Annotated in this window: 54 protein-coding genes, 1 tRNA gene and 1 pseudogene; 50 read left to right on the top strand and 6 right to left on the bottom strand. The window is 46.2% G+C overall.

From position 1 onward, the window contains the following. Nucleotides 1–45 precede the first annotated feature (45 nt). The 3 genes from gntK to MHI14_RS00015 all read right to left on the bottom strand — a co-directional run bounded on the left by gntK (nt 46) and on the right by MHI14_RS00015 (nt 3,906). On the bottom strand, nt 46–1,593 hold the full coding sequence (gntK, locus tag MHI14_RS00005; protein WP_341129650.1) for a gluconokinase: 1,548 nt from the start codon (nt 1,591–1,593) through the stop codon (nt 46–48). A gap of 66 nt (nt 1,594–1,659) precedes the next feature. After that, a complete protein-coding gene (locus tag MHI14_RS00010; RefSeq protein WP_091035219.1) occupies nt 1,660–3,021 on the bottom strand; it encodes a GntT/GntP/DsdX family permease in 1,362 nt (453 codons plus the stop codon). Between the two features lie 210 nt (nt 3,022–3,231). Further along, complete coding sequence (locus MHI14_RS00015; protein WP_133386409.1) at nt 3,232–3,906, bottom strand: GntR family transcriptional regulator; 675 nt, start codon at nt 3,904–3,906, stop codon at nt 3,232–3,234. Nucleotides 3,907–4,518: 612 nt separating this feature from the next. Between MHI14_RS00015 and rpmH the strand changes: the two genes are divergently transcribed. The 12 genes from rpmH (at nt 4,519) to MHI14_RS00075 (ending at nt 16,516) form a co-directional block, all read left to right on the top strand. Further along, entirely contained in the window at nt 4,519–4,653 is a 135-nt protein-coding gene (gene rpmH / locus MHI14_RS00020) for a 50S ribosomal protein L34 (RefSeq protein WP_017691413.1), read from the top strand. Between the two features lie 357 nt (nt 4,654–5,010). Beyond that, a complete protein-coding gene (gene rnpA, locus MHI14_RS00025) occupies nt 5,011–5,361 on the top strand; it encodes a ribonuclease P protein component (RefSeq protein WP_036611981.1) in 351 nt (116 codons plus the stop codon). Between the two features lie 74 nt (nt 5,362–5,435). Beyond that, a complete protein-coding gene (locus MHI14_RS00030; protein WP_062836519.1) occupies nt 5,436–6,314 on the top strand; it encodes a YidC/Oxa1 family membrane protein insertase in 879 nt (292 codons plus the stop codon). Further along, nucleotides 6,311–7,012 (top strand): RNA-binding cell elongation regulator Jag/EloR, encoded by a 702-nt coding sequence (gene jag, locus MHI14_RS00035; protein ID WP_017691417.1) that lies wholly within the window; start codon nt 6,311–6,313, stop codon nt 7,010–7,012. Before MHI14_RS00030 ends, jag begins: the two co-directional genes overlap by 4 nt. A 212-nt stretch (nt 7,013–7,224) precedes the next feature. Next, nucleotides 7,225–8,601, top strand: coding sequence for a tRNA uridine-5-carboxymethylaminomethyl(34) synthesis GTPase MnmE (gene mnmE / locus MHI14_RS00040; RefSeq protein WP_124118699.1), 1,377 nt, complete (start codon nt 7,225–7,227; stop codon nt 8,599–8,601). A 222-nt stretch (nt 8,602–8,823) separates the two neighbouring features. Then, nucleotides 8,824–10,713 (top strand): tRNA uridine-5-carboxymethylaminomethyl(34) synthesis enzyme MnmG, encoded by a 1,890-nt coding sequence (gene mnmG / locus MHI14_RS00045; protein WP_076332217.1) that lies wholly within the window; start codon nt 8,824–8,826, stop codon nt 10,711–10,713. Beyond that, on the top strand, nt 10,713–11,435 hold the full coding sequence (rsmG, locus tag MHI14_RS00050) for a 16S rRNA (guanine(527)-N(7))-methyltransferase RsmG (protein WP_036611970.1): 723 nt from the start codon (nt 10,713–10,715) through the stop codon (nt 11,433–11,435). The genes mnmG and rsmG overlap by 1 nt, the downstream gene beginning before the upstream one ends. Before the next feature lie 515 nt (nt 11,436–11,950). Further along, nucleotides 11,951–12,769: a nucleoid occlusion protein gene (gene noc, locus MHI14_RS00055; RefSeq protein WP_062836524.1), complete on the top strand. Its 819-nt coding sequence runs from the start codon at nt 11,951–11,953 to the stop codon at nt 12,767–12,769. Nucleotides 12,770–12,959: 190 nt separating this feature from the next. Then, nucleotides 12,960–13,721, top strand: a complete 762-nt coding sequence (locus MHI14_RS00060) for a ParA family protein (RefSeq protein WP_024629525.1) — start codon at nt 12,960–12,962, stop codon at nt 13,719–13,721. Beyond that, nucleotides 13,714–14,559, top strand: a complete 846-nt coding sequence (locus MHI14_RS00065; protein WP_091035230.1) for a ParB/RepB/Spo0J family partition protein — start codon at nt 13,714–13,716, stop codon at nt 14,557–14,559. Before MHI14_RS00060 ends, MHI14_RS00065 begins: the two co-directional genes overlap by 8 nt. 161 nt (nt 14,560–14,720) lie before the next feature. Next, nucleotides 14,721–15,875 carry an aminotransferase class V-fold PLP-dependent enzyme gene (locus tag MHI14_RS00070; RefSeq protein ID WP_341129651.1) on the top strand — a complete coding sequence of 385 codons (1,155 nt, stop codon included), beginning with the start codon at nt 14,721–14,723 and terminating at the stop codon, nt 15,873–15,875. Between the two features lie 140 nt (nt 15,876–16,015). Continuing rightward, nucleotides 16,016–16,516 (top strand): DUF4446 family protein, encoded by a 501-nt coding sequence (locus MHI14_RS00075; RefSeq protein WP_091035235.1) that lies wholly within the window; start codon nt 16,016–16,018, stop codon nt 16,514–16,516. Here the strand turns inward: MHI14_RS00075 and yyaC are convergent. Continuing rightward, nucleotides 16,491–17,096 carry a spore protease YyaC gene (gene yyaC / locus MHI14_RS00080; protein WP_036611957.1) on the bottom strand — a complete coding sequence of 202 codons (606 nt, stop codon included), beginning with the start codon at nt 17,094–17,096 and terminating at the stop codon, nt 16,491–16,493. The two genes, MHI14_RS00075 and yyaC, sit on opposite strands and share 26 nt — an antisense overlap. A gap of 117 nt (nt 17,097–17,213) precedes the next feature. On the opposite strand from yyaC, the gene MHI14_RS00085 reads away from it, so the two are divergent. The 4 genes from MHI14_RS00085 to MHI14_RS00100 all read left to right on the top strand — a co-directional run bounded on the left by MHI14_RS00085 (nt 17,214) and on the right by MHI14_RS00100 (nt 18,823). After that, nucleotides 17,214–17,477, top strand: a complete 264-nt coding sequence (locus tag MHI14_RS00085) for a DUF3343 domain-containing protein (RefSeq protein WP_341129652.1) — start codon at nt 17,214–17,216, stop codon at nt 17,475–17,477. Nucleotides 17,478–17,491: 14 nt separating this feature from the next. Further along, entirely contained in the window at nt 17,492–18,430 is a 939-nt protein-coding gene (locus MHI14_RS00090) for a mechanosensitive ion channel family protein (protein ID WP_341129653.1), read from the top strand. Continuing rightward, nucleotides 18,420–18,629, top strand: coding sequence for a DUF951 domain-containing protein (locus MHI14_RS00095; protein WP_036611950.1), 210 nt, complete (start codon nt 18,420–18,422; stop codon nt 18,627–18,629). Before MHI14_RS00090 ends, MHI14_RS00095 begins: the two co-directional genes overlap by 11 nt. A gap of 103 nt (nt 18,630–18,732) precedes the next feature. Continuing rightward, nucleotides 18,733–18,823: transfer RNA gene (locus MHI14_RS00100), tRNA-Ser, on the top strand. 438 nt (nt 18,824–19,261) lie between these two features. Here the strand turns inward: MHI14_RS00100 and MHI14_RS00105 are convergent. After that, nucleotides 19,262–19,456, bottom strand: coding sequence for a YjzC family protein (locus tag MHI14_RS00105; RefSeq protein WP_036671877.1), 195 nt, complete (start codon nt 19,454–19,456; stop codon nt 19,262–19,264). A gap of 202 nt (nt 19,457–19,658) precedes the next feature. Between MHI14_RS00105 and rpsF the strand changes: the two genes are divergently transcribed. The 27 genes and pseudogenes from rpsF to MHI14_RS00240 all read left to right on the top strand — a co-directional run bounded on the left by rpsF (nt 19,659) and on the right by MHI14_RS00240 (nt 50,471). After that, nucleotides 19,659–19,952 carry a 30S ribosomal protein S6 gene (gene rpsF / locus MHI14_RS00110; RefSeq protein ID WP_036611944.1) on the top strand — a complete coding sequence of 98 codons (294 nt, stop codon included), beginning with the start codon at nt 19,659–19,661 and terminating at the stop codon, nt 19,950–19,952. A gap of 48 nt (nt 19,953–20,000) precedes the next feature. Continuing rightward, entirely contained in the window at nt 20,001–20,486 is a 486-nt protein-coding gene (ssb, locus tag MHI14_RS00115) for a single-stranded DNA-binding protein (protein ID WP_017691432.1), read from the top strand. Between the two features lie 56 nt (nt 20,487–20,542). Then, nucleotides 20,543–20,815: a 30S ribosomal protein S18 gene (rpsR, locus tag MHI14_RS00120; RefSeq protein WP_017691433.1), complete on the top strand. Its 273-nt coding sequence runs from the start codon at nt 20,543–20,545 to the stop codon at nt 20,813–20,815. A 228-nt stretch (nt 20,816–21,043) separates the two neighbouring features. Beyond that, nucleotides 21,044–21,637: a M15 family metallopeptidase gene (locus MHI14_RS00125; RefSeq protein ID WP_341129654.1), complete on the top strand. Its 594-nt coding sequence runs from the start codon at nt 21,044–21,046 to the stop codon at nt 21,635–21,637. A 728-nt stretch (nt 21,638–22,365) separates the two neighbouring features. Further along, nucleotides 22,366–23,355 (top strand): ABC transporter ATP-binding protein, encoded by a 990-nt coding sequence (locus MHI14_RS00130; RefSeq protein ID WP_091036480.1) that lies wholly within the window; start codon nt 22,366–22,368, stop codon nt 23,353–23,355. 14 nt (nt 23,356–23,369) lie between these two features. Beyond that, nucleotides 23,370–24,302 (top strand): ABC transporter ATP-binding protein, encoded by a 933-nt coding sequence (locus MHI14_RS00135; protein WP_091035246.1) that lies wholly within the window; start codon nt 23,370–23,372, stop codon nt 24,300–24,302. A 7-nt stretch (nt 24,303–24,309) separates the two neighbouring features. Beyond that, nucleotides 24,310–25,272, top strand: a complete 963-nt coding sequence (opp4B, locus tag MHI14_RS00140) for an oligopeptide ABC transporter permease (RefSeq protein WP_341129655.1) — start codon at nt 24,310–24,312, stop codon at nt 25,270–25,272. 29 nt (nt 25,273–25,301) lie between these two features. Then, on the top strand, nt 25,302–26,207 hold the full coding sequence (locus tag MHI14_RS00145; protein ID WP_091035253.1) for an ABC transporter permease: 906 nt from the start codon (nt 25,302–25,304) through the stop codon (nt 26,205–26,207). A gap of 19 nt (nt 26,208–26,226) precedes the next feature. Next, nucleotides 26,227–28,053: an oligopeptide ABC transporter substrate-binding protein gene (locus tag MHI14_RS00150; RefSeq protein ID WP_341129656.1), complete on the top strand. Its 1,827-nt coding sequence runs from the start codon at nt 26,227–26,229 to the stop codon at nt 28,051–28,053. A gap of 252 nt (nt 28,054–28,305) precedes the next feature. After that, nucleotides 28,306–29,196: a D-alanyl-D-alanine carboxypeptidase family protein gene (locus MHI14_RS00155; protein ID WP_091035257.1), complete on the top strand. Its 891-nt coding sequence runs from the start codon at nt 28,306–28,308 to the stop codon at nt 29,194–29,196. A 337-nt stretch (nt 29,197–29,533) separates the two neighbouring features. After that, a complete protein-coding gene (locus MHI14_RS00160; RefSeq protein WP_341129657.1) occupies nt 29,534–31,123 on the top strand; it encodes an MFS transporter in 1,590 nt (529 codons plus the stop codon). A 475-nt stretch (nt 31,124–31,598) separates the two neighbouring features. Continuing rightward, entirely contained in the window at nt 31,599–32,633 is a 1,035-nt protein-coding gene (locus MHI14_RS00165; protein ID WP_341129658.1) for an LCP family protein, read from the top strand. 184 nt (nt 32,634–32,817) lie between these two features. Then, nucleotides 32,818–33,243: a CBS domain-containing protein gene (locus MHI14_RS00170; RefSeq protein WP_062836539.1), complete on the top strand. Its 426-nt coding sequence runs from the start codon at nt 32,818–32,820 to the stop codon at nt 33,241–33,243. 264 nt (nt 33,244–33,507) lie between these two features. Next, nucleotides 33,508–33,810: a MazG-like family protein gene (locus MHI14_RS00175; protein ID WP_036611930.1), complete on the top strand. Its 303-nt coding sequence runs from the start codon at nt 33,508–33,510 to the stop codon at nt 33,808–33,810. Continuing rightward, on the top strand, nt 33,807–34,727 hold the full coding sequence (locus MHI14_RS00180) for a DUF2232 domain-containing protein (RefSeq protein ID WP_243391271.1): 921 nt from the start codon (nt 33,807–33,809) through the stop codon (nt 34,725–34,727). Before MHI14_RS00175 ends, MHI14_RS00180 begins: the two co-directional genes overlap by 4 nt. Nucleotides 34,728–34,738: 11 nt before the next feature. Next, nucleotides 34,739–36,730, top strand: coding sequence for a DHH family phosphoesterase (locus MHI14_RS00185; protein ID WP_076252179.1), 1,992 nt, complete (start codon nt 34,739–34,741; stop codon nt 36,728–36,730). Next, entirely contained in the window at nt 36,727–37,170 is a 444-nt protein-coding gene (gene rplI, locus MHI14_RS00190) for a 50S ribosomal protein L9 (RefSeq protein ID WP_133386402.1), read from the top strand. Before MHI14_RS00185 ends, rplI begins: the two co-directional genes overlap by 4 nt. A gap of 1 nt (nt 37,171) precedes the next feature. Next, nucleotides 37,172–38,533, top strand: coding sequence for a replicative DNA helicase (gene dnaB, locus MHI14_RS00195; RefSeq protein WP_036611922.1), 1,362 nt, complete (start codon nt 37,172–37,174; stop codon nt 38,531–38,533). Between the two features lie 444 nt (nt 38,534–38,977). After that, nucleotides 38,978–40,264, top strand: coding sequence for an adenylosuccinate synthase (locus MHI14_RS00200; RefSeq protein ID WP_036671866.1), 1,287 nt, complete (start codon nt 38,978–38,980; stop codon nt 40,262–40,264). 222 nt (nt 40,265–40,486) lie between these two features. Continuing rightward, nucleotides 40,487–41,254 carry a hypothetical protein gene (locus MHI14_RS00205; protein ID WP_341129659.1) on the top strand — a complete coding sequence of 256 codons (768 nt, stop codon included), beginning with the start codon at nt 40,487–40,489 and terminating at the stop codon, nt 41,252–41,254. Between the two features lie 283 nt (nt 41,255–41,537). Next, nucleotides 41,538–42,347: pseudogene (locus MHI14_RS00210) on the top strand (class I SAM-dependent methyltransferase). A gap of 486 nt (nt 42,348–42,833) precedes the next feature. Continuing rightward, nucleotides 42,834–44,366, top strand: coding sequence for a peptidoglycan DD-metalloendopeptidase family protein (locus MHI14_RS00215; protein ID WP_091035266.1), 1,533 nt, complete (start codon nt 42,834–42,836; stop codon nt 44,364–44,366). A 438-nt stretch (nt 44,367–44,804) separates the two neighbouring features. Beyond that, nucleotides 44,805–45,527 carry a response regulator YycF gene (gene yycF, locus MHI14_RS00220; RefSeq protein WP_074092884.1) on the top strand — a complete coding sequence of 241 codons (723 nt, stop codon included), beginning with the start codon at nt 44,805–44,807 and terminating at the stop codon, nt 45,525–45,527. Beyond that, entirely contained in the window at nt 45,527–47,377 is a 1,851-nt protein-coding gene (walK, locus tag MHI14_RS00225; protein WP_133386401.1) for a cell wall metabolism sensor histidine kinase WalK, read from the top strand. The genes yycF and walK overlap by 1 nt, the downstream gene beginning before the upstream one ends. Continuing rightward, nucleotides 47,361–48,641, top strand: coding sequence for a YycH family regulatory protein (locus MHI14_RS00230; RefSeq protein ID WP_133386400.1), 1,281 nt, complete (start codon nt 47,361–47,363; stop codon nt 48,639–48,641). The genes walK and MHI14_RS00230 overlap by 17 nt, the downstream gene beginning before the upstream one ends. A 273-nt stretch (nt 48,642–48,914) precedes the next feature. Then, nucleotides 48,915–49,658, top strand: a complete 744-nt coding sequence (gene yycI, locus MHI14_RS00235; RefSeq protein ID WP_036612041.1) for a two-component system regulatory protein YycI — start codon at nt 48,915–48,917, stop codon at nt 49,656–49,658. Nucleotides 49,659–49,664: 6 nt separating this feature from the next. Next, entirely contained in the window at nt 49,665–50,471 is an 807-nt protein-coding gene (locus MHI14_RS00240) for an MBL fold metallo-hydrolase (protein ID WP_091035273.1), read from the top strand. On the opposite strand, the gene MHI14_RS00245 is transcribed toward MHI14_RS00240, so the two are convergent. Beyond that, nucleotides 50,440–50,652: a hypothetical protein gene (locus MHI14_RS00245; protein ID WP_036611899.1), complete on the bottom strand. Its 213-nt coding sequence runs from the start codon at nt 50,650–50,652 to the stop codon at nt 50,440–50,442. The genes MHI14_RS00240 and MHI14_RS00245 overlap by 32 nt on opposite strands. Before the next feature lie 758 nt (nt 50,653–51,410). Here MHI14_RS00245 and MHI14_RS00250 point away from each other — a divergent pair. From MHI14_RS00250 to MHI14_RS00280, 7 genes are all read left to right on the top strand, one after another. Beyond that, nucleotides 51,411–52,688 carry a S1C family serine protease gene (locus MHI14_RS00250; protein ID WP_133386399.1) on the top strand — a complete coding sequence of 426 codons (1,278 nt, stop codon included), beginning with the start codon at nt 51,411–51,413 and terminating at the stop codon, nt 52,686–52,688. 399 nt (nt 52,689–53,087) lie between these two features. Further along, nucleotides 53,088–53,612 carry a hypothetical protein gene (locus MHI14_RS00255; RefSeq protein WP_240768221.1) on the top strand — a complete coding sequence of 175 codons (525 nt, stop codon included), beginning with the start codon at nt 53,088–53,090 and terminating at the stop codon, nt 53,610–53,612. A gap of 339 nt (nt 53,613–53,951) precedes the next feature. Continuing rightward, nucleotides 53,952–54,119 carry a CxxH/CxxC protein gene (locus MHI14_RS00260; protein WP_017691462.1) on the top strand — a complete coding sequence of 56 codons (168 nt, stop codon included), beginning with the start codon at nt 53,952–53,954 and terminating at the stop codon, nt 54,117–54,119. 294 nt (nt 54,120–54,413) lie between these two features. Continuing rightward, nucleotides 54,414–54,551 carry a hypothetical protein gene (locus MHI14_RS00265; protein ID WP_165980331.1) on the top strand — a complete coding sequence of 46 codons (138 nt, stop codon included), beginning with the start codon at nt 54,414–54,416 and terminating at the stop codon, nt 54,549–54,551. 250 nt (nt 54,552–54,801) lie between these two features. After that, nucleotides 54,802–55,281 (top strand): 23S rRNA (pseudouridine(1915)-N(3))-methyltransferase RlmH, encoded by a 480-nt coding sequence (gene rlmH, locus MHI14_RS00270; RefSeq protein WP_017691463.1) that lies wholly within the window; start codon nt 54,802–54,804, stop codon nt 55,279–55,281. Between the two features lie 109 nt (nt 55,282–55,390). After that, complete coding sequence (locus MHI14_RS00275; protein ID WP_341129660.1) at nt 55,391–56,440, top strand: AraC family transcriptional regulator; 1,050 nt, start codon at nt 55,391–55,393, stop codon at nt 56,438–56,440. Between the two features lie 181 nt (nt 56,441–56,621). Further along, nucleotides 56,622–57,581, top strand: a complete 960-nt coding sequence (locus MHI14_RS00280; RefSeq protein WP_091035278.1) for an SDR family oxidoreductase — start codon at nt 56,622–56,624, stop codon at nt 57,579–57,581. The last annotated feature ends 90 nt before the right edge of the window (nt 57,582–57,671 follow it).

Consider the following 57,671-nt stretch of genomic DNA (forward strand, 5'->3'; position numbering starts at 1 on the left):
CACACCCTCTTTTTTTGGTGCAGAAACGAGGTATGGATTGATGATTTAGAGACGGGGAAGGGACATTTTACGCTGGAATTCAGCGATATCTGCGTATTCCTCTTCCAGTTTGCGAGAGATCCGAATAAAGATGGGCAGCAGCTCTTGGTAGAGAACAGCATTCTCTTTGACAGGGGTATGCCGATGCGTTGTACCCACCATGGAAGAAACGGCATGAAGCGATTGGATTCGCCCTGTAGCGTACAAACCAAGCATGACGGCACCCAGACAGGAACTTTCGAAGCTCTCGGGTACAACCACTTCCTGATTGAAGATATCGGACATCATCTGGCGCCAGAGAGGAGATCGCGCAAACCCACCTGTGGCTTGAATGGAGGTAGGTTGCCCAATCTGTTCTTCCATGGCGAGCAGTACCGTATATAGGTTGAAAATAACCCCTTCCAGAACAGCTCGGATCATATGCTCTTTCTGGTGATGGAGTGTTAAGCCAAAAAAGGAACCACGGGCATCCGGATTCCACAATGGGGCACGTTCGCCCGAAAGGTACGGATGAAACAGAAGTCCTTCCGATCCCGGGCGGACACGTTCGGCAATTTTGGTCAGCACATCATAGGAATTGATGCCAAGTCGTTTCGCTGTCTCCACTTCAGACGCGGCGAATTCATCCCGTACCCAACGAAACAGCATGCCACCGTTATTCACAGGTCCACCAATGACCCAAAGATTCTCTGTGAGGGCATAACAGAAGGTTCGACCTTTGGGATCGGTAACCGGACGATCTACGACAGTGCGAATGGCCCCGCTGGTTCCGATGGTTGCTGCGACAACACCAGGTTCAATGGCGTTTACGCCGAGATTGGATAAAACCCCATCACTTGCGCCAATAACAAAGGGCGTGGAGGGGGAGAGAGCCATTTTTTCAGCCGATTCGTGATTCATTCCTTCTAATATATGTGTTGTGGGTACGAGCTTCGATAGATGGTCGGGTGTAATGCCTGCAATCTCAAGGGCTTCTGCGTCCCAGTCCAGTTGTTCCAGATTGAGCAAGCCCGTGCAGGAAGCGATGGAATGGTCGACGACATATTGTCCGAATAGACGGAAGAACAGATATTCTTTAATCGAAATAAATTTGGCGGTACGCTCAAAAAGTTTAGGTTCATCGTGGCGCAGCCACATTAATTTGGTCAGCGGTGACATGGGATGGATCGGTGTACCTGTGCGCAGATAGATGCGATGGCCCAATCCATTCTCTTGCAACTGGGCAGAAAATGCCGCACTACGATTATCCGCCCAGGTGATGCAACGGGTTAAGGGTGTGTTGTCCTGTCCCATGGCAATGACACTATGCATAGCTGAGCTGCAGGATACAAACAGGATCTGCTCGGTAGCAACGCCGCTCTGATCCATGACTCCTCGGACAGAGCGGAGGGCTGCTTGCACAATCTCTTCAGGGTCCTGCTCGGCAACATCGGGTGCAGGGGTATACAAAGGGTATTCCTGCGTTGAGGTACTGACGACGGAGCCTTGCTCGGTAAATAATACGGATTTGGTACTGGTGGTACCAATATCGATCCCAATCATGTAGTTGTTCATATATTTAATCCTTCTTTCTCCAGAAAGCGATGAGATTTTAATTTCTTTCTACTATATAGAGTCCATTTATACCACTGTGCTCAGGAGCAAAATAAAGATCAGTCCCACCACGGATAATAGTGTTTCCATAACGGTCCACGTTTTCAATGTCTGGGAAACGCTCATATTAAAGAATTCTTTGATCATCCAGAATCCTGCATCGTTCACATGGGACAAGATGAGTGACCCTGCACCTGTGGCGAGTACAACCAGCTCAATATTGACACCTGGTGTGAGTGCAAGCACTGGAGCGACAATGCCGGCAGCAGTTGTCATAGCTACGGTTGCTGAACCGGTAGCTACACGAATGAGCGCAGCGACAAGCCAGGCAAACAGGATCACGTTGATGTTAGCATGGGTAGCGACATCAGCAATGGCGTTGCCCACACCACTATTGATCAATACCTGTTTGAAGGCACCGCCTCCGCCAATAATGAGAATGATGGTCGCCGTAGGCGCCAGACATTCACTGGTGAAGCGAGAAATATCGTGTTTGGTGAATCCACGTGCAAAGCCGAGTGAAAAGAGGGCAAATACAACTGAAATCAGCAGAGCAATGATCTCATGACCGATAAATTCACTGAAAACGGTGAAGCCGCTTGTTGCATTTGGGTCAATGATGCTGGCTATGGAACCAATCAGCATCAGAATTACCGGCAGCAATATGGTAAACAGGGTGATACCAAACCCAGGCATGTTGCTGTTTGTTTTGGTTGCGAATTGTTCAGCCAGTTCAGCTGGCGGTTCGGTGTGTATTCTTTTGCCAATAAATTTACCAAACAAAGGACCTGCAATAATCGCTGTAGGAATACCAACAATAAGGGAGTACAAAATGGTTTTACCCAGATCCGCACTGTAGGCTTCAATCGCTATCATTGGCGCTGGGTGGGGTGGGACCAAACCGTGTACAGTCGACAGACCTGCCAAAATGGGAATACCAATCTGCAGCAGAGACATATTGGTTTTACGTGCAACGGTGAAAATGATGGGAATCATCAAAATCACGCCGACTTCGAAGAAAACGGGAATACCGACGATAAATCCAACAATCATCATGGCCCAGTGCACACGTTTCACACCGAACCGATCAACCAATGTAGTTGCAATGCGCTCGGCACCGCCAGATTCGGCCATCATCTTACCAAGCATCGTACCGAGAGCAATAACAATTGCAATGGTTCCAAGTGTGCCGCCAAGTCCCCCGGTAATGGAAGAGATCACATCGGCAGGTTTCATGCCTGTAAGCAAACCGAGCATTAATGCGGACAACAGCAGGGTGATGAAGGGATTCCATTTATACTTGGAAATCAAGACGATCAGAAAAACGATCGCAATTAACGTCCAAACCAATAATGTTGCGTTGTGGGATAGTCCAAAAAGAGTGCTCATGATGTTGTGTGCTCCTTTATTTCTGATATAGAACGCTTACAAGTGAAATTATCGTCAACAATTAAATTTGTGCAGGTACTGAAAAAGAGGTGTTGGCGAGAAATGTAGTTTTATCATGCCCAAATTTGAAACAAAATGTATTTTGTATACTTGTCGACAAGTTAAGCCGCAATCATTCACGATGGATATGATTGCAAACGCCTTGCTCCTTTAGGAATCAAAGCTTTCGTGCAGGGTTTTACCAGAATCTTGAAAATACGTGCGGACTCCAGCCTGAATGAGCATTTTGTCACCAGACTCCAGTGCTTCAACAAGCAAACGGTGTTTCTCAATTACAGCGCTTACTTTCTGCTCGCCTTGAACGAATACTCTGCGCGTTGTGAGCAGCATAACGGTCATCACAACATATCGAATACTCTTCCATAGATGTGAAATACGGGAATGCTGAGCAGCCTCAATAATGGTCTCGTGGAAAATGAGATCCTGATAGGCGAATTCGACGGCGTCCTGATGCCGTCCAGCAAGTTGCATTTTGTCGATCACGTTACGCAGCTGGGTGATTAATGATTCTGGGACATCACCAGCGAGTCGTTGCTGCACAAAACTTTCAATCAGGAAACGGACATCATACAATTCTTCGACATCCTTGATTCGTAGTCCAATGACAACGACACCCATACGTTCAAGTCGAATAAGTCCTTCATTGGACAAAGTTCGTAACGCTTCACGGACAGGTGAACGACTGCTGTCAAAATCAGCCGCAATTCGATTTTCCGACAAAATCTCTCCAGGTCGAAGGGTACCGCTGATGATCCGCAGCCTTAATTCGCAGGCAATGGCTTCACCACGAGAAGCCCCTTGAAGCCAGGAAGAAGGAAATAACATATGGCTAACGCTCCTATTAATAAGTAATCAGTTCATTACTGATCATAGCATAACTATTTTGCGGACTGGACATTCAGTTCAATCCATAGTCTGTAGCTACAAGCTAACGGCTAATGTTTTTTTCAAAGGACTACTAAAGGCGGGTAAGTAAATCAGCTTCATCCATATACTTGTATACAAGATGTGATTTTTATCCTACACCTTTCTCAAAAGCTTGTAAACCTTAATTGAAGCGGATACAACCTGATTAGAATTCGACGATATTTATAGCCTATAATCATTATCCACATGTGAATAACTTTAAACAGGATGTAATGAAGGAGATAACAGGCATTGGAGGTTGTGGATAACTATAAATGCTGAAATATGGCGATCTGATCAGGGTCTGGGGATAACTTTCAGAACTCTCTTCGGGGCTTGGTAATGGTATTCTAGTGAACGGACTGTGGTCATTACTTTGAGTGGGATGGAGAGTGTATATAAAAGAGGGAGAAGCCTTGCGCCTTGCAGTTGACTTTTCCAGGTGATCATGGTTAAATATATAAAGGTGTTTTCTGTGAAGATGAAAGTGATTCATCACATAAGTATTTCCTTGTGAGGAGGTGCAATACATTGAGACCTACATTCAAACCGAACGTTAGCAAACGTAAAAAAGTTCATGGTTTCCGGAAAAGAATGAGCACGAGCAACGGCCGTAAAATTTTGGCCGCACGTCGCCTTAAAGGCCGTAAAAACCTGAGTGCTTAATGCATTGAAGACCACCGAGGTGGTCTTTTTTTTCTTAATTAGCTCAAATCAGACTGGATGCTGCTACAGATCAGGTCTGAATGGTCTGCGAAAAAGTGCTGAACACATATGATGTATGTTGAGTGAGTTTTCCATTTTTCGAAAACTTACCTTATATAATGATGAATCGTTGATAGGTTTAAATGGCCAATCAACATTCATCCCGGATGAATGCGGATCAGTTCAAGTAGCTGATTAACAATCATCCCAAATGAAGTTGTCGCCAAGACGGTTTACCGTCATTCAAGAAAGCCTATACTAAATCAGTAATGAGGCCTCCGTCAATAACATTGGTGGAGAACAGCAAGGAGAAGCGCCGTGTATAAAAGACTGCGTCTACGAAACCGGGCGGACTTTAGCCGCGTATACCGGTATGGGAAATCGTTTGCCAATCATCAATTCGTGGTGTATGGCTGTCGCCGTAAAGATACGGAACAATTTCGGGTCGGCGTATCATGCAGCAAGAAAATCGGAAACGCTGTCGTACGCAACCGGATGAGACGAATGATCAAGGAAATTGTTCGTCATCATGAGCATGAGATCGTCACGCAGATGGATCTGATTTTTATCGTCAGAAAAGGTGCACTGGACATGCCCTATAAGGAAATGGAAAAAAGCCTGCTACATGCGATGCGAAAGGGCTCTCTTTTGAAGTCGAGCAAGCGGTAAGCTTCGGTTTATTTGTCCTCCTAATTATGGTATGATTTACGGTGGAATGGAATGGTTAAGAGAGGGGTTATGAAGTGTCGCGATTGAAGACATCAAAGGGGAAGTGGATTCTCCTCATTGCAGTCATTGCAATGGTCACTGTACTCGCCGGATGTACTCCACAAGGAGCCGGGGTTACTACGGAAGATCTAAAGAATAGTGATTCTTTTTGGCAAGCCAATGTTGTGTACTGGTTCTCACTGGCGCTGGATACATTCGCCAACTGGTTCAAAGGTGAATATGGACTGGCCGTCCTCGTGATGGTGCTTATTGTACGGACATTGATTTTACCATTAACAATGAAACAAGTCCGTAGCTCCAAAGCTATGCAGGCCATTCAGCCGCAGCTGAAGGAGATTCAAGCCAAGTTTAAAGATACACCTGAGAAAGTTCAGCAAGAAACAATGAAGTTGTTTCAGGAGAACAAAGTTAATCCGATGGCGGGTTGTCTGCCACTTCTGATTCAGATGCCGATTTACATCGCACTTTATAACTCAATTTACGGAAACTCCAGTCTGAGAACACATGATTTCTTGTGGCTTCAGCTCGGGGAACCGGATCACCTGTTTATTTTGCCAGTGCTGGCTGCCATCACAACATTCATTCAAACATGGATGATGATGCGTATGAATCCTGCACAGCAAGTTGGTCCGATGCAGTTTATGCTGTGGGTATACCCAATTTTGATCTTCGTGATGTCTTACCAGTTCCCGTCAGCACTTCCGCTGTACTGGTTCTACAGTAACATCTACACGATCGTGCAAAACTATTTCCTTTACCGGAATAATGATAAAATCGTGGCTGAGGTCAACGTGAAGCAGAATAGCTCTTCCAAAAATGGAGCTAAACGCAAAAACGGTGGCAAAGCGACCGTCTCTGGAAAAGGGTCGAAAGGGGCCAAAAAATCGAAATGACCAAAGTCATTACGTCAGGAAAAACCGTTGAAGATGCTGTAAACCAAGGATTGACCGAGCTTGGCGTAAGTCGGGACAAGGTCGAGATACAAGTGTTAGAGCAGCCGTCAAAAGGATTCCTGGGTTTGTTCGGGGTGAGGGCGGCCAAAGTTGAAGTGAAATTATTGCCTGTGCCGGAAGTTGTTCCACAGCCGATCAAGCCAGCTGCATACAAACCTGAAGTAGATGCATTACTTGAGGATGTTGCAGCTAAAAATCCCTATGAAGAAGCGGCTGCTTTCTTGAAAGAGGTCGCAGCAGGTATGGGACTGGATGTTGAAGTGCATATCAAAAAACAGCGGGATGGACATATCTTCAATATTGCCGGTGAAGATCTGGGCATGATTATTGGCAGACGTGGACAGACGCTGGATGCGCTTCAGTATCTAACGAACATTGTAGCGAACCGATACTCGGAAAGCTTCGTTCGAATTGTGCTCGACGCGGAGAATTTCCGTCAACGTCGGCGGAAGACGCTGGAGGACTTGGCTGAAAGGTTGGCTGGACAAGCAATCCGTACCGGCAAGGAAGTTGTACTGGAACCAATGCCTCCGCTCGAACGAAAAGTCATTCATGCAAAACTGCAAAACCACCCGCAGATTAAGACGTTAAGTAAGGGTGAAGAGCCTAATCGGCGTGTGGTTATTACGACGAAATAACACGAAATTGAAGACGCAATGGCTTCCTGCCCGGTGCAGAAGCCATTGCTTTTTTCGTACAGAAGCAATTTGATAAGGTGCGTAGAACAAATAAAGAGTGAACTTAATACGATAAGTGGCATGTCATATGTTATATCATTAATAGATTTGAAAATGGATATGGCGTCCCCCTGAGGGGCGGCAATTTTAAAATAGAGCAAGGAGAGATAACCATGATCAGTGATACGATCACAGCGATATCAACGGCTGTCGGGGAGGCGGGTATCGCCGTGATCCGGGTCAGCGGCCCGGATGCAGTGTCGGAGACGGAAAAGATTTTTCGCAGTAAAACCCCTTTAACTCAGGCAGCATCTCACACGGTTCATTATGGTCATATCATAGATCCCGTTAATGGGGAAAAGATTGAGGAAGTACTGGTTACGGTAATGCGAGCACCACGCTCGTTCACAACAGAAGATGTCGTGGAGATCAGTGCGCATGGCGGTGTAGTGTCTGTAAAACGGGTCATGGACCTGCTGTTACAGCTTGATATTCGTCTGGCTGAACCCGGTGAATTCACGAAGCGTGCTTTCCTTAATGGGCGGATTGACCTGTCTCAGGCTGAAGGTGTCATGGATCTTATTCGTTCCAAATCGGACAGAGCTTTCTCGGTTGCATTGAAACAGGTTGAAGGCAAACTATCCTCCAAATTGCGTGATCTACGATATACACTGGTGGAAACACTGGCTCATATTGAAGTAAATATCGATTACCCGGAGCATGATGTGGAGTCGTTAACGTCTGATTTTATTAAAGAAAAGTCCAGTCAGGTTATGACTGAAATTGATAAATTGCTGACTACAGCAGAGCAAGGTAAGATCCTGCGAGAAGGTATCACGACGGCTATTGTTGGACGACCTAACGTAGGCAAATCCTCATTGATGAATACACTTGCGCAAGACAACCGGGCCATCGTCACGGACATTCCAGGAACAACTCGTGATGTGATTGAGGAGTTCATTACGATCAATAATATCCCGCTGAAATTGCTGGATACGGCAGGAATCCGGGAAACAATGGACGTTGTAGAGAAGATCGGGGTAGAACGCTCTCGCTCTGCGGTAAGTGAAGCCGATCTGATCTTAATGGTTGTGAATGCTGCGGAGCCACTTCATCCCGATGAGATTGAATTATTGGAACAAATCCGCGGTAGACAATCAATAATCATTATGAATAAAATGGACTTAACGCCACAGGTAGAACGTGACGTGCTGCTTCGTTACATTCCGGAAGAACGACTTGTACCGATGTCGGTGAAAGATGATCTGGGTGTGGATCGACTGGAAGATGCCATCTCTACGCTATTCTTCAGTGGTAAACTGGAGTCCGCAGATCTGACCTATGTCAGCAATGTGCGTCATATTGCTTTGCTCAAAAAAGCGAAGCAGTCCCTCGTGGATGCCTATGAAGCAGCAGAGCAGTTCATTCCGATCGACATGATTCAGATTGATGTTCGTTTGGCGTGGGAGCATTTGGGCGAAATTGTTGGAGATACAGCGCATGATGCATTAATTGATCAGATTTTCTCCCAGTTCTGTCTAGGAAAGTAAAAAAAATATACTGCGGATTGACTTGAATCGTAGTGTATGATGGAAAGGTACAATTTCTGCCTGTTGTCAAAGGATGGAATGATGTTGTAGCCATTACGTGTTGGTTTCATATAGATAGGAATGCAAGTTCCGATGAACGGTTAGAAGTAGTTTCATTATTGTAGAACATGATCCGTCTGTGTGAGTTACACCAAATGCAGCGGAATAAGGAGGTAAACGGGAATGGCTTTTGATGGCGGCAGTTATGATGTAATCGTCGTTGGTGCAGGACATGCTGGTGTGGAATCCGCGCTGGCCGCAGCTCGTATGGGGTCCAAAACACTAATGATTACGATCAATCTGGATATGGTGGCCTTTATGCCTTGTAACCCATCTATTGGGGGACCGGCCAAAGGACATGTTGTTCGTGAGATTGATGCTCTTGGTGGAGAAATGGGACGGAATATCGATAAAACCTTTATTCAGATGCGGATGCTCAACACAGGTAAAGGCCCTGCTGTTCACGCGCTTCGTGCTCAGGCAGATAAATTCTCCTACCAGCACAAAATGAAGGAAACGATGGAGAATGAACGTAATCTGACGATGCGTCAGGGTATGGTTGATCGCCTGATCGTTGAAGACGGAAAATGTGTAGGCGTTGTGACTCAGACCGGAACAGAGTATCGGGCCAAAGCGGTTGTTCTGACAACAGGCACATACTTGCGCGGTAAAGTGATCATGGGTGAGTTGATGTATGAGAGTGGACCAAACAATCAACAACCATCTCTTAAATTGTCAGAGCATCTGCGTGAACTTGGCTTTGATCTGGTTCGTTTCAAAACAGGTACACCACCACGTGTGCACAAGGATACGATTGATTTTAGCAAAACTGAAATTCAGCCTGGCGATGATGAGCCGAAGTTCTTTTCCTATGAAACAGAATCTTCTGATAATGAGCAGCTGCCTTGCTGGTTGACGTATACATCCGTGGAAACACATCAGATTATTAATGATAATCTGCATCGTGCACCGATGTTTTCCGGTGTAATTGAAGGGACTGGACCGCGTTATTGTCCATCCATTGAGGATAAAATTGTCCGGTTTAGCGACAAACCGAAACATCAGATCTTCCTGGAGCCGGAAGGCAAAAATACATCCGAGTATTATGTGCAGGGACTATCTACAAGTCTGCCAGAAGATGTTCAACTTGCGGTTCTGCGCTCCATTCCGGGTATGGAAAAAGTGGAAATGATGCGTAACGGTTATGCGATTGAATACGATGCGATGGTACCTACACAATTGTGGCCATCACTTGAAACCAAACGTCTGCCAGGTCTGTTCACAGCAGGTCAGATTAATGGTACTTCCGGTTACGAAGAAGCGGCTGGACAAGGCGTTATGGCCGGCATTAATGCAGCACGGAAAGTACAAGATAAAGAGCCGATTGTGCTTGATCGTTCCCAAGGTTATATTGGTGTGCTGATTGATGATCTGGTAACGAAGGGTACTAATGAGCCATATCGTCTGTTGACTTCACGCGCTGAATATCGTCTGTTGCTTCGCCATGATAATGCAGATATGCGTTTGACGGAAATCGGACATGACATTGGCCTGATCCCTGAAGATCGTTATGCGAAATTCCTGGATAAAAAGGCAAAAGTCGAGCAGGAAGTCGCGCGTCTGAAAGTGGCTAAAGCTCGCCCGGTTGAAGTGAACGCCAAGCTGGAAGAGTACGGATCTACACCTATTCAGGATGGAAGTACGTTGCTTACCTTGCTGCGTCGCCCGGAGCTGGGGTATGAACTGATTGAACAGCTCTCACCATCTGAGGTAGAACTGACAGCAGATATGAAAGAACAAGTTGAAATACAAATTAAATATGCGGGTTATATTGAGAAACAATTGATCCACGTGGAACGTTTGCAAAAGATGGAGAAAAAGAAAATTCCGGACACTATCGTATATGATGAGATTCATGGTCTTGCTATGGAAGCCAAGCAGAAGCTCGCTACGATTCGTCCAATCTCGATTGGTCAGGCTTCTCGTATTGCTGGAGTTACTCCTGCCGACATCTCCATTCTGCTGGTCTACTTGGAGCATTATAACCGTGTAACCGCAGCAAGGGGACAATAATGGACGATATTCAACAGCAACTGCAGCGGCGCTTAAAGAAACATGGATTAGAGCTGGGAGAACTCCAATTGGAGCAATTCGAACTGTATTATCAGGAGTTGGTATCCTGGAATGAAAAGATGAATCTGACGGGCATAACGGATCGGGAGCAAGTGTATACCAAACATTTCTATGATTCGGTATCACTGGCTTTTTATACTGACATGACCAAAGTGAATAAGCTTGCTGACATTGGATCAGGAGCGGGTTTTCCGGGATTGCCACTGAAGATCTGTTTCCCGCATATTAAGCTTACGATCATTGATTCATTAAATAAACGGATTGGCTTTCTACAGCATGTGGTAGATATCCTTGGCCTGACTGATGTGGAATTGGTCCATGGACGTGCTGAAGAGATTGGACGCAAAGAAGGGTATCGTGACAGCTACGATCTCGTTACGGCGCGTGCAGTAGCCAAGCTGGCTGTGCTGAATGAATTCTGTCTTCCTTTTGTTCGTAAAAGTGGAATATTCGCTGCCATGAAGGGCGGAGACCCGCGTGAAGAAATGAAGGAAGCGGAGTTCAGCTTCAATCAGCTGAAAGGACGGGTTAAGGCCGTTCATCCTTTCCAGCTGCCGGTTGAAGAATCAGAGCGTCATATCATCCTGATTCAGAAATTTGATAAGACACCATATAAGTATCCACGCAAACCAGGCACTCCGATGAAAACTCCACTGATATAGTTGCATGATGGTTTTGAAGTCAGTCAAAACAAAATAGTATTTTAGACATGGATAAAGAGGATGTTTCACGTGAAACATTCTCTTTTTTTTGTTTTCTGAAATGGAGGACTGGATCAACATTACAGATACTCCGTATTACATATTTCTTAAAGAACCTGTAATGATGAATTTCACGCACAGTAGCTCATGGACAATTTCATTTATTGAATGTGTGCAAGTCGTCATATTTCCAATATTCACAAAGAAAAAGCAGGAAAATTAGCAGAGTTTAAAGAATAGGTAAGCATAGGATTATGATAGAAAAGATGATAGAATAGAAGTATCCGATCCTGGGTCACAGCGATCATAGATTATATGTATAGATAGATGGATATGCGTTCGATGTTGCATGACAGAAAGCGTTATGAAAGGCAAAACTTATTCCAAGAACGATGCATGTGAAAGGTCGCTTATTGAATAAGAAGCACCTGCAAAGACTGTGGGAGCTATTACGAAACTAGGTGGTAATCTGCGGAATGAAAGAACAATTTTCGAAGTTGTTTGGTTTGGCGGAGCGCAATAACGGAGATGAGATCAAACAGATTCCGGTCAATGAAATTGTGAGCAGCCCATATCAACCCCGTACTATTTTTGATGATGATAAAATTGATGAGTTGTTGCAGACGATCAAAACACATGGCGTAATTCAGCCTATTGTCGTTCGCGTGCGAAATGGATCATATGAGATTATTGCCGGGGAACGTCGCTGGCGTGCAGTTCGAAAACTGGGTTTGGATACGATTCCGGCTATTGTGCGTGAATTCAACGATTCTCAGGCCGCATCCATTGCACTGATTGAGAACTTGCAGCGTGAAGGATTGACTTCAATTGAAGAAGCTGTCGCTTATCAGAAGCTGATCGACTTGCATCAATTGACACAGGAAAGTCTGGCACAACGACTCGGCAAAAGCCAGTCAACCATCGCGAACAAAATTCGATTGTTACAGCTTCCAGAAGGTATTAAGGCTGCATTGATGGAACGAAAAATTTCTGAACGGCATGCAAGAGCATTACTTTCTCTCGATACGGAAGAACTGCAGATGAAGTTGCTCGGTGAGATTATTGAAAAAGAATTGAACGTCAAACAGACAGAGGCGCGTGTTGCCTTTTACAAGGAATCTTCCAAGATCAAAAAATCCAAACGTGTTTCCTTTACCAAGGATGTAAGACTTGCACTTAATACGATTCGCCAATCCATTGATATGGTAACTGGCTCAGGTCTGGACATCAAAACAAAAGAAGCAGACCATGAGGATCATTATGAGATCGTTATCCATATTCCAAAACGCAAATAATTGAAGCTTATGGCGGCAATGGGCCGCTTTTTATGTCTATAAAGCAAGTTAGGTCTGACATTTTTAAAGAACAGTCGGTATATTGATGGAACGGTAGTTGTTGTTTGTGTGGACGATAGCCGCCTGCTTTTTGTTAACAATATCTCACAACCTACAAGAAAAGACTCCTATTTTATTTGAGGTGAAGTAATTGTCTAAGATTATGGCCGTAGCAAATCAAAAGGGCGGTGTGGGGAAAACGACGACATCTGTTAACTTGGGTGCAGGACTGGCTTCACTCGGGAAAAGAGTATTGCTTGTCGATATTGACCCTCAGGGGAATACAACCAGCGGAGTCGGAATCAATAAAGCAGATGTGGCTAATTGTATATATGATGTCATTATTAATGAGGTTCCTCCTCAAGAAGCGATTGTGGAGACTCAGATTGAAGGCCTTCATATCATACCTGCAACGATTCAGCTTGCCGGAGCCGAGATCGAATTGGTGTCCACGATATCACGGGAAGTTCGCTTGAAAAAATCACTCGCCATGGTGAAAAAGAACTATGATTACATACTGATCGATTGTCCACCATCTCTTGGTATGTTAACGATTAATTCGTTGACTGCTTCCGATTCGGTGATCATTCCGATTCAGTGTGAGTATTATGCACTTGAAGGATTAAGCCAGTTGCTTAATACGGTTCGTCTGGTACAGAAACATCTGAATACATCCCTGCAGATTGAAGGGGTATTGCTGACGATGTTTGATGCGCGGACCAATCTGGGAATTCAGGTTATTGAAGAAGTGAAAAAGTATTTTCAACAAAAAGTATATCAAACAATTATTCCGCGTAATGTACGGCTTAGTGAAGCACCATCTCATGGTCAATCCATTATCACGTATGACCCTCGTTCAAGAGGGGCGGAAGTGTATTTAGAGCTCGCAAAGGAAGTGATTTCTTATGAGTAAGCGGCTTGGAAAAGGTCTTGATGCCCTCATTCCTTCGCTTTCAATTAATGACGATGATAAAGTCGTAGAAATCCCGATTAGTCAACTGCGGGCTAACCCCTATCAACCACGTAAAGTATTTGATGAGGGCGCAATACATGAACTGGCTGAGTCCATTCGTCAGCATGGTGTCATACAACCCATTATTGTTCGTCCGGTGTTACGAGGTTATGAGATTATTGCCGGAGAACGACGGTTTAGAGCTTCGCAATATTGTGGTAATGCCACCGTACCGGCTGTAGTCCGTAACTTCAGTGATCAGCAGGTAATGGAGATTGCGTTGATTGAGAACCTGCAGCGGGAGAATCTGAACGCCATGGAAGTTGCGGTTGCTTATCAGGGGTTAATGGATCAATTCGCGTTGACTCAGGAAGAGTTGTCTGTAAAAGTAGGTAAATCACGTTCTCACATTGCTAACTTCTTGCGTCTGTTATCATTGCCAGATGAAGTTAAAGACCATGTTTCACGTGGAACATTATCTATGGGACATGCACGTGCCATCGTGGGTGTTAAAGACGAGGTTATGGTGAAGCAACTGGCCAAACAAACCATTGATCAGCAATGGAGTGTACGTGAGTTGGAGGAAGCTGTTCAACAACTGGATCGTTCCAAAACAGGTGAGGCTAAAGCCAAATCGAAGTTGAAAAAGAAAGATCCATTCATTGATACGTTGGAAGAATCTTTACGTGAACGTTTCAAAACAACAGTGAAAATTAAGCACAATAAAGATAAAGGTAAAATTGAGCTCAACTACTACAGTCAACAGGATCTGGAACGGCTATTGGAATTGTTACAATAACAGTCGGGTCTATGATTCATTAACAACATGCGGGGCTTACTCATGTCATGACATATCGCCTCTGTACCATGGAGAAACGATATGTCATTCTTTGTTTATAGCGTTATATGTGCAATATGTGCAGGCGAATTATTAATTTATGGGACAGAGGTGGTTGTGAGGTGGAGGGAGTTATCTATCTAGATCATGCAGCAACATCTTGGCCCAAACCACCTGCTGTCGGTGATGCGATGTTGAGTGCATTGGAGATTGCCGGAGCTAATCCTGGCAGAGGAAGTCACCGTATGGCTGTTCAGGCAAGTCGTATATTGTTCGAGGCGAGAAAGTCCATATCCAATATCTTTGGAATCAAAAATGCGAATGATATTGCATTCGGATCAAATACGACAGAAGCGCTAAATCTAGCTATTCAAGGCTCGCTCAGAGAGGGCGACCATGTGATTGCCACCATGGCTGAACATAACTCAGTCAGACGACCACTGGAGTACATGAGAAGACTCCGAAATGTAGAGATTGATTATGTACCTGTTGATGCTTCCGGAGCCATTGATCTGATGCAAATGGAACGTATGTTTCGTTCCAATACCAGATTGGTGGTATGTACACATAGTTCGAATCTGCTTGGCAGTATTCTTCCTATTGGAGAAATTTCGCTCCTATGTCGTAAACATCAGGCGATCTTATTGGTAGATGCAGCCCAGAGTGCTGGGGTTATGCCTGTGAATGTACAACAATTGGGCATAGATATGTTGGCTTTTCCAGGGCATAAGGGGCTGCTTGGTCCTCAGGGTACAGGGGGCTTGTACATTGCGCCAGAGCTCGATATAGAGCCTTTACTTCATGGAGGAACAGGAAGTCAGTCAGAAGCTCTGGAGCAGCCAAAGGTGCGTCCTGATCGGTATGAAGCGGGGACGCCGAATACAGTCGGGATCGCAGGGCTGAATGCGGGTGTGAAGCATGTACTTGAGATGACACCCGCGTTCATCTACCAACATGAGTGGGAACTGACCCAACATATAATGGATGGGCTGTCATCCGTTAAGGGGATTCGAATGCTTGGTCCAGAGATTGGACAGCCTCGTACCGGATTAGTATCTTTTACTGTAGATGGGTATGATTCGGCGCAACTCGCCTTCCGATTAGATCGGAATTATGGGATTGCGGTACGCTCCGGTTTTCATTGTACACCGCTTGCACACGAATCTGCTGGTACAACCGCTACCGGAGCAGTAAGGGCCAGTGTGGGATACAATTCAACTAGAGTACATGTGGAAGCACTCGTTAAGGCAGTGTTGGAATTGACTGGGGCAGACTAGATTAGAGTTGAAATGATGAACTCATTTGATACAGGATTGCTTGATTAAGCTTATGGATATCGGGTTGATTTATAATGAATGATAATATTACAGGACAGACGTTAATCTGATCAAAAATATAGAGGGGTAGTTGCAATTACATGGCTGAATTAAACGAGCTGATTCTGGAACAGCTGTTATGGATTATTGGCGGAATGGCATTACTTACGATGATCTTGCTGATTGTGAGTATTGTTCAAGGGGCAAAGTTACGAAAGTTTAAACGTAAATATGAAGCCATGATGGCTGGCAGTGGAGTAGAGGACCTGGAATCGTTGCTGATTAATCTGAAAATTCAGATGGACAGCATTGAGGATGAACACAAACTGCAAACGAATCAGCTGCAAGTTGTCATGCAAAAGCTGACCCGCATTCAAGGTAAAGTTGGCGTGAAAAGATACAATGCTTATGGAGAGCGTGGCAGTGATCTGAGCTTCTCAATGGCCATGATTAATGATAGCCAGGATGGCATGATCCTTACGGGGATATATAACCGTGACGGTTCTTACGTATATGCCAAACCTCTTAAAGGGGGAGAGTCCACGTATACTCTGTCCCCAGAGGAAAAGGAAGCCATTACTCTGGCACAGCAAGCAGAGTAGAACGTGTATGCCATTCCCGAATGGCCGAGTACAGACTACTGGATATAATCTCGGACATGCGCATAACAAGACTGAGCCGTGTGTTCTGTAGAACAAAGTATTCCATAAAGCCGCCGACGTTAACGATACCTGTCAGATGGATATCGCCGACCGGCGGTAATTCTTTATTTACCCCCGCACCCGGCTTGAGTGGACCATTCACAACTTGAATGCATCCCACACTGGATGATTGACCGAGACAGGCGTCAATGCCAATCACATAAGGGTTATGGTGTGTTTTCTGTATGTTGTGGAGTGTATCTTGCAGGTTCATCGCATGGACTGGTTCATCCAAGGTACCATATAGATGGAATAAAGGGCTGTCCCACTTGGAAAGGGCTGATCCGACCAGAGGACCAAGGCAGTCGCCTGTTGAGCGATCTGTGCCGATGCAGACAATCACTACATTTTGCAGAGAATGGGCTTTATAGAGATGGAACATTAACCGATGTGTGATGGCCGAGTGAATACCTGGATCGGTATGGGGGATTTTCAAACTGGTCATGTCTTGTGATGAAAAGGAACGCGAAGTAGGATTCATAGGATCTATCCTTTCCCTTGGAATAGTAGTAACAGTATATGGAAAGGTAGAGCGTTTTATACTTCACGAGGACAAGCTTTTTCTCCAGGGTTGGACGTATGGCGAAAGGAGCCGAACATGGACGAATGGATTAACGATTGGATGCTGATTGCATTTGATTCAACCCAGCAGGCACTGCGTGCTGAAATGCTGCTGGAGTTTGCTGAGATAGAGATTGATTTGTTCCCTACACCAAAAGAAATTACAGCAGGTTGTGCGTTATGTATCCAGTTTCCTAAAGAGGATCTGGAGCGAGTGCAGAAGATCATTCGTAATGAGTTTGTAGAAATCCGAGGCCTCTATTTCAAAACAGAAGACGGCTATGATAACATACCGATGTAGAGGAGGCATGATGAATGTTGTCATTTCAGTTTGCTCAAGGGGAAGAGACCAGTGCTGCCGGTGCTGTAAATGAAGCCCTTCGTTGGACGGATAAAGTCTGGAACAAAATTGCAGATCCCGATATGTGGCTTAACATTATGTTCAGCTCAATCCGGATCATCATTATTTTTATCATCACCCGTATTGTCATTAAGGTAGTATATCGAATTATAGATCGTTCCATGGAACGCAAGCAGGAAGGCAAGATTCGCGTGAATCCGCGCAGATTCGTAACCGTAGGGGAACTGTTGAAAAATGCGACCTCCATAACATGTAATTTCATTATGATTCTGCTACTGTTATCTGAGATCAATATCCAAGTTGGACCGCTACTCGCGAGTGCAGGTGTGCTTGGGCTTGCCATTGGTTTTGGTGCACAGGGTCTGGTCAAGGATGTTATTACCGGTTTCTTCATTATATTGGAGGACCAGTTCGCTGTGGGGGATGTTATTCAGACGGGAACCTACAAGGGAACGGTTGAAGTGATCGGACTTAGAACTACCAAACTGGTCAGCTGGCAGGGTGAGGTGCACATTATCCCAAACGGGGCGATTGCAAGTGTAACGAACTACTCCATGTCGAATTCGCTGGCTGTAGTGGATATCCCAATGAAGGCGGACTTAAGTCTCGATGAGTCGGTACATCTGGTGAAGAAGTCTTTGGTTGGGATTGAAGAGCGTGACCTAAATATTGTGAAGGTGCCGGATGTGCTCGGTATTCAGTCGATGTCTACATCTGAGTATGTGGTGCGAATTGTGGCTGAATGTATGCCTAACTCTCGTGCTTCGGTGGAACGTCAGATTCAGGGCGATGTGAAAAAAACGCTGGAGTATCATGAGATGAGTCATCAAGCAGCATTGGAACAGGCAGCAGCTTTGGAGAAAGATGAGGGGGATGGCACAGGTGGAGCGTAAAAGTTTCCAGCTTGGGGATATCGTGCAGATGAAGAAGCAGCATCCCTGTGGCAGCAATGAGATGGAGATCATTCGAATGGGTATGGATATTCGGATCAAGTGTGTCGGATGTAAGCATAGTGTATTGATTCCTAGAGCAAAATTCGAGAAAAACATGAAGAAAGTATTGCGTTCAGCCGAAGATTCCACTGAATCATGATCATGCAGTGATTCGGGATGCAGTACGCGTAATAACGTTTACATTTAGGCTCCGTAGGAGTGTTGCGTTCTGCAAATGATCATGCTATAATCAATATTGCTGCGGAAAGGTACCCAAGAGGCCCAAGGGGGCTGACTCGAAATCAGTTAGGCGTGTCACAGCGTGCGTGGGTTCGAATCCCACCCTTTCCGCCACTTCAATTGTAATTTACTCAATACACATTGAGTTTAATAAAAAGATCGATAAGAAGACTTTCCATTAGGAAAGTCTTTTTTTGTATAACGTTTTATTGAAAATGTATTGAACACGTATCCATATCAGATGCATCATTAATGACTAAAACGAAAAATAAAGAGCCCCGAAGGGCTCTTTATCCGGCGGTGCATTTGTTTGTTAGGAAACAATCGGTCGTAACAATCAGACACTTGGTGTACTGCACATAGCAATACGCGTGCTTCAGACGAAGGGCCTTACTACACATAACCACTTGCTTCTTAAATTACGTGATGAATCTCCAACAGCGAATGATCGGCTTCGTTGTCCAACGGAACCACACCTCTCTCGTGCACCGCCTAATTGTATTATGTGCTTTAATCCGTTTTATATACATGGATCGTAAAAAAGAATTGCGATTAATGGACACGGGCTTTGGTCAGCTTCTTCCACTTGCGATTATGATTGCTTGTTTCGGGAAAAGCTTCACCTTTTTGCAGCGTTACCCGCTTCGGGTTTTGAATTTCCGTGACAAAGCTTTTTTCCCCAACTTCCGTGTACTCTCCATCGTTTGGTGCTTTATCTCCTGGTTCAAACTCGGTTTTTTCACCCATGACAAAACCTCCTCTGCAGATTATGTTACTTTGTTGCTTCTGTAGTGTGCTCCATAGCCGGGCTGATCATGTGCCAATATGTACAGGGAACGTTTGCTTGCACTTTGACTCGGTATTTGTTATATTAATATAGTTCGAGTTTGTGCTCGTTCCTTGCTCTCAACCTAGATTGAGGGCCAGAGTCCATAAGGAGGTGAAAATTATGCGCAAATATGAAGTGATGTACATTATTCGTCCTGACATTGAGCAAGAAGTTGTTCAAGCTACAGTCGATAAATTCCAAGGCATCATCTCCAACGGCGGTGGTGAAGTTACAGCTCACGACGTTATGGGTAAACGCCGTCTTGCGTATGAGATCAAGAAATTCCGTGATGGTTTTTATGTTCTGGTACATTTCACTGCTGAACCAGCAGTTGTAACTGAACTTGAGCGTCTCATGAAGATTTCTGACGAAGTAATTCGTTATCTCATTACCAACGACGTTAAGTCTGCTTAAGACAACTCGTGATTAACGCACCAATACGCTCTGAAGGAGGGGATTACATTGTTGAACCGTGTCATTCTGATCGGACGGTTAACCCGGGATCCTGAGTTGCGTTACACTCCAGCAGGAGTAGCAGTTACGCAATTTACTTTGGCAGTGGACAGACCGTTTACAAGCCAAGGGGGAGAAAAGGAAGCCGATTTCATTCCGGTCGTAACCTGGAGACAGCTTGCCGAGACCTGTGCAAACTACTTGCGCAAAGGACGCCTGGCTGCAGTCGAAGGACGCATTCAAGTACGGAACTACGAGAATAACGAAGGAAAACGTGTATACGTGACCGAAGTTATTGCCGATAATGTCCGTTTCTTGGAGTCAGCTAACCGTGATAATAGCGGTGGCGGCGGTGGGCAACCAATGCGTGAAGAGCCTTCTTATGGAGGCGGCGGACGCGCGAACAATAACAATAATTCGCGTAGCAACAATCAGGATCCTTTTTCCGATGACGGAAAACCGATTGATATATCGGATGATGATTTGCCATTTTAACATGAGCTGATACTCTTAGGAGATATGGGTTACATGATAGGAAAGGACTGAAAAGCATGGGCTTCAAGCAAAGAGAAGGCGGAGACAACGATAAAAGACCGGCACGTCGTGGCGGCCGTAATAAACGTCGTAAAGTGTGCTTCTTCACAGCTAACAAAATTACTCACATCGATTATAAAGATACGGACTTGCTTCGTAAATTTATCAGCGAACGTGGAAAAATTTTGCCACGCCGTGTAACAGGTACTAGCGCTAAATATCAACGCATGCTGACGATTGCAATCAAACGCTCCCGTCAAATCGCATTATTGCCATACACAACTGAGTAGTTTTTACTCAGCTTGCATACGAAGCAGTCGGCTTATAGCCGGCTGCTTTTTTGTATATATCAATAGAAGTAATAGAAATAACAGATCCACTCTAACAAATGGAAGAATTCAATACGATGGTGATAGAAGCATTCAAGGCTCAAATGAATTATAATAGAGTCTAACCTATTGAAAAGGTTCATGCAGCAGGAATAGCTGTTTATTTCAGAATAAACACCAGGAGTGGATATGAATACATCAAAACGTAAAGGCAAACAGAGAAAAAAGAGCAGTCTGAAAACCTGGATTATAGCTACTCTTTTACTTTCCATTATATATGTATGGTTACAGCAAAAAGGTGATATAGATAATATGTGGCCCGGGACAACAATCCAAGAAGCTCTGCCAATCACCGGCCTACATCCTGTGGTAGCAGAGAATGAGAAATTATTGGTACGTAAGGCAGCGAGACGTGGAATAGAGATTGTTATCACCCACGGCTACCGAAGTTCCGAGGAGCAAGATGCACTATTTAACCAAGGACGCTCAAGTGCAGGCAATATCGTTACTAATGCGCGTGGTGGTGAGTCATATCATAACTACGGATTAGCAATTGATTTTGCATTGAGGACGCCTGACGGTGATGTGGTGTGGGATATGGAACGTGATGATAACGGGAATGGTAAGGCAGACTGGATGGAAGTTGTGGATCTCGCCAAAGAGTTAGGTTTCACTTGGGGTGGAGACTGGGCAAACTTCCCGGACTATCCTCACTTGCAGATGGATTTTGGCTTGAGTATCAATGAGTTAAAACGTGGTAAAAGACCTCCTGATTCTCAGTAAAGGGTACTTTATATACATTTAAATGAATAAATATTAGATAAGCTCTGCATTTTGCAGGGCTTTTTTCTTTCTTTTGTAAAATAAATGATAAAAGATGACAATTTGGTCTTTACATTAGCAAATAAATAAAACTATACTAGATTAACTAGATTTTTTACTCTGATCGCACATATTATTTCAATTGTTAAGCATAACGGCTCTGGTTCAATAAAATTCAGCTATGGATCGAGATATAATCACCACTCATATATGTAACATTTACCTCACGCAAAATTAAGAATGTCTACTTAAATTAAAGCATACACATACATTAGATGTAACTACTATGTTATGTATATGTTATTTTGACTAATTGCCTATGTACACCTCACAGCTAAAAACAAGATAACACCTCTCAAAATCCCTGCTATATGCCTTTATAGTATTACTAATATCCAAATCTGTAGTATAAAAAACATTTATACCAAAAATCTCAAAATAAGCATTGACGTTAGCTAAAATTACACGTATGATTACATTAATTATTTTGATGTATAATTCCGCTAGGAATTATCAACATTAATTGACCAATGGTCTAAATATAAGTCTCTTAAACTTGTTTCTCCTAACAATTTGGTATTTTGTATAAGCTATTGTTCGTTATCTTCAAGAACTTGGAAATATACAGTGGATGCATTCCTCTACACACGAATACAATCTACGGAAATTATGGGGTTAGGGTGATTGATTTGAATACAGAGCTATTGGAAGTCAGAAATCTAACAACATCATTCAGAATTGAAGATGACTATTATGCAGCAGTGGATCACGTTAACCTTAAGGTGAAGAAAAATGAAGTGTTGGCGATTGTAGGTGAATCCGGGTCAGGTAAAAGTGCTTTTGCATTCTCTCTTATGGGTTTGCATAACAAAGCAAAAATCGAAGGCCAGATTCTCTATAAAGGACAAGATATTGCCAACATCTCCCCAAACAAGTTAAACAAGCTACGCGGTAAAGAAATGGGCATGATTTTTCAGGACCCATTGTCCGCACTAAATCCTCTAATGATTATTGGTGAACAGATTGAAGAGATTCTCACACTTCATCAGTCCAAACTGTCTTCCAGAGAGAAGAGAGAAAAGGTCATTCACTTATTGAATCAGGTAGGGATTCCACGTCCCGAACAAATATACAAGCAGTATCCCCACGAACTATCTGGTGGTATGAGACAGAGAATTGTTATTGCCATTGCGATTGCCAACAAACCGGAACTACTCATAGCCGATGAACCAACGACGGCGCTTGACGTTACGATTCAACTACAGATTCTGGAGCTGATCCGTGATCTGAAGAATGAAATTAACGCAGGCATTATTCTGATTACACATGATTTGGGTGTCGTAGCTGAGATGGCTGATCGCGTTGCAGTTATGTATGCAGGCGAAATTGTTGAAATCGCAGATATCTTCACATTGATGAACGATGCGAAGCATCCATATACCCGCTCACTGTTGAACTCTATTCCCACCCTGTCTGAAGAAAGATCCAAATTACATGTCATACAAGGTATCGTACCATCACTCAAAAATCTTCCTCGCAAAGGGTGCAGATTCAAAGCCCGAATTCCATGGATTAGTGAATCGGCTCATGAAGAGAACCCACAGATGCATGAAATTGCACCAGGTCACTTTGTACGGTGTACCTGTTACCAGCACTTTCATTTCCCTGACCAAAGCTGAGGAGGAATAACATAATGGCATTACTCGAAGTAGAAGGGCTCAAGATACACTTTCCGATTCGCGGTGGATTGCTTAAACGGGAAATTGGCAGTGTAAAGGCTGTTGATGATGTTAGCTTCTCCATTGAACAAGGACAGACCTATGGTCTCGTTGGCGAATCAGGGTCAGGCAAAACAACAACAGGCAGAGCCATTATTGGGCTAAACCATGTCACTGACGGAAAGATTCTGTTTAACGGCAAAAATCTGGCTACGGAGCGACGTAAGAACAGGCAGCTTCAGCGGGATGTACAAATGATTTTTCAAGACCCATACTCATCACTGAATCCAAAGAAGCGTGTTATCGATATCATCGCTGAGCCGTTCCGTAACTATGAGCGTCTGACAGCTACCGAGGAGAAAAGACAAGTAAGAGAATTACTTGAAAAGGTTGGCCTGAGTCCGGAATCCATCTACAAATATCCGCATGAATTCTCAGGCGGGCAGCGTCAACGGATTGGCATTGCACGGGCTATTGCACTGAAGCCGAAGCTAATTATCGCTGATGAACCTGTATCTGCACTGGATGTATCCGTACAGGCCCAGGTACTCAACTTCATGCAGGAAATTCAAAAAGAACTGAATCTGACGTATCTGTTCATCAGTCACGATCTGGGCATCATCCGCCATATGTGTGATGAGATTGGAATTATGTATAAAGGTCGATATGTGGAACAGGGCACTACGAATGATATTTTTGAAAATCCACAACACATCTATACCAAACGTCTTATTGCAGCCATACCGGATATGGACCCAACCAAGCGTGAGGAAATGATAGCTTTCCGTCAGCAGATTAAGTCCGAGTATGAACATTCATACCGTAATTTCTTTGATGAGGAAGGACTTGCTTACTCGCTCCAATCCATTTCCAATACTCACCGAGTAGCTCTACCTCAGAAAGGTTGAAGGTCATATGTGGAAAACAATAGTACGCAGAATTATCATAATGATTCCTCAGGTTTTTTTGCTCAGTCTCTTGGTCTTTCTGATGGCCAAGGCTATGCCGGGGGATGCACTTACCGGACTGCTTGATCCAAGTATCGATCCGAAAGCACTGGATGAACAACGTGAGCGACTCGGACTAAACAATCCATGGTATGTGCAATATTGGGACTGGATTAGGAATGCAGCTGTCGGAGATTTTGGACAATCTTTCCGCTTCAAAATGCCGGTTACGGATCTGATTGGCCAGCGGATTGCCAATACATTCTGGCTCGCTTTGGCCACACTCGTCTTAACGTATCTCATTGCTATCCCACTCGGAATTATCAGTGGTCGTTACAACGACACTTGGTCTGACCGACTGATTACAGGATACACGTACTTGGGATTTGCAGCACCGCTGTTCATATTCGCACTGGTGATGGTTTGGGTCTTAGGATTCCATTTTGGATGGTTCCCAACAGGAGGAAGCGTGGCACCGGGTCTTACTCCTGGAACATTCGATTATGTCGTAAGCAAGATACACCATCTGCTACTGCCAGCACTATCAATGGCGTTGATTTCCACCGTTTCGACGGTACAGTACCTGCGTAGCGAGATTATCGACATCAAGCATAAAGAATTCGTTCTTACCGCGAGAGCCAAAGGCGCTTCGGAGTCCCGCATATACAACAGACATATCCTTAGGAACTCCTTGTTGCCAATTGCTGCATTTTTCGGATATGAGATTACCGGATTGATCGGCGGTACTATATTTATTGAGAGTATATTCAGCTATCCGGGTATGGGACAGTTGTTCCTGAATTCCATCTCTTTAAGGGATTTCAGTGTGGTTACCGCACTTGTACTCTTATACGGGATAGCTACCATTCTGGGATCATTGCTGTCTGATATCATTCTAGGATTAGTCGATCCGCGTATTCGCATTAAGTAAGAACTTGAAGATTTCGGGGTGAAAACAAGATGAGCAAGACCAATGATGTTGTTGTAACTTCACAGAAGGTTGATAAAAGCCCCTCTAGCTTGAATATATTGTGGAGAGAGCTGGTTAGAGATAAGGTTGCCTTGGTTTCCCTCATATTCTTGGGGCTTGTTATCCTCCTTGTATATGGGACTTCCATAATCTTAGATCAGGATGAAATCGTTAAGGTAGACTTGTTTGCCTTATATGAACCACCTTCTGCACAATACTGGCTAGGCACGGATTACGGAGGCCGGGATGTATTTGGCCAACTAGTCATTGGGACACGTAACTCGTTAAGCATTGGTATCCTAGTAACTGTTATGACGGGAATTATCGGTATCCTTGTTGGGGTTCTGTCTGGTTATTTCGGTGGAATGATTGATAACCTGTTTATGCGGATCGTAGACTTTTTCATGATTCTTCCGTTCCTGATGATGGTTATCGCATTTGTCACAGCCGTACCTAAGTACAACATTGTTTCATTTTCATTGATCATGACAGCCTTCTTATGGATGGGAATAGCCAGATTGATTCGCTCAAAGGCATTGCAAGAGAGTGAACTCGAGTATGTCAAAGCGTCCAAAACACTCGGTTCTTCCCACTTTAAAATTGTTGTCTCGCAGGTTCTTCCGAACTTGAGTTCAATCATTATCGTAACGATGACATTGAATCTCGCTTCCAATATCGGCCTTGAATCCGGGTTGTCTTTTCTGGGATTTGGTTTTCCGGAAAGTACACCCAGTCTTGGAACACTCGTAAGTTATGCACGTAATCCGCAAACCCTGGAGTCCAGATGGTGGATATGGCTACCCGCATCGGTACTGATTCTGGTATTGATGTTGAGTATAAATAATGTCGGTCAAGCCCTAAAGCGTGCGACTGATGCAAGACAAAGAAGAGGTTAAAAAAAGGGAGGAAAGGTTCATGAAAAAGGGATTATTTTCACGGGGACTATTTTTCACGATGATGTTGGTCTTTGTATTGGTGCTCGCAGCGTGCTCTGAGAAAGAAGCAGCTACTCCAGCTCCAGCTTCCAACACAGAAGAGGGAAAAACGGAGGAAAAACCTGCTAATGAAGAGGGCGTTTACTCCATTGAAGACTTCAACAATGTCAAAACGAATGAGGGTACTGCGATCGAGGGTGGATCGATTACATTCGGACTTGTATCGGATACTGCTTTTGAAGGTACACTGAACTTTAACTTCTATTCCGGTAACCCGGATGCTCAGGTTCTTCAATGGTTCGATGAAGGCTTGCTGACTTGGGATAAAGACTATGTATACACCAATGATGGTGCTGCAACATATGAGACTTCCGAAGATGGCAAAACGTTCACACTGACCATTCGTGACAATGTAAACTGGCATGATGGCAAGCCGGTAACGGCTGAAGATCTGCAGTTTGCTTATGAAGTTATTGGTAACAAAGCGTATGATGGTCCACGTTACGACTCCAACTTCACTAGTGTAGTAGGTATGGACGAGTATCATGCTGGAAAAGCAAAAACAATCTCTGGTATTAAAGTGCTGAGCGACAAACAAATCAGCATTACGTATAAAGAATCTACTCCGTCCCTGCTGACAGGTGGCGTATGGACGTATCCACTGGCTAAACATATCTTCGGAGATATGGATGTAGCAAAAATGTCTTCTTCCAAAGAAGTACGTGAAAAACCAATTGGTTTTGGTCCATTTAAAGTGGATGTTATCACTCCAGGTGAGTCTGTAACTTTTGTTAAAAACGATGACTACTGGCGTGGGGCTCCAAAACTGGATGGTGTAACTCTGAAAGTTATCAACCCGACAACGGTTGTTCAAGAACTGAAATCTGGCGGGGTAGATCTCGTGGATGCATTCCCGACAGATCAATATAAAGACAATGCTAACCTGTCTAACGTAGAATTCCTGGGTGCAATCGATCGTGCTTATACGTACATCGGTTTCAAACTGGGTACGTGGGATGAAGAGAACGGAAAAGTTAAAAGCAATGCTGAAGCAAAAATGGGAGATAAAAACTTGCGTAAAGCAATGTGGATGGCTGTAGATAACGATCAAGTGGGTAAACGTTTCTATAATGGTCTGCGTTGGAACGCAACAACCCTGATTCCACCGTCTCATCCAGAATTCCATGATGCCAGCAATCCGGGTGTAACGTATGATCCAGAAGCAGCGAAAGCATTGCTCGACGAAGCTGGTTACAAACTGGATGGTGAATTCCGTACCAATCCGGATGGATCACCACTCGAAATCAACTTTGTATCCATGACTGGTGGCGACACAGCTGAACCATTGGCACGTTATTACGTTCAATCATGGGCAGCTATTGGTTTGAAAGTAAACCTGGAAATGGTTGAATTCAACAACTTCTATGACCGTGTAGGTAACACAGGTAAAGATGATCCGAACATTGATGTGTATCAAGCCGCATGGGGCGTTGGTATTGACGTAGATCCATCTGGTCTGTATGGCCGCGATGCACTCTACAACTTCTCCAGATTCTCCAGCGAAGAGAATGACAAATTGCTGGCACAAGGTATCTCTGCTGAAGCATTTGATGTAGACAAGCGTAAAGAAATCTACAATCAATGGCAGCAATACATGGTAGATGAAGTTCCTGTATTCCCTACACTGTATCGTGCAGTTGTAGCACCAGTTAACAAACGTGTAATGAACTATGCGATTGGTGATGGAACAGGCGTTTACCTGAGCGACCTGCAAGTTAATGCAGACAAAGCGGTTGTAGCTGAGTAACACATTCTTAAATTAGCAGCTGTAAGGATTGGGGTCCTTTAAGAAGTCGGTTGCTAGATTATAATGAAGATTTCTCCTGGGAGATTGAACTAAAGTGTCTTTCAAAACATGGATTCTGTACACTCTGGCATGGGTGTACGGAGTTCATGTTTTTTTTGTAACCAAAAAATAAAAAAAATTTAACTTTTTTTCAAAAAAGTGCAGACAAAATGCCTCTTCACTTCGTCTATATAGGTAAGAGGTGATCATTTTATGAAAAAATGGTGGAAACGGGCAGGTATGCTGCTGGCTCTGCTGCTCATTATATATTTGGGTGTGAAACCGGACATGCTGGTAGGCAAACCGGGAATTAAAGCTGAATCTGCAGTATTAATGGATATGAACTCTGAACAGATCTTAATGGATTTTAACGGCTCCGAAGAAATTGCTCCGGCAGGCGTCAGTAAGTTGATGACAGAACTGTTAGTGATGGAGGCCGTGATCAATGGTGATATAAGCTGGAATGATCTTGTGAATGTGAGTCTATATGCTAGCTCCGTTGGGGGCAGTCAATTGACCCTGAAACAGGGAGAGCAATTCACCGTTCAGGAGTTGTTCGAGATCGTAGCTGTCTATTCAGCCAATGATGCAACAGTTGCTCTGGCTGAACATATCAGTGGTACAGAGCAGAAGTTCGTGCAACAGATGAATCAGAAAGCAACTCAGATTGGGCTGTCTGAGGATACACAATTCACGAATTCAACGGGCCTCAGTGAAAAGCTGCTTGGTCCTAACCGTCCGATGGATATACAAGGGCAGACCTTAATGACGGCTATAGATGCATGCAAGCTTGCGCGATATCTGCTGAATAACCATCCCGAGATTTTAAGAATTTCCAGTCAAATGCAAGTATCAATGCACCAAAAAGGGATGTACATGAGCAACACGAACTGGATGTTGTCCTCCATTGGTGGGCCATATGCTTACGATGGGAATGACGGATTGAAGACCGGGTATGATGAAGATTCCGGATATCATTTTGTGGGGACAGCTGAACGTGATGGCAAAAGACTGATATCAGTTGTATTTGGAACAGATACTCGTGAAGGGCGTTTTGTGGAGACTCGGAAGTTGTTCAACTATGGGTTTTCGGGCTCAAAATGAGAGGGCGTACATAGGCATCATCAAAGAGACCTTCAGGACGCCAATGATCCACCTGTCAAACAAACCGAGTCAGACCAGATTATTGAAGCATTACGCAAGCGTTAGTACATTAGATAAGATATGAGGGCTGTCCGCAGGTGCGATTGAACCTGTGGCAACTCTATTTTATCGAATCAGAGGTAAATTGATCCATATAACCATATTATTAAATTGACATATGGTTTTCTTTTGTTTTAAAATGACCAGTGAGTCATTATTATTCAACTCGGTTTAATATATATGTACCAAACCAACTGTACGATACTGAATTTACGATCTGATCGGGAGGTAAAATGTGATGCAAAAACAAATGAAATGGCCGCTAATCCTGTTTGCCATAGGAGTATTTATGGCTGCGCTGGATAACGGGATCATCACCTCTTCACTGACCACTTTAAATGCATCATTTGGTGTGTCGCCAACATGGGGAGCTTGGACGATTACGCTTTACACGCTTGGGCTTGCGGTGAGTGTACCTATTGCGGGCAAACTGTCGGACCGTTATGGTCGCAAGAAACTATTTCTGATTGAAGTGGCGTTGTTTGGGATCGGGTCCCTGCTCGTCGCGCTGAGCACATCGTTTACCTTTTTCCTGATTGCTCGTGTCATTCAAGCTTTGGGCGGCGGGGGGATCTTTATCATTGCCAGCTCATACGTATTAAGCAAGTTCCCGGCGGAGCGTCAGGGTACAGCTTTGGGTCTGCTCGGAGGTATGAATGGTGTTGCCGCTATTTTGGGACCCAATGTCGGTGCTTTTATACTGGATCTTACTGGCAACTGGCATTGGTTATTCCTGATCAATGTACCTATCGCTATTCTGCTATTCATAGCAGGTATTCGATTCATTCAGGAAGAGCAGGAACTGAATCGTGCAGCAGTGGACTGGAGCGGTATTGCTGTCCTAACGTTGGGTGTACTCAGCTTAATGTATAGCTTCAGCAATCTGGACGGTGTGAACATGCTTCAAAGCCTGGGATCACCGATGTTCTACGGCTTTTTCTTGGCAGGTGTGATCATTCTGGTGCTCTTTTACTTCATGGAAAAAAGGCTGGAAGGATCTGAACGTGAACCTGTTGTATCGACACAGCTTCTGGGCATTGCGTCCTTTCGCTGGACGCTGTTAATTGCCTTTTTCTCCGGAGCCATTCTGGCCTCGGTGATCTTTATTCCAGGTTTTGTTGAACAATATCTTGGCGTATCCAATACGGCTTCCGGGTACTGGTTCACTCCGCTCGCGCTGGCATCCGGCATCGGGGCAGGTGGAGGTGGATACCTCGTTGACCGCAAAGGGCCAATCTGGACGTTATCGGTTGCGGGGCTGCTATCTGCCATTGGATTCCTGCTGTTCCCGCTATGGGTGGAGCATATCTGGCAATTTGTCATCGCGAGTACACTCGTAGGTATCGGTTTCGGCATGATGCTGGGTGCGCCAGTTAACGTACTTGTCACAGAACAGGCGGGGGAGAACAACAAAGGCATCGCGGTAGCGACCAGCTCGTTATTCCGCCAGATGGCGATGGCTATTGCACCTACCATTTTTGCCGGATTCCTGGCACGTTCTTTCATTAACCTGGGGTCCAACATTCAGGCAGGGTTCGCTGACAAAGGAATTCAGGTGCCGCCCGAGATGCTACAACAATATGCCTCGGGAGGGGCATCAGGGAGTGATGTCTCCAGTCTGACAGAGGGCCTGTCCCAGATTCCTGATGAAGGTATCCGTGATGTGTTGCTCCAGGCAGTGCATCAAACGACAGGGCAGGGTTACAATGGCCTTTTCTGGTCTGCGGTGGTATTCAGTGTGCTTACGTTGGTAGCTGCGCTTATAACGGGACGTCTGCGTCAAAAAGAGAAGAGCCAACATGTGGAAAGTGTGTCCACGAACGGATAGGATCGCATGTGAAAATGAAGAGAACAGTGTACCTTTTGAAACTAAAAAGGAGTCGCTGTTCTTTTCAATTTAACCGGATTGTAACTTTTCTTGCTCCTGCAATGATTACAATAGAACGAGCGTAAGCGGTGTCTTGATTCCAGAGAGAGAAAACTTCAGTGAACACCGAGTCACAAGGCATCCCAGACGTTTAATTGGTATTATATAAGTTGAACGAATCGTTACACTTCATCACTGCGAGTTCAGAATAACCTTCCGATCGCTGTTATCCCCAGATTTTTTTTAAATTACCTTATTCAAAAGGTAAAAATCCGTTGATAAAGGCGAAGCGTGTGCTTTCGATGCAGCTTTCTTTCAGAAAGCTTTTAGCTACACTTCTTCAGGTTTTTTCTGACCTCTCCGTTATTAGTGTAAATATTAGATGAAACTTATATAGTAGGCAGTATCATTTTGACAGTGAAGAAGGAATCAATGGATGAAAAGCAGAACTAAAGATAAGAAGAAGAAAAGAAGAAAAGGCCTATATATAACGCTCGTTTCACTTGTTGTTTTGTTAATCGGAGGTTATTTGTTCCGTCAGCAACTGGCTGTAGCGGCATTTGATCTGTTTCTCGCCGGTTCGGTAGAAGATCAGTTATCCCGTTCTTATGTACCGCAAGAAGGCAACAATACGCCTGATCCAACGGTATATCGTAAGGAACCTTTCTCCGTGTTACTGCTCGGTTCGGACAAACGAGCCTATGAGAAGACGCGCGGACGTTCGGATACGGTTATCTATGCTGTAGTACGTCCCAAGGAATCCCGCGTGCTTCTGGTATCCATTCCACGTGATACGTATGTGCAGATTGTGGGACGGGATGCTAACAAGGACGGCGTAGATGATTATGATAAGCTGGCGCATGCCTATGCTTTTGGTGGGGAGAATATGTCCATCAATACCGTGGAGAAATTTCTTGATGCTGATGTGGGTTACTATGCAACGATCAACTTCGACGGAATCAAAAAAGTGGTTGATGCGCTTGGTGGTGTAAAACTGCCAATTGATGAGGACATTGTAAACAAGAACCCGGATCATGTGCAATTCACGATTGAAGGCGGTAAGCCGATCTATGACGGGCAGGAAGCACTGTATTATGTAAGATATCGTGAGGATAGCGATTTTAATCGTACCAAGCGGCAGCAGATTTTCTTGAACGCGATGGCGAATGAGATGCTGAATTTGAATCAAATCGCCAAAATCCCGGAATTGATTCAGATCATGGGAGACAGCTTCCAGACGGATATGCGAGCTTCTTTCATTATTGATCTGGCTAAACAAGTGCTTACTCAGGAGAAACCGCAGATTTCAAGCTTCACCATTCTGGGTGAGGGGATGAAAAAAGACGGTATCTATTATGGTCAGGCTGACGAGAAAGATGTCCATTATGCCAAAGAGCTGATTAACAACTGGATGGATCAATCGACCCCAGCCGGTGAAGTAATGATCCCTGACCGGCAAAAGATTGAATAACCAATTCCATACCAATGATGTGTTGTAGACCACAATCAGCAGTACGTTTATTCGCGGGCTGCTGTTTTTTTTCTTTGTAGTGAGAACTATTATCCTTTTGGAACATCCTGCGTTCTGATCCGTATAATATAAGTTGAGCGAGATAAGTTGAACGAAGAAATTCACAAGGAGGATACACAAGGGTATGAACATCGCATTTTTTTTGCTACCCAAACAAGAGGTTACGTGCGTGACGTCGGATTCTACGCTGCGGCAAACGTTGGAACGGATGGAATATCATCGTTTTACAGCGGTACCCATTTTGAATAAAGAGGGCAAATATATTGGTACGGTTACCGAAGGCGACTTACTGTGGTATATGAAGAATGCCGAGGGAAAGATTTCATTTGAAAACGCTTCAAAGTTCTTGCTCAAGGACGTTCCCCTTCGCTTGGATATTAAACCCGTATCCATTGATGCCAACATGGAGGACCTGATTAATCTGGCTAAAGTTCAGAACTTTGTTCCTGTGGTCGATGATATGGAACGGTTCATTGGTATTGTCAGACGGAGTCAGATTATTGAGTACTGCGAGGGCATTGTAGCCAAAGAATCGATCAAGGCTAAGTAAGGCTGTTACGAATTTAAACATTATTGTGTCATTAGGGATAATCACAGCCGTCCGGTATCATGTTAAACTTAAGAAGTCCTGAACCAAGGGCACATTCGAAGTTTTTTACAAATATATAGGTCGATAGGATGTACGGAGGACTCCGCATAAGTACCTGACATCAGTTTCGGAGAACTTCTCCGCTTTTTGGGGTAATTTTGCGGGCCCTCTTTTTATGCTATAATCGAGAATAAAGCTTTTTCGGGGGAGAGTGACTTTCGCCAAATGCCTAAAGAACTGGATGTAGCCAAACGCGCTAAAGTGATTGAATGGCTGAAAACCGAAGTGCTTGATCAGGTATCCCGATTATTCAAGGCGTTATGGGAAGGCAGTACAACTCGAATCGGGGACAGTCTTGCCAGTTTGATTATGAGTAGTTACATATTGGGCCGCAGGCTCGGTATTCCTTTCAAGGATCTGGATGCACTGCTAGTTGAGAAGTTGAAAAAGCATAAACAGGAAGGTCACCAGCTTGAAGACTGGTACCAGGATATTTCCTCGCTAGAAGATCATATGCGTAAGAGGTGAATTTGTTGAAATTTAGCTTTAAATCAGCTGTTTGGAGCGCAGTTTATCTGCTCTTGCTACTTTCGCTGTTAACTCCTTTATCGGTACTTGCCATATTTTTTATGATGATTCCGGGAGTTATTTTGTATGCTTCATTATCTTTAAAATCATTTATATGGCATCTCGTGCCCGTAGCCGTTATTTTGGTCGTATTCCACCCCATCTATCTGTTACTATTACTCATCTTTACCCTGCCTGCGATCGTTATGGGTCACGCGTATAAAACACGCAAATCGGCCCTGTTCGCCCTGATGGCGGGAAGTGGCATGATGTTGGCAGAATACTTGTTGTTGCTCTTGGTCGGCAGTGTCATTTTCCAATTCGACCTGTCCAGTTATATTGAAGATGTGGTCAAATTGACCATTGAACCGTTAACCAATACATCGAATCAGATGATCAACGGGTTTGCATGGACACCTGAGATGACCGAGGATGTTGCCAAACAAACACAGCTTATGATTCCGTTTGCTCTCGTTGTTACATCGATGGTAATGGCCTTTATTACACACGCCATTGCTCGTCCGATTCTGAACGTGATGGGTGTGGTGGTATCGAAACTTCCACCAGCGAGAGAATGGCGTATGCCGCGTGCGTTGATCTGGTATTATTTCCTCGCACTGTTGATTGAAGTGATCTCCAGACAAAGTGATGGAACATACTGGACTATGATTGCTATGAATCTGTCCCCGTTAATTAATCTGGGCTTCATGATTCAAGCGATCGGTTTCTTCTTCTTTCTCTCACATACAAAGAAATGGAATCCGGTTATACCATATTTCCTGGCGGCTGCGGTCTTCTTCATTGGTCCGCTTCGGATTATCGGAATTATCGATCTGGCGTTCCCGCTTCGTGAGGCAATATCGAAATCAAAACGATAGGGTGATGAGTCATGCCTAAATTTCTGAAGAAACGCTGGCACGGCTACTATACCGTATGGGCGTTCATACTGCTGCTGTTGCTCGTTATGTTCGTTACCATTTATAACTGGACGCTTGGTTTGATTAGTCTGATACTGGCTTCGGCGCTGGGAATCGTCATGATTAAGGCGGAGCTCGCGTTCCGCCGTGAGCTTAACGACTACATTAATGGCCTGTCTATTCGGATCAAACGGATGGAGGGGGAAGCGGTCAGCATGCTTCCATTCGGAATTGTGCTGTACAGCGAAGATCGTACGGTAGAGTGGCATAACCGCTTTGTCGCGGAGATGTTCCAGGAGAAGACAATGGTGGGTAATCCGCTACTTAATTTGTTTCCCAAACTTCCTCAGCCTAAAGAGAAGAAGGATGGGACGAAGGAACATTCATCCAAGGAGTTGCATGACGAATTCCAGTTGGATGATCGGCATTATGGAGTTATTCATAACCCGCAGGAGCGGTATGTATATGTATACGAGATTACAGAGCTAGCCATTCTTCGTGATAAATATGAAAATGAACGCCTTGCATTGGGAATTCTCGTTCTTGATAATCTGGACGAGGCTGCCCAAGGCATGGACGATCAACAGCGTACAGCGCTGATTGCCCGTGTGACTAGCGAGATTACGTCATGGGCCAAGCGGTACGAAGTGTACCTGCGCCGTCTGTCTTCTGATCGTTATCTGTTGATGTTGAATCATAAGTCTTTGCAGGAACTGGAGCAGAGCCGATTTGTCATTTTGGATGAAGTTCGGGAGATGACTGCTGACCTCAAAGTGCCAATGACACTCAGTGTCGGACTGGCGTTTGGATCGGATAGCATCAGCGAGATGGGAGAACTGGCACAGTCCAGTCTGGACATGGCGCTTGGACGTGGTGGTGATCAGGCTGCCGTGAAGTCCGGACAACGCCTGTCTTTCTATGGCGGCAAGTCTAACGCAGTGGAGAAACGGACACGGGTAAGAGCCCGCGTTATTGCGCACGCGCTGCGTGATCTCATGCAGGAGAGCGATCGGGTGCTCATCATGGGGCACAAAATTCCGGATATGGACGCGATCGGCGCATCCATCGGAGTGTGGAAAGCGGCCAGTCTGTACAATGTGGAAGCACGGATTGTTTTGGATGGAATTAATCCATCGATTGAACGCATGATGGAGCAAGTGAACAAGGATGAGAAGTTGTCCAAAGCATTTGTATCACCGGAACAGGCAACCCAGATGATGACCGAGCACACGTTGCTGGTTGTAGTGGATACCCATAAGGCCTCCATGACCATGGAACCGAAACTGGTACAGTCTGCTACCCGTGTCGTAGTTGTGGATCACCATCGCCGGGGCGAAGAGTTCATCAATGACGCAGTGTTGATCTATCTGGAACCTTATGCGTCTTCTGCTGCCGAATTGGTAACCGAACTCTTGCAATACATTCATGACAAGGTACAATTCACTCCGCTAGAAGCTACGGCTCTACTTGCCGGGATTACGGTGGATACGAAGCATTTTGCACTGCACACGGGGTCCAGAACGTTCGAAGCGGCAGGCTTCTTGCGCCGTAGCGGTGCGGACACCATTATGATCCAGCGGTTGATGAAAGAGGATCTGTCAGAATATATTGCTAAGGCAGAAATCATAAAGCATGCTAAAATGGTATACGGGAACATTGCGCTGGCGGTCACAGACCCTGGCAGCAAGATTTCACAGATGATGATCGCCCAGGTGGCGGACACATTGCTGAACATGACTGACGTGGTCGCTTCATTTGTGATTAGTGAGCGTCCGGATGGACTGATTGGCATCAGCGCGAGATCGCTGGGGCGCATGAATGTTCAGGTTGTCATGGAACGACTGGGCGGTGGCGGACATTTGACGAATGCTGCCGTGCAGCTTGAAGGAACGCTTGGAGAGGCAGAAAAACGGCTGACGAACGTACTGGCTGAAATCGAAAAGGAAGAGGGGCTGTTCGAATGAAAGTCATTTTTATAAAAGATATGAAGGGTCAAGGCAAGAAAGGGCAAGTGAAAGAAGTATCTGAGGGTTACGCACAGAACTTCCTATTGCCACGGGGAATCGCACGTCTGGCAACGGACGGCAACATGAAGACACTGGATAACCAGAAGGCAGCTGAAGAAAGAATCAAGCAGGAAGAGAAAACGGAAGCGGAAGCACTTGCGAAAAAGCTGGAAGCAGAAGTGACTGAACTGAAAGCCAAGTCCGGCGAAGGTGGTCGTCTGTTCGGCGCCATTACCAGCAAACAAATCGCAGAAGCTTTGTCTAAAAAGGGTCTGAAAGTAGACAAACGCAAAATTGAGCTGGACGAGCCTATTCGTACACTCGGCGTAACACAAGTAACTGTCAAGGTTCACCCTGAAGTGAAGGCAACCTTGAAGGTACAGGTAACGGAAGAGTAAGATGGGCGGAGAAATGTTATTCGACCGGATTCCCCCGCAGAACCTGGAAGCCGAACAGGCCGTGCTGGGTGCAATCCTGTTGCAGGGCGAAGCCCTGATTACAGCGATGGAACGGGTGCAAACCGAGGATTTCTATGATAAGCCCCATCAATTAATCTTTGAAGCGATGATCCAACTTGGTGAGGGAAATCAACCGATTGACCTCGTGACACTGACTTCGCTTCTGAAGGATAAAGGTGAGTTGGAGGACATCGGGGGCGTTAGTTATCTGGCTAAGCTAGCCCATGGTGTACCTACAGCCGCGAACGTAGACTATTACGCTCAGATTATCGAAGAGAAATCGATGCTGCGTCGCCTGATTCGTACGGCAACACAGATCGTGAGTGAAGGATATACAGGCGGCGAAGATGTTGCAGCGATGCTTGGAGAAGCTGAACGTCGCATTTTGGAGATCTCCAACCGTCGCTCCAGTAGTGGTTTTATAGCCATTCAGGACGTACTGATGGAAGTATTCGATCGTGTGGAAACACTTCATCAGAATAAGGGGACAACGACAGGTATTCCGTCCGGGTTCATCGATCTGGACAAAATGACTGCCGGATTCCAGCGCAGTGACTTGATCATTGTAGCGGCCCGTCCTTCCGTAGGTAAGACGGCCTTTGCCCTGAATATCGCTCAGAACGTTGCCATTCGGGCACAGGAGACGGTAGCCATCTTCAGTCTGGAGATGTCAGCTGCCCAGCTGGTGCAACGTATGATCTGTGCGGAAGCCAACCTGGATGCCAGCGTGATGCGTATGGGTGACTTTAAGGGTGATGAAGACTGGCAGAAGCTGACGATGGGTATTGCAGCTTTGTCAGAAGCCAACATCTTTATAGATGATACGCCAGGGATTACCGTAGCGGATATTCGTGCCAAATGCCGTCGTCTGAAGAAAGAGAAAGGCCTTGGCATGATCCTGATCGACTATCTTCAACTGATTAGTGGACGTGGTAAAGCAGGGGAGAACCGTCAACAAGAGGTATCCGAGATTTCACGTACACTGAAACAGATTGGCCGGGAACTGGAAGTTCCGGTTATTGCCTTGTCCCAGCTGAGCCGGGGTGTAGAGCAACGTCAGGACAAACGTCCGATGATGAGTGACTTGCGGGAATCGGGTTCGATCGAGCAAGATGCCGACATCGTAGCGTTCCTGTACCGGGATGACTACTACAACCAAGAGACCGAGAAGAAAAATATTATCGAGATCATTATCGCTAAACAGCGTAACGGTCCGGTAGGTACGGTGGAACTGGTCTTCCTGAAAAACTTTAATAAATTCGTCAATTACGAGAGGGCGCACAATGACGCCTTCGCGATGTAACGGGCAGGTGCTGACGGCTTTGGTCATGAAGCAAAATCGTCTGTCCCGAAGATCAACCATTAGAGCCACTAAACTCAAACATGTCTTATAAATACCAGATATAGATTCACATTGAAATGGGTATCCTTGAACCGGTGATAGCAGTCAAGCAAGCTTGGACTGTAGTCTCCGGTTTTTTATGTTGAAATAGTGGGTAAATCCCGAACATTACAGTTGTACTATATCTAATTGTTCGCCATTTGATTTGACTTTGAAAAAGGGTACTGGTACACTAATACTGCTGCGTTAAAGCAGCGCAAACCTTCCCTTGAATGTAACGGAAGGACATTTTTACTGTCCGTTAGCACGCTTCTCAGTCGGTTTATTGCGTAACATGCCTGCCGGGATAGAGGACGGACAGACCAATACAAAGGTGCGCAAGGCACCCACGGAGGAATGTTAACTATGTCAACGGTAGTTGTAGTGGGAACGCAATGGGGAGACGAAGGAAAAGGTAAAATCACGGATTATTTGGCGGAGAGCGCTGATGTGGTGGCTCGTTATCAAGGTGGTAACAATGCGGGTCATACAATTCTGATTGATAACAAAAAATATAAACTGACGATGATTCCATCAGGGATTTTCTACACGGATAAAGCGTGTGTTATTGGTAACGGAATGGTTATCAACCCGAAGGCACTCATCGAAGAAATTAACTATATTCATGACAATGATTTCACAACCAAGAACCTGTCCATTAGTGAGCGCGCACATATCATCCTGCCATATCACATGGTATTGGATGCACTGGAAGAAGAGAGCAAAGGTCCGAACAAAATCGGTACGACTGGCAAAGGAATTGGCCCATGTTACATGGACAAATCAGCTCGTATTGGTATTCGGATGGTTGACCTGCTGGATGCTGAAGATTTCGAACTGAAACTGCGTCATTTGGTCAAAGAAAAGAACCGTGTCATCGAGCAAGTCTATGGCGGGCAGCCTGTTGATGTTGAAGAGATTCTGCAAGATTACCTCGGATATGCTGAAATTCTGCGTCCTTACGTACGTGATACATCGGTTGTTCTGAACGAATATATTGATGAGGACAAAAAAGTATTGTTTGAAGGCGCACAAGGCGTTATGTTGGACCTTGATCAAGGAACTTATCCATTTGTTACATCATCCAATCCGTCCGCAGGTGGCGTATGTATCGGTTCTGGCGTAGGCCCGGCTCGTATTCAGCAAGTCATTGGGGTAGCGAAAGCTTACACAACCCGTGTAGGAGATGGCCCATTCCCTACGGAATTGCATGATGCAATCGGTGACCAAATCCGTGAGACTGGACATGAGTACGGTACGGTAACTGGACGTCCACGTCGTGTAGGTTGGTTCGATAGTGTTGTTGTTCGCCACGCGCGCCGTGTCAGTGGAATCACAGGTCTGTCCCTGAACTCTCTGGACGTAATGACAGGTCTGGAAACCGTAAAAATCTGCACAGGATACAAATTCCGCGGCGAGGTCATCACACACTATCCGGCAAGCCTCAAAATGCTGGCAGAATGTGAAGCGGTATACGAAGAGATGCCAGGCTGGAGCGAAGATATCACTGGAGCGAAGAAACTCGAAGACCTGCCAGTGAACACACAGAATTATGTAAAACGTGTTTCTGAACTGACAGGCATTCCAATTGCCATCTTCTCCGTTGGTCGTAACCGTGAGCAAACGAATCAAGTTCTTCCAATCTACGAGTAATCGAAGAAATAGAGAGATTGTTTCTTGAATTATAAAATAGAATTGTCTGCAGACTTAGGCTTGTTAAGCCTCCAGTTGTTGCTTTTATAGCGATGACTGGAGGTTTTTTGTATGTTTATCGGATATAATCCCGAGATTTCCGTCAATACTGGTTAACAGTAGAGTCACAGACCCCGACATGCGCATGTCAGACGGGTGGGATAATCGGAGGGAGAGAACGGAATGAAGTTGCTTGTGTGGTTTGTCAAAATCGTGCTAACCGTGTTGCTGGTCAGTTCACTGACACTGCTCACGACCGGATTAATTGTACAGTCATATGCGAAGTCGCTACTCGCGAGTTTCAATATTCAGTGGGAAGGTCAACCCATGGGGTTAACTGCCATGTTCCAAGGTGCCTTGGGCGGTAAAGCCAGCGAGGGGAACAAATCGGGAAATGAGACGACAGATCAGCCGACAGGAGCGGACGAAGAGCAGGTTCCGGAAGATGCTGTTTCAGTTATGGGGAATGGAACGGAGGGCGGTCAATCTGGCGTAGATGCAGGCAAGAATGCGTCTCAAGGGAGCGGCTCAAACGAGGGCACAGAGGAAGGTTCAGGTACAGATACAACCGTAGGATCAAACTCAGGCACAAGTGCAGGCAATGGGGTGGATACGGGCACGGGTAATGACTCAGGAACAGATCAGGGTAGTGGTTCAGCTTCAGGTAATGGAACCGGAGCGGCCAGCGGCGGTGCTTCTTCAGGCAATGATGCCATTGTTGTATCACCGGATGACATTACAGGAGCGAAGGACAAGCTGCCAGCAGAGGAGAAAGAAAAAATCTTCAGCCTGCTCATGAACAAGCTGCCGCAGAAAGAAATGCAGCAGATCTCAGGCGCCATGGAAGGTGGCCTAACGGAACAGGAACTGCGTGAGATTGAACAGGTGATCTCGAAGTACCTGACCAGTGAAGAGTACGACAACCTGATGGAAGTACTGCAAACAGAATAAGATAGGCAGAGAAAGCGGGCGTGCTCCTAGACGAGTATCGCCTGATTCATAATGTAATGGACTTGTCGAGGGTGATTAAATATAATCTATTTAAATAAATACTGGAAATGCCTGTAGGAGGGAACAGTGTATGAAATATAAAGGTAAAGAGCACAACATATAAAAACGTTCAGGTAATATTGCGGAAACCTCCAGTCCAAATCGTGGACCTCCGTTCATAGGTGCTTTCAAGAGATCCGATGGACTGTGTTTATGAATACACTAATTGGAGGTTGTATTGAACATGAACTTATATCATTCTAATTCAGAACCATCAGTAAAAAAGTTTACCGAGGCGGCTAAAGAGCGATACGAGCAAGGACTGCAAGAGGCGGAGCAGCCGTTTAGTGGCTGGGATTTTAGCTATGTAACAGGGAGTGAACGACTTCAGAGCGGAATGTTGCCTTGGTCCTATGGAACGATGGCGCGCCGATAGTTGAATCAAACAGAACGATTGCTCGACATGGGGACGGGTGGAGGAGAAATGCTGTCCAGACTCTTTCCGCTTCCTCCATACACATGTGCGACCGAAGGTTATCTTCCGAATATACCGATTGCAGAGGAACGATTACAGCCGTTAGGTGTGAAGGTGCTTCCGGTGACTGATGATTCGCAACTTCCTTTTGTAGACGGGGAATTCGATCTGATTCTTAATCGGCATGAGTCGTATGATGAGCAGGAAGTTAGGCGGATTCTATCGGTAGGTGGACTGTTTCTGACTCAACAGGTAGGTTGGTCAGATTGCAGGGAGATCAATGATCGGCTCGGCATTCCTATGCCCGTGGATTACGCTGGATGGGAGCTGGATCGTGCTGTTCTTCAGCTGGAACAGTGTGGATTCCGTATTCTGGAGCAACGGGAAGCAACTCCCGCGCAGCGTTTCTATGATATAGGGGCACTGGTATATTATCTAAAGACCATCCCGTGGCAAATACCTGATTTCAAGGTAGAACAGTTCCGTGAGCCATTAATGTATATTCATACGGAGATGGAGCAAAATGGATTCTGGGAAGTACAGCAGAAGCGATTTGTAATTCTTGCAGTCAAAGAATAGATACATAAAAGTTAATTTCTATTGTGGCATGGGATGAAATCCAGTTTAAGATAAACCACAATCAGGTTGTTTACGTAATCCCTTATCAGAGTTGATCTGGTGAGGGATTTTATATGTATTTTTATGAAAAATAAAGCATATTTCACTGGGTCTTAGAACCTAGTCTTAATTTGCGAACAAAAGTACATAGTACAGCGGATGTTGAGGCATAATGGGTGATGGATCAGCCATACTATCTTATGGATAATTCAGGGAAACCAAGCGGGGCGTGGCTTTGCGGTGTGACGTGTAGAGTTGAAATGAGTGTAAAACCTGTGTTAAAGTATACGGGTGTGATAAAAGGTTAAAATTTTGACACTTTTACGAGCGCAGCTAAAGTCCTGATTTTGCGGACACCCAATACAAGTATCAACGAGCATGGGACAGACACGATGGGTGATGTCTTGACAGAAATGCGAACTGAGAAGTGCTGAAAAGGAGAGAATCATGAAAGGTTTCAGAGGCATACGCCAACCGGGCAAAGACCGGGTACACGAACAATCCGGGGAACACCGGACGGCCGAAGACAAAAACAACATGAGCATGTCCACCTTCAGTGTGAATAAGAAGCGCGTTCTGGCCTCGCGCAAATGGATCATTACAGCAGCATGTGGTGTATTCATCGCAGCATCGCTCGGGTTCGCAGGCAAACAGTATGTTACTGCAAACACCGTACCGTACTACAAAGTCATGGTTAAAGGTAGCGAGATTGGTACCATTGCAGATGAGGCACAATTACAACAACTATTTACAGACAAAACTGAGGAATATCAACATAAATATCCGGATGCAGAGATGGTGCTGAACACGGATGGCATCACAACCGAAACGGTAAGAGCGTACAAACCTGAAGTAAACAGTGACGAGACGCTGGACAAACTGGGTGACATGCTGACAGCCTACGCCAAAGGTGTGGAGCTCAAGGTAGACGGTGAAGTCATTGGTATTGTGAAGGATCAGGCAACAGCGGATGCAATCCTGGAACAAGTGCAAAGCAAATACATATCGGCATCGGCTGTGCGAAGTTCGCTTAAGACGAAGTCGGTATCGGCTAACTCCTCGAAGAAAGACGAGGGACCAAGCACAACCCTGAAGTCGGTAGGTATCAAGGAAGATGTTGCGACGGATGTGGTGAAGGCTGATCCAAACAAAATATGGGATGTGTCCGAGGCGGTTAAAGCTTTAACCGTTGGTAAAGACGCGCCTGTAACTTATGTGGTTCGTGAAGGAGATACGATCTCTTCAATCGCCGCCAAGTATGAAATTACACAAAGCGAGATTCGCCAGCATAATCCGGGCATCAAGGAAACGTCGCTTCAAATCGGAGACGAACTGACCCTGACCGTTCCGAAACCGGCGGTAACTGTTAAATCTGTTGAGCAGGTTGTAGAGCAGATTGAGATCAAACCACAAGTGGAAGTGCGCAAAAGTGCCGAGTTGAAAGCTGGTACAACTAAAGTCGTGCGCCCAGGACAAAGTGGCTTAAAAAGCATGCAGTACCGTATAACCAAAGAAAATGGTGAAGTGGTTCAGGAAGAGTGGCTTGGTCAGGAAGTGATTAAAGCAGCTGTAACTGAAGTGGTCCTTAGCGGAACAAAAGTTGTTGGTGAGGGCACAGGTGAATTTGCTTGGCCGGTATCAAATGCAACGATGAGCAGCAGCTTTGGACAACGTTGGGGTCGCCAGCACAAAGGTGTCGATCTGGTAGGTAACCGCGATGTGAAAGCGTCTGATGAGGGTGTAATTACTTTTGCAGGACAGAAAAGTGGTTATGGTAATGTCATCATTATTAACCACCGTAACGGATACGAAACATTGTATGGACATTTGAACAGCATTGGCGTTAAGGTTGGACAAGTGGTTGAAAAAGGCGAGAGTATCGGCGTTATGGGCAACACGGGTCGTTCGACTGGAACACATCTGCATTTTGAGATTATTAAGAATGGAACGGTAGAAAATCCGTTAACGTATCTGAACTAATATAGAGCTTAAGTAGAGCAAGGTTGGCTATAATGCTGGCCTTGTTTTTTGCTGCTGTAAAAAATTTTCAGATGAAAGACCTTCCAACCCTCGGATCGGGATGTGACGGTGCTTCAGGTATGTTAAACTAGAGAATATAAACAACAAGCTATATAAGTTGAACTAATTATTTTTACGATAACGGAGAGGACAGAAAAAACCTGAAAAAGCGAAGCGTTCGCCTTTATCCCCGGATTTTCCCTTGAGAAAAGGGAATCGAAAAAATCTGGGGATAACAGCGATTGGAAGGTTGTTCTGTCATCGTAGTATGAGAGTAAATATTCTTTAGTTCAACTTATATTAGAGAAACCAATCAAGCAGGCTTGGTACAAGCTAAACATAGAAGAGAGATATAAACGCTAACGCGGATTAAGCAGGATATAGGGGTGAACTTAGCCGATGCAGGGGAAGATTTTGGTGGTGGACGATGAACAGCCCATCGCGGACATTCTGAAGTTTAATTTGGAAAAAGAGGGGTACGAGGTCATCTGCGCATTTGATGGCATTCGTGCGGTTGAACTGGCGTTATCCGAGAAACCGGATCTGATGCTGCTGGATCTGATGCTTCCGGGCAAGGACGGTATGGATGTCTGTCGTGAGGTGCGCGCTCATCTGGAGATGCCGATCATCATGCTTACCGCCAAAGATGGCGAGATCGACAAGGTGCTTGGACTGGAATTGGGTGCGGATGATTACGTGACAAAGCCGTTCAGTACGCGTGAGTTGCTTGCACGGGTGAAGGCACAGATGCGCAGACGGCAAAAGCTTGCGATAACGGCCGAAGCGCCGGAAGATGAGGAAAAGCAGGTCATGCGGCTATTTGATCTGGCGTTTGATATGGACATGTACACGGCTTACAAAGGCGGGGAACCGCTCGATCTGACCCACCGTGAGTATGAACTTCTCTATTATATGGCGAAGCATTCCGGCAAGGTTATGACACGGGAACATCTGCTGCAAGCGGTGTGGGGATATGAATATTTTGGTGATGTACGTACCGTGGATGTAACGATTCGTCGTCTGCGTGAGAAGATTGAGGAGAATCCGAGCAAACCGGAAACGATTCTGACTCGCCGCGGGCTCGGTTATCTCGTGCGCAGTGCCAAAAGCGTGGGGATATAATGGGACGATTCGCGCGATTCTCGTTCTTCCGAACGATTCAGGCGAAATTGATCATTATCTATGTACTGCTGATTCTGATTGCGATGCAATTGATCGGGGTTTATTTTGTGAGCGCGATGAAGAACTCACTAACGAGCAACTTTACGGAAGACTTGCAGGCGCGTGCGGAAATGCTGTCGGTTCTCGTGGGGGAGACGATGGCGGGTGGAGAAGCAGAGGCCGGCGAGGACAAAACGGAAAATCTGCGTGTGCTGGTGAACAACCTGTTCAACATTAACGGTGCCGAGATTCAGGTGTTGGATGCCAGCGGCAAGGTACTTACGACCTCGCTAAGTTCACATTCGGATTATGTGGGGCGCAAAAACACCCAAACCGTTGTCAGCCGTGCGCTGCAAGGCATTCGGGATAATGAGGAATACATCGTGGACGAGGATAATGTTCGCAAAAAGGTCGTCGCCAAGCCGGTGCTATCCGGCGGCAAGATCATTGGCGCGGTTTACATCGCGGCGTCCATGAACGAGCTGTATTCCACGATGGAGGGAATCAACAAAATCTTTATCTCCGGCATTCTGATTGCCTTGGTGTTAACGGCGGTGCTTGGCGTGATCCTGTCCCATACGATTACGCAGCCGATTAAGGAAGTGACTCGGAGAGCGACAGCGGTCGCAGAAGGTAACTTTGATCAGCAGACACCTGTATTTGGCACGGATGAGATTGGTCAGCTCAGTCGGGCTTTTAACTATATGACCAGCAGGCTTCGGGATGCACTTTCACTGAATGAAGAGGAGAAGGAGAAGTTGACCTCCATTCTGACGAATATGAGTGATGGTGTGGTGGCTACGGATGAGTATGGTAAAGTCATTCTCGTAAACCGTCGTGCCAGCAGCATTCTGGGTATGCATCCTGCGGATATTGAAGGAAGACACTTTGCCATATTACTCGGCATTGATCCGGAAGATGCGGAAGCTCTCGCGAGTGGTTTCACAGGTTCAACTTTGCTGCAGATTGCACCCGCAGGACAAGAAGAGCCTGTGGTCATTCGGATGACGTTCACACCTGTTCATCGGCGTGAACGGGGAATCACGGGAACGATTGCCGTACTTCAGGATGTTACCGAGCAGGAAGAGCTTGAGGCATCCCGGCGTGAATTCGTGGCCAATGTATCCCATGAACTGCGCACACCACTGACCACGATCAAGAGTTACGCGGAAGCACTGGATGACGGTGCATTGGAAGATCCACAGCTTGCCGGTCGTTTCGTAGGTGTTATTCAGAACGAGACGGAGCGAATGATACGACTGGTTACGGATCTGCTGCATTTATCGCGGCTTGATTCCAAAGAGGCTTTGCTACGTAAACAGCCAACAGACATCCTGGAAATGCTGGAGGAAGTGACGGATCGATTCTCGTTCCAGATGCATCAGAAGGATATTCAGCCTGTGCTGTCTGTAGAGAATGATATTCCGGCTGTTCCGCTGGATCGCGATCAGATTGATCAGGTGCTGGATAATGTCGTGTCTAATGCGCTGAAATATACATTGGAAGGCGGCACCATTACGATTGCAGCTAGACGCAGTGATGAACATGCACTTGCCATCTCGGTATCGGATACCGGAATGGGTATCCCACAGCGCGATCTGGATCGCATTTTTGAGCGATTTTATCGGGTGGACAAGGCTCGTTCCCGCAGTATGGGAGGCACAGGATTAGGACTGTCCATTGCCCGGGAAATTGTGAAGGCGCATGATGGCAGCATCTCTTTGGATTCTGAGGTAGACGTGGGAACGACAGTAACGTTCACACTGCCGATGCGTGAGAAAGGGGGTGAGCACCGTGAAGGAACGGATTAAATCCTTGGTGCTTGCTGCCCTTGTTGTAGCCAGTCTGGTTCAGAGTTATTTCCTGATCTACCGTTTGCCCGGAGGCGGGGATTCCATCGTGACGTCAGAGACGAATTATGTGAAGACGGAAAATATGGGTCAGGAACGCAATATTGAAGAATTGATCTTCCCCGATCAGATGATTATTCATCTGGGTGAGGATAAACATACGGTGTTTTACCCTGGCAATACGTTCTATCAGTTGATCTATTCACGGTTACAGGGGCGTGCTTTCGATGATTTTCAGCGCCGCAGTGTGCAATCGGTGAACTGGGATCAGATTCGCAAGGAGAACCCTGGGTTTGAGTTATCGTTCAAAGAAGGCATTCCCGTAGCATTGTTACAGCGGGTGATGAGGCTTGGGACGGATTCCTTGTTCCAAGGGGAGACCATTAACCGAATCTCGATCTATACGTCCAAAAATGAAACAAAGGCCCATGCGCTGTTCTTTAGCGCCAAGGGAGACGTGGTATACGAGGCAACGCAGGCAGACCTGACAGTACAAGACGTGCAACAGCATGTTGACTTCGGTACGAACTGGACGCCATATACGTTGATGGATGGCGGGTATTATATCCCGGCGGAATCTCTGGAGACGATTGAGGCGGATGTGCCAACAGGTCAGTTCACTGTTGAGCAGATGCAGCGTAGTCTGTTCTTTGATCCAAGCATGACCCGGAACATCCGGGAAAAAGATGGATCGGAGATCTACACGGATAGTAAACGTAGTCTGCAGGTGAAACAGGAACAACGCTGGATCAGCTACACCGACCCGGCCGCACCGCCTGCGGGGCAGATTGATCCCGCGAAGGATGCACTGTCTGCGGTTGATTTTGTGAATCAGCATGGCGGCTGGAAAGGCCGGTCACGCATGATGCTGGGGACCGCCGACAGCAAGACACGGCTTGAATTCCAGCAGTATTACGGCAGCTACCCGATTATGGATTCCATGCAGTTCCGCTTTGGCACAATCAGCATGGAGATGCAGCAGGAGACGGTATCCAGCTATGAACGATCGCTGGAATACCTGAACGAAGGTGCAGAGACGAAGAAATCGGTCAAACTACCTGGTGGAGACAAGCTGAAGGCTCTTATTAAAAAGGTGGCAGGTGAGAATCGCCAGGTCGTGGACGTGTACCCGGCTTATCGTCCTTCTTCGATTGAGGACGGACTAAAGCTGATTCCGGTATGGGTAATCCGCTTTGGAAACGGGGAGGAAACCACCGTTTCTTGATGGGTTGTAGGGTAACGGAGTCATTCGATATCCGAGCGAGGTGTAAGATCACACGATAACGGAGAGGGCAGAAAAAAGCTGTAGAAGCGAAGCCAAAAGCTTTCTGAAAGAAAGCTGCATCGAAAGCATACGCTTCGCCTTTATCGCCGGATTTCTCCCTTAGGAAAAGGGAATCAAGAAATCTGGGGATAACAGCGATCGGAAGGTTGTTCTGACCGCGGAGTGGGCCAGTGTGATATTAGTTGCTTTATCAAATGGACGGAGGTGAATGTTTTGGATTGGGGACGGGCGAAAAATGTGTTGATCTATGCCTTTCTGCTGCTCAATCTGGTGCTGGGATACCAGATCTGGATGGATGCGCGAGAGACGGCCGGAGCCAATCTGGACTTCACCTCACTGGCAGATAATACACAGCAGGCGATGGAAGAAAAGGGCATTCAGGTGCTGGCTCCAATTCCGAATGAAACGCCGAAGCTGCCGAAGTTGTCCTATGAGTTCATTGAAGAGGACAAGGCGGGCGTGGATATGGAGCTGGAACAGCCTGTAGATAGCAAGTTGATCTTCTCGCAGAGTGAACTGGAAGATGCATTAGAGCGTGAGATTCCACAGATCGGGACGTATCGGCTGGATCAGCTGATGGCCGAGGATGGGGCTTTTGTGCTTCACCCACTGGTGGATGGCAAATGGCCGCTCTTCAATGTGAGTCTGGAGCTATTCTACAGCGACCAGAAAATAACGGGTTACCGTCAAACTCCAGTGCGGATTACAACCGCAGAGGAGAGCGATCAGCAGGTGCTTCCGGCGTCGAAGGCGCTGGGAACACTGATCGAGAACTTTTTGCCAAATGATGCAATTGTCAAAGATATTCAGCTGGGCTATTACGGCCAGTTGTTCAATTCAGATATACAGGTAGCGATGCCGGCATGGCGGTTCGTGCTGGAAAGTGGCGAAGTGTTGTACGTGCAGGGCATCAGTGGGGATGTATTCAGTCCCAAGACAGACAAACCAGGGGAGTAATGCGTTATGGGGATATATTTTACCGTGTTATCCAGCGGTTCGACAGGTAATGCCACAGTCATACAGCATGGGGGTACCTCACTCATGATTGACGCGGGTCTTAGTGCGAAGCGATTGGATGCACTGTTTCAGGAAAGGGAGATTTCTGGGGCAGAATTGGACGGGATTCTGGTTACACATGAACATTCCGACCACATTAAAGGACTAGGCGCGATGTCTCGGAAATATAATTTACCAATCTACGCGAATCTGAATACGTGGGCGGCACTGGAGAAGTCGGTTGGGGCAATTCCAGAGGAAAACCGGAGGGTATTTGAGACGGGTGAAAAGCATGATTTTGGGTCACTGCGCGTGGAATCCTTCGGGATCTCGCATGATGCGGCTGAGCCGGTAGGTTATACGTTCGATGATGGTACGGAGAAGCTGTCTGTTGCAACGGATCTCGGGTACATGAGCGACAAGGTTCGCGATGCGATCGCAGATTCTGACGTACTGGTGCTGGAGGCGAATCATGATGTCGAATTGCTGCGTATGGGGCGTTATCCGTGGAACACCAAGCGCCGGATTTTGAGTGACATTGGGCATTTGTCGAACGAAGCAGCAGGGGCAGCGCTTAGTGAACTGATGAACGGACGCATCAAGCGCACGTATCTGGCACATCTTAGCCGAGATCATAATATGATGGACTTGGCGAAAATGTCGGTGCGCGACGCGATGGAGAGCCGTGGATGTTTTTATCGGGATCATGAGTTCAAACTCTGTGATACCTATTATGACCGTCCTACGCCATGGGATAGGGTGGGTGAGCCATAAAGCTGTCGAGTTCGGCGGCTTTGCGCTCGACTTCCTCGCGGGTCAGAATTCCTTTATCAATAAGCAGTTCGATGATGGTACTGAGTGCAAGTGTGTTGCGATAGTGTTCTTCTTTGAGATCGGCCAGCTTGGCCGCCATATGAACTTCATCCATGGCTGTGAGTGTACGTGTGCGATCCATATATATCCTCCTCTATGAAGCTTCGAATTGTCTTTTACTATTATTGTAGTCAGGCTTGATGGAAAACATTCCTCTTTTTGCCGCTAACATTTGTGTGATGAGACGTGTATGCTGAACCTGTGACTATGCAGGGGTGAAAAAGTTCTTCAAATTTGCCAAAATGGCGCTTAGCGGACCGGATTTTGTGGTGATAGATACTATGGACCTTTATTGTTAAGCGCGTTATAGCGGAAATGTGCGTTAATTTTCGTAAATATGCAACTTTTTGGGATTTGGCGTGTTTAGTATATAAGGAGCATTGTGATTTTGGCTGTTTTGCGTGTGAAATGGCATGTCATAGAATGCGAGAGCATGATTGATAGAGTCACTGACAGAATGGCGTGTCCGTTCTGTTGTACATAGACGCTGTATCTTGATTTGATGCCGGGATGCGGCGATATGAAAGACCATTTTATAAAAATGCAAAAAAGCATGGGAAACCGAGAGGTTATTTACGGTACGCACGTAACGAAAGACACAGAACGAGGCTGGAGAAGCGAAGCGTTCGCCGAAAAGCTTTCTGAAGGAAAGCTACTTCGAGAGCATACGCGATGAACAAATTTCACCCTGAAAGTGGGATGGGAATTTGTGAGTAACAGCGATCGAAAGCTCGGCTGTGGCTGGAGTGGGGTAACGTAAGAACACCATCGTTGAACCATGCGACAACTTAGGCGGCAGTCAGGGTCTTGATGCGTGACAACGAAGGGGAGAGGATCACGATGGGATTGTTTGGAGACGATTTTTATTCAACCAAAGTATCAAGACGCGCCGAACCTGAACAGAAAGGCAAACTTCAGATCATCCGCCCTGGAGGCAGAGCACGTGGACGTGACCGCTGGAGCAATCCGCGCAGATCGCGTACGGGAATCAGTTCCACAGTGAAGGTAGCTGTGATTAGCTCGGTGATCAGCTCCATCGTGACCGTCCTGCTGTTTAGCTTCATCACACAGCCCGCTTCGTTACCGCTGGCTAATGCTACGGGGAATGGTGGTGGAGGCGGTGCACAGACAGCGCAGGCAGCTGATCCATACGATCGGATTATCCAGGCGGCAGCCCATGTTCGTCCTTCCGTGGTGAGCATTGTGAACCATAAAACGGGTAGCAGTCTGTCGATGGAAGATTCGGCGCTGGGCTCAGGGGTCATTTTCAAAAAGGAAGATGGCAAGGCCTACATCATGACCAACCACCACGTCGTGGAGGGTGCGAGTGATCTGGAGATTGTGACCGTAGATGGGGAGACACACAAAGCGAAGCTGGTCGGTAAAGACCGTGTAAGTGACATTGCTGTACTATCCGCAGAAGATAAAGGGCTGGGTGCAGTCGCGGAAATTGGCGATTCCAGCAAACTTCAGCGCGGTCAAACGGTGTTGGCAATCGGAAACCCACTCGGTCTGGGCGGTACGCTGACATCCGGTATTGTCAGTTACACGGATCGTATTCTACCGGTATCGATTAATCAGGATGGAGTATACGACTGGGAGCAAAACGTAATTCAGACGGATGCGGCGATTAATGAAGGCAATAGCGGTGGTGCATTGGTCGATCTGAACGGCAAAGTGGTCGGCATCAACACGATGAAGATCTCGGATACGGGTGTTGAAGGTCTCGGCTTCGCGATTCCGATGAACGAAGTGATGAAAACGGTAGATTCCCTGCTACTGAACGGCAAAGTATCTCGTCCATACCTGGGCGTGTACACGGTCGATCTGAGCAACCCATATGCACCACTGGATGACGAGCAGCGTAAGGATCTGAAGCTGCCATCTCATGTGGACAGCGGTGTGGTTGTGCTGGAAGCATCTGGTCCAGCATCCGAAGCCGGCATGAAGCTGAATGATGTCATTACGGAATTTGACGGGCAAAAAATTACCTCTACGCTGGATCTACGGAAATATCTGTACGATGAGAAGAAGATTGGGGATACGATTGAAGTGACCTTCTACCGGGATGGCAAAGTGGAGAAAGTATCGGTGAAGCTGACGGATAAACCGGAGTAAGGGAAGTTTCGAACGGAGCTTATGCTGTTGTTTGGATTGTAATAGGGCAATGCTAGAAGAGTGATCAGATCAACTGACCACTCTTTTTTAGTTGTTGGATGATGAGCATTACGCAATGCTTGATTGTAAGGGATGGGTTAGGTTGTAATTAAAGAAGAAAAGGAGTACTTAACTGGTACTTACCACTGGCCGACTATGGGTAAATGTGCTCGTTCGACAGTAAATGAGTAGATCAACCATTTTTATATTCTCATGATCAGTTAGACCCGGAGCCAAAGGAGCAGATACATAAGACTAGGGCTGTGGTAAACTGTTGTCAATATGTTGGAGACGGTCGCTGATGCAATAACATCTGTTTGTCGATCATATTTTTATTTCAGAATGGAAGGGGTATTTTTGATGAAACATTTGAAGAAAAAGATGCTTGGGGGAACGAGCTTGGCGCTGTCACTGTTTATGCTGTCGGCCTGTGGATCTGAGGTAGCTACGACAGGAGCATCCGTAGATACAAGTGCTTTGCAGGAGAAGATTGCTGGCCTAGAGAAGAAACTGGTGGAGCAAGGAGCCAAGAGCGTTGAGCAGGAGCAAAAAATCGCAGCACTTGAGACCAAGTTGAATGAGCTGAGTACAAATGTGATTGCTGCAGGTGGAGCTGGTGGTCAAACGCCTGTAACATCGGGAAATAACGGATCGGCCGGGAAAGGCGATGGGGTCCTGATTACGTTTGCCCAGTATGAGAAGCTTGAGGTTGGCATGTCGGTGGAAGATGTCATCGAGATCCTTGGCGGTGAAGGTGAAGCGCTGAGTGAAGCGGAGAATATGGTGGTTTACAACTATAAAGGCACAGCCGGCAATGGTGCCAATGCGGTTATTGCTTTTCAAGGCGGGAAGCTGTTGACGAAGGCGCAGTCGGGATTGAATTAAAACGAGTGTGGATTAGAGACAATTCATGGAATGGAACAGGGCAATAAGTAACTCTGTATTCGTAATTTAGGCGCAGGAGCAAGATTCATTCGCTATGTGAAGTGATTGTTAATGTTACAGGAGCATTCTTTTCGTAGTACCGTAAAGGTATCGGGAAGGATGCTTTTTGTGTTCTTTTACGGCGAATGGAGAGGTTTGGTGGAGGTTGGGCACGATAAATTAGGGCTGGGGGTTTCTTTTCGGCGGCAGGTGTGATAGAACTGAGAAGTGGCTATCCTGTAATGGGATAAGCGGTTGTGAATCGGGAACATAGCTGGTTACAGAAAGGATGCTTAACGGATGTACGTTGTATGCAAAGAACACGTGGACATTGCCATCGACATGTTTGTCGATGAGTATGAGGACGCTCCAGATATCGTTGATCTGAAGGAGACGGAATTTGCCGATTGGGACCCGCCTGCGAAGTGCGCTGAGTGCGAACAGCACGCGGAATTCCTCGTCGTTTAGCGTACTGTAGGACTTAGACGGCTGGAGGCGTGACTTAATGTGGCGCTTCGGGCTGACTTTCCATCCGGTATGAACATCACAGCAAGAAGCCAAGGAGAGCGTGATGAGCGCTCTTTTTGTCTTTGTATGGGGAATTGGTGGTGGTTGTTAGGCAGCGTAGAGTTAGGCGATGGTTGAAGGGGCGGACGGTGGAGTAGGACAGTAGGAGAAGATTAAGCTAGGTAGGCGCCGAGCCGAGTTCTGAGTTGGGGTGAGCCAGGTTGTAACAACCGTGCAGGGGTGTAGGTAATAGAAATGAAAGCCGCCAGGGCATGGGGGAAAGTGACGTTGGTGGCAGTGATGTGGGTAGGGATGGAGGCTTGGTTTGGCCGAGTAGCTCTAACGAAACTGAGGAATCTTATTCGTGGCAAATACCGCCTGGTTGAAATCTAACGAATCGTAGACACGCTATATTACTGAAAAGACCTCGTAAGAGGTGGGGAACGCTTGTTTTAACTGGGATAGCGTGTTTCAGATTCGTTAGATTTTAAAGTAGCCGCAATGGGGCTGAATAAGGTGTGTGGAGTTCGTTAGAATTTGGAGAAATGTGTAGTGCAGGTGTACTACGGTTGGAACGAACGATGCGCTGAAGCATCTTACTTATAGAATATCTCGCAAGACAATTTAGGAGGAATGGATTTTCATGTTTATTCAGATTATTGGCGTAGGCAAATTGAAGGAAAAATATCTCACGCTGGGCATTCAGGAATATGCCAAGCGGCTCGCCCCGTACATCAAGTTTCAGATGATCGAGGTCGCAGACGAAAAGGCGCCCGATACCCTGAGCGAAGCTGAGGTTCGGGCGGTAAAAGAGCGCGAGGGCGAACGCATCCTCGCACATGTGAAGAGCGAGGCGCATGTTGTCGCGCTCGCATTGGATGGCCAGCTCTGGAGTTCCGAGGAGCTGGCATTGGAGATCGACAAGCTCGGCACGTATGGGACGAGCCATGTCGTGTTTGTCATCGGAGGAAGCCACGGGCTCTCCGATGAGGTGTTGCGCCGTGCGAAGCAGCGCTTGAGCTTCGGGCGCATGACCCTGCCGCATCAGTTAATGCGGCTGGTATTGGTGGAGCAGATTTATCGCGCGGTGAAGATAAATCGGGGGGAACCGTATCATAAGTAAAGCACATTGGGAGGCGATAGCGAGAAATGCTGTCCGCTTCGTGCTAGCAGGGAATCCCCTCGGACTTGCAGAAGGGTAGACTTGAGATATCCATGCTAATTTAACTTTAATGCTTAAGCTTTCTGGATGCGCCTGTGGTATCATGAACATGCCTATCATCCTGTTACATCTGAGGGGGAAGAAGTTGCTTGTGAACATGGACAATTACTATAAATATGAGGATATATCTGTATTAGATGATGCCAATTCAGCGCTAGATAGTGAGGCAGCTCGGTTGGCAAGTTTGATTTACAAGCATACTTCGCAGGATGGGACCTATGCTTCACCGATCCATGGTCTGTATGTGAATCGATATTCGCAAGTAGAAGCGGCGGATGATGTTCACACTATGTTCTCACCGGTAATCTGCATTGCAGCGCAAGGAAATAAGCGAATTACCGTAGGCAAGGATGCTTATGAGTATAGTGCTTCGCGAATGTATATTGCCCCCGTTGCCTTGCCTGTTGCGATGAAAATCATGCAGGCCAGCCCCCAAATACCGTTCTTGGGGATAGGTCTATACCTCGATCCGCAAAGGATTGCTTCGTTGCTGCCGATGGTATTTCCTAATGGTTTACCGGAGGTTCGCAATCGCAGTGCGTGCTACGTCATAGAAGCAGACTTGGCCATGATGAACGCCGCTGCAAGATTGATGGCTTGCCTGTCCTCTCCCGATGATGCTCAAATGCTGGCTCCATTGGTGAAAGACGAGATTTATATCCGCATCCTCCGTAGCCCAATCGGTGTTTATGTTGCCGAGACTGTTCTGGCGGAATCGGGCATGCAGCAGGTTGCAAAAGCGATTGATTGGCTCCAAAATAACTTTTCTCAGCCGTTGAAAGTAGCGGATTTGGCGGAGCTGGTCCATATGAGCGAATCGTCGTTTCGCGAGTATTTCAGATCGGCTACTGCGATGAGCCCTCTGCAATATCAAAAGGTGCTGCGCCTGCAAGAGGCGAGGCGTCTAATGTTATCCAGCTCCATTGACGCAACTACGGCGAGCCGGCGTGTAGGCTATTTGAGCGATTCCCAATTTAGCCGCGATTACAGCCGATTTTTTGGGTGTCCTCCAACTAGAGATATCACAAGGTGGCGTCAGGACCAGCAAAAGTTGAAGTGAAACGCACATGTAAACGGCTTATCAAATTTCCGCGGGCATAGAGCCTAGCGGATTTTTCCTTTTTAAGCGGCGGAATCTGTTGAATCAGGCAAAAACTCCGACGGAAAAGGCAAAGACCGCAGTAGTCAATCCCCTATACTAAGAGTAAACATCCTATCGATAGGAAAGGGGATTTCTGAAAATGCGTGTATTGGTTACAGGGGCGACAGGCTTCATCGGAGGGGCGGTCGTTCGCGAACTGCTGGATGCCGGTCATCAAGTGGTTGGTCTTGCCCGTTCTGAAAAAGCCAGCAAACGGCTTACGGCACTGGGTGCCCAGATTCAAGTCGGTTCGATTGAGGATTTAGCAGGCTTGCGCAAAGTGGCTGCTGCAGTAGACGGGGTCATTCATTTGGCCTTCTTCCACAAGTTCTCGCATGCGGGCCTTCCAACTCGGCTTAGGGTTTTATTCGGCGGGACTCCTCGTCATGTAGTGATGCGATTTATGAAGGCTGCAATTGAGACCGATAGGCGAGCCATCGAGACACTTGGCACCTCCTTACCCGCCGGTGACCGGGCGCTTGTCGTCGCGATGCCTACGATGACGCTTACTCCCGGTCGTCTCGGAACGGAGGCCAGCGCTGGGGATCCTCAATCGCAAGGTGGATTACGCATCATTTCAGAACATACCACCCTAGACTTGGCGAATCGTGGGATACGTTCCTCGATTGTACGCCTCCCACCGATCGTACACGGTGAAGGCGATAAGACGGGCTTGTTCCCAAATCTGGTGAACATCGCTCGCAAGAAGGGGTTCTCCGCCTATACAGGCTCCGGTAACAACCGTTGGCCATCCGTGCATCTACTGGATGCGGCGCGCCTTTTTAGACTCGCCTTAGAACAAGCTCCGGCAGGGTCCCGGTTTCATGCAGTGAGCGAAGAGGGCATTCCATTTCAAGAGATCGCCACGGCTTTGGGCCTCCATTTGAACTTGCCGGTCCAAGGTATTGGGGTTGAAGAAGCAGGTAAACATTTCGGATGGCTTGCACCCTTCACGAAAACGGATAATCCGGCGTCCAGTGCGTTGACGCAGGAGCGTTTAGGATGGAAACCAGTACATCCTACCCTTTTAGATGATATTCGGAAGGGGTATTATTTCTAACTGTAAAGCTGGGAGGAAGCGAAGATCCGTTTGCACCAAAAGTACGGCAGGAAACTTGACCACGACAAGCGTTGAATTTGTATGTCCCTT

The organism is Paenibacillus sp. FSL K6-2393, assembly GCF_038002545.1.
Taxonomy (GTDB): domain Bacteria; phylum Bacillota; class Bacilli; order Paenibacillales; family Paenibacillaceae; genus Paenibacillus.

Bases quoted from the DNA above. Each gene is read 5' to 3' on its own strand.
- gntK (WP_341129650.1), bottom strand. From the start codon at position 1,593: ATGAACAACTACATGATTGGGATCGATATTGGTACCACCAGTACCAAA.
- MHI14_RS00010 (WP_091035219.1), bottom strand. From the start codon at position 3,021: ATGAGCACTCTTTTTGGACTATCCCACAACGCAACATTATTGGTTTGG.
- MHI14_RS00015 (WP_133386409.1), bottom strand. From the start codon at position 3,906: ATGTTATTTCCTTCTTCCTGGCTTCAAGGGGCTTCTCGTGGTGAAGCC.
- jag (WP_017691417.1), top strand. From the start codon at position 6,311: ATGACCAAAGTCATTACGTCAGGAAAAACCGTTGAAGATGCTGTAAAC.
- mnmE (WP_124118699.1), top strand. From the start codon at position 7,225: ATGATCAGTGATACGATCACAGCGATATCAACGGCTGTCGGGGAGGCG.
- mnmG (WP_076332217.1), top strand. From the start codon at position 8,824: ATGGCTTTTGATGGCGGCAGTTATGATGTAATCGTCGTTGGTGCAGGA.
- rsmG (WP_036611970.1), top strand. From the start codon at position 10,713: ATGGACGATATTCAACAGCAACTGCAGCGGCGCTTAAAGAAACATGGA.
- noc (WP_062836524.1), top strand. From the start codon at position 11,951: ATGAAAGAACAATTTTCGAAGTTGTTTGGTTTGGCGGAGCGCAATAAC.
- MHI14_RS00065 (WP_091035230.1), top strand. From the start codon at position 13,714: ATGAGTAAGCGGCTTGGAAAAGGTCTTGATGCCCTCATTCCTTCGCTT.
- MHI14_RS00075 (WP_091035235.1), top strand. From the start codon at position 16,016: ATGGCTGAATTAAACGAGCTGATTCTGGAACAGCTGTTATGGATTATT.
- yyaC (WP_036611957.1), bottom strand. From the start codon at position 17,096: ATGAATCCTACTTCGCGTTCCTTTTCATCACAAGACATGACCAGTTTG.
- MHI14_RS00085 (WP_341129652.1), top strand. From the start codon at position 17,214: ATGGACGAATGGATTAACGATTGGATGCTGATTGCATTTGATTCAACC.
- MHI14_RS00090 (WP_341129653.1), top strand. From the start codon at position 17,492: ATGTTGTCATTTCAGTTTGCTCAAGGGGAAGAGACCAGTGCTGCCGGT.
- MHI14_RS00105 (WP_036671877.1), bottom strand. From the start codon at position 19,456: ATGGGTGAAAAAACCGAGTTTGAACCAGGAGATAAAGCACCAAACGAT.
- rpsF (WP_036611944.1), top strand. From the start codon at position 19,659: ATGCGCAAATATGAAGTGATGTACATTATTCGTCCTGACATTGAGCAA.
- rpsR (WP_017691433.1), top strand. From the start codon at position 20,543: ATGGGCTTCAAGCAAAGAGAAGGCGGAGACAACGATAAAAGACCGGCA.
- MHI14_RS00125 (WP_341129654.1), top strand. From the start codon at position 21,044: ATGAATACATCAAAACGTAAAGGCAAACAGAGAAAAAAGAGCAGTCTG.
- MHI14_RS00135 (WP_091035246.1), top strand. From the start codon at position 23,370: ATGGCATTACTCGAAGTAGAAGGGCTCAAGATACACTTTCCGATTCGC.
- opp4B (WP_341129655.1), top strand. From the start codon at position 24,310: ATGTGGAAAACAATAGTACGCAGAATTATCATAATGATTCCTCAGGTT.
- MHI14_RS00145 (WP_091035253.1), top strand. From the start codon at position 25,302: ATGAGCAAGACCAATGATGTTGTTGTAACTTCACAGAAGGTTGATAAA.
- MHI14_RS00150 (WP_341129656.1), top strand. From the start codon at position 26,227: ATGAAAAAGGGATTATTTTCACGGGGACTATTTTTCACGATGATGTTG.
- MHI14_RS00155 (WP_091035257.1), top strand. From the start codon at position 28,306: ATGAAAAAATGGTGGAAACGGGCAGGTATGCTGCTGGCTCTGCTGCTC.
- MHI14_RS00160 (WP_341129657.1), top strand. From the start codon at position 29,534: ATGCAAAAACAAATGAAATGGCCGCTAATCCTGTTTGCCATAGGAGTA.
- MHI14_RS00165 (WP_341129658.1), top strand. From the start codon at position 31,599: ATGAAAAGCAGAACTAAAGATAAGAAGAAGAAAAGAAGAAAAGGCCTA.
- MHI14_RS00170 (WP_062836539.1), top strand. From the start codon at position 32,818: ATGAACATCGCATTTTTTTTGCTACCCAAACAAGAGGTTACGTGCGTG.
- MHI14_RS00175 (WP_036611930.1), top strand. From the start codon at position 33,508: ATGCCTAAAGAACTGGATGTAGCCAAACGCGCTAAAGTGATTGAATGG.
- MHI14_RS00185 (WP_076252179.1), top strand. From the start codon at position 34,739: ATGCCTAAATTTCTGAAGAAACGCTGGCACGGCTACTATACCGTATGG.
- rplI (WP_133386402.1), top strand. From the start codon at position 36,727: ATGAAAGTCATTTTTATAAAAGATATGAAGGGTCAAGGCAAGAAAGGG.
- dnaB (WP_036611922.1), top strand. From the start codon at position 37,172: ATGGGCGGAGAAATGTTATTCGACCGGATTCCCCCGCAGAACCTGGAA.
- MHI14_RS00200 (WP_036671866.1), top strand. From the start codon at position 38,978: ATGTCAACGGTAGTTGTAGTGGGAACGCAATGGGGAGACGAAGGAAAA.
- MHI14_RS00205 (WP_341129659.1), top strand. From the start codon at position 40,487: ATGAAGTTGCTTGTGTGGTTTGTCAAAATCGTGCTAACCGTGTTGCTG.
- MHI14_RS00215 (WP_091035266.1), top strand. From the start codon at position 42,834: ATGAAAGGTTTCAGAGGCATACGCCAACCGGGCAAAGACCGGGTACAC.
- yycF (WP_074092884.1), top strand. From the start codon at position 44,805: ATGCAGGGGAAGATTTTGGTGGTGGACGATGAACAGCCCATCGCGGAC.
- walK (WP_133386401.1), top strand. From the start codon at position 45,527: ATGGGACGATTCGCGCGATTCTCGTTCTTCCGAACGATTCAGGCGAAA.
- MHI14_RS00240 (WP_091035273.1), top strand. From the start codon at position 49,665: ATGGGGATATATTTTACCGTGTTATCCAGCGGTTCGACAGGTAATGCC.
- MHI14_RS00245 (WP_036611899.1), bottom strand. From the start codon at position 50,652: ATGGATCGCACACGTACACTCACAGCCATGGATGAAGTTCATATGGCG.
- MHI14_RS00250 (WP_133386399.1), top strand. From the start codon at position 51,411: ATGGGATTGTTTGGAGACGATTTTTATTCAACCAAAGTATCAAGACGC.
- MHI14_RS00255 (WP_240768221.1), top strand. From the start codon at position 53,088: ATGAAACATTTGAAGAAAAAGATGCTTGGGGGAACGAGCTTGGCGCTG.
- MHI14_RS00260 (WP_017691462.1), top strand. From the start codon at position 53,952: ATGTACGTTGTATGCAAAGAACACGTGGACATTGCCATCGACATGTTT.
- MHI14_RS00265 (WP_165980331.1), top strand. From the start codon at position 54,414: ATGAAAGCCGCCAGGGCATGGGGGAAAGTGACGTTGGTGGCAGTGATG.
- rlmH (WP_017691463.1), top strand. From the start codon at position 54,802: ATGTTTATTCAGATTATTGGCGTAGGCAAATTGAAGGAAAAATATCTC.
- MHI14_RS00275 (WP_341129660.1), top strand. From the start codon at position 55,391: ATGCTTAAGCTTTCTGGATGCGCCTGTGGTATCATGAACATGCCTATC.
- MHI14_RS00280 (WP_091035278.1), top strand. From the start codon at position 56,622: ATGCGTGTATTGGTTACAGGGGCGACAGGCTTCATCGGAGGGGCGGTC.